General features: G+C 69.6%; 52 protein-coding genes, 2 tRNA genes and 1 pseudogene (2 of these 55 running past the window's edge). 22 read left to right on the forward strand and 33 right to left on the reverse strand.

What is annotated here, in order from left to right:
• The 3 genes from E6U81_RS39785 to E6U81_RS13140 all read right to left on the reverse strand — a co-directional run.
• Positions 1-162: the 5' portion of a hypothetical protein gene (locus E6U81_RS39785; RefSeq protein ID WP_030011120.1), read on the reverse strand. It extends 15 nt beyond the left edge of the window; 162 of the gene's 177 nt are visible here — the first part of the coding sequence; it begins with the start codon at positions 160-162; its stop codon lies off the left edge, out of view.
• 89 nt (positions 163-251) lie between these two features.
• Positions 252-1004 carry a class E sortase gene (locus tag E6U81_RS13135; RefSeq protein WP_136230272.1) on the reverse strand — a complete coding sequence of 251 codons (753 nt, stop codon included), beginning with the start codon at positions 1002-1004 and terminating at the stop codon, positions 252-254.
• Positions 976-1749 carry a DUF881 domain-containing protein gene (locus tag E6U81_RS13140; protein WP_136230273.1) on the reverse strand — a complete coding sequence of 258 codons (774 nt, stop codon included), beginning with the start codon at positions 1747-1749 and terminating at the stop codon, positions 976-978. Before E6U81_RS13140 ends, E6U81_RS13135 begins: the two co-directional genes overlap by 29 nt.
• A gap of 91 nt (positions 1750-1840) precedes the next feature.
• Between E6U81_RS13140 and crgA the strand changes: the two genes are divergently transcribed.
• A complete protein-coding gene (gene crgA / locus E6U81_RS13145) occupies positions 1841-2095 on the forward strand; it encodes a cell division protein CrgA (RefSeq protein WP_031155982.1) in 255 nt (84 codons plus the stop codon).
• 115 nt (positions 2096-2210) lie between these two features.
• Here crgA and E6U81_RS13150 read toward each other — a convergent pair whose 3' ends face one another.
• Complete coding sequence (locus E6U81_RS13150; protein ID WP_136230274.1) at positions 2211-3086, reverse strand: rhomboid family intramembrane serine protease; 876 nt, start codon at positions 3084-3086, stop codon at positions 2211-2213.
• A 175-nt stretch (positions 3087-3261) separates the two neighbouring features.
• A complete protein-coding gene (locus E6U81_RS13155) occupies positions 3262-3789 on the reverse strand; it encodes a peptidylprolyl isomerase (protein ID WP_136230404.1) in 528 nt (175 codons plus the stop codon).
• A gap of 147 nt (positions 3790-3936) precedes the next feature.
• Between E6U81_RS13155 and E6U81_RS13160 the strand changes: the two genes are divergently transcribed.
• Positions 3937-4659, forward strand: coding sequence for a DUF5324 family protein (locus tag E6U81_RS13160; RefSeq protein ID WP_136230275.1), 723 nt, complete (start codon positions 3937-3939; stop codon positions 4657-4659).
• A 78-nt stretch (positions 4660-4737) separates the two neighbouring features.
• Here the strand turns inward: E6U81_RS13160 and E6U81_RS13165 are convergent, their stop codons facing one another.
• Both E6U81_RS13165 and E6U81_RS13170 read right to left on the reverse strand, forming a co-directional pair.
• Positions 4738-5283, reverse strand: coding sequence for a LysM domain-containing protein (locus E6U81_RS13165; RefSeq protein WP_136230276.1), 546 nt, complete (start codon positions 5281-5283; stop codon positions 4738-4740).
• 383 nt (positions 5284-5666) lie between these two features.
• A tRNA-Ala gene (locus E6U81_RS13170) sits at positions 5667-5739 on the reverse strand.
• 162 nt (positions 5740-5901) lie between these two features.
• Here E6U81_RS13170 and E6U81_RS13175 point away from each other — a divergent pair.
• Both E6U81_RS13175 and E6U81_RS13180 read left to right on the forward strand, forming a co-directional pair.
• Complete coding sequence (locus tag E6U81_RS13175) at positions 5902-6450, forward strand: transcriptional regulator (RefSeq protein WP_031156000.1); 549 nt, start codon at positions 5902-5904, stop codon at positions 6448-6450.
• Positions 6451-6494: 44 nt separating this feature from the next.
• On the forward strand, positions 6495-7817 hold the full coding sequence (locus E6U81_RS13180; RefSeq protein WP_136230277.1) for a serine/threonine-protein kinase: 1323 nt from the start codon (positions 6495-6497) through the stop codon (positions 7815-7817).
• On the opposite strand, the gene E6U81_RS39790 is transcribed toward E6U81_RS13180, so the two are convergent.
• The 11 genes from E6U81_RS39790 to dnaA form a co-directional block, all read right to left on the reverse strand.
• The gene (locus E6U81_RS39790) at positions 7804-9114 is read right to left on the reverse strand and encodes a hypothetical protein (protein ID WP_240803799.1); all 1311 of its coding nucleotides are present in this window, start codon (positions 9112-9114) and stop codon (positions 7804-7806) included. The two genes, E6U81_RS13180 and E6U81_RS39790, sit on opposite strands and share 14 nt — an antisense overlap.
• A gap of 122 nt (positions 9115-9236) precedes the next feature.
• Entirely contained in the window at positions 9237-9371 is a 135-nt protein-coding gene (locus E6U81_RS41000) for a DLW-39 family protein (protein ID WP_208809277.1), read from the reverse strand.
• Positions 9372-9516: 145 nt separating this feature from the next.
• Positions 9517-9590 (reverse strand) — tRNA-Ile (locus tag E6U81_RS13195).
• 117 nt (positions 9591-9707) lie between these two features.
• The gene (locus tag E6U81_RS13200; RefSeq protein ID WP_136230278.1) at positions 9708-10358 is read right to left on the reverse strand and encodes a DUF3566 domain-containing protein; all 651 of its coding nucleotides are present in this window, start codon (positions 10356-10358) and stop codon (positions 9708-9710) included.
• Between the two features lie 3 nt (positions 10359-10361).
• On the reverse strand, positions 10362-12968 hold the full coding sequence (gyrA, locus tag E6U81_RS13205; protein ID WP_136230279.1) for a DNA gyrase subunit A: 2607 nt from the start codon (positions 12966-12968) through the stop codon (positions 10362-10364).
• A gap of 45 nt (positions 12969-13013) precedes the next feature.
• A complete protein-coding gene (gene gyrB / locus E6U81_RS13210) occupies positions 13014-15035 on the reverse strand; it encodes a DNA topoisomerase (ATP-hydrolyzing) subunit B (RefSeq protein ID WP_136230280.1) in 2022 nt (673 codons plus the stop codon).
• Positions 15036-15340: 305 nt separating this feature from the next.
• Positions 15341-15877: a DUF721 domain-containing protein gene (locus E6U81_RS13215; protein ID WP_136230281.1), complete on the reverse strand. Its 537-nt coding sequence runs from the start codon at positions 15875-15877 to the stop codon at positions 15341-15343.
• Positions 15874-17010, reverse strand: coding sequence for a DNA replication/repair protein RecF (gene recF / locus E6U81_RS13220; RefSeq protein ID WP_136230282.1), 1137 nt, complete (start codon positions 17008-17010; stop codon positions 15874-15876). Before recF ends, E6U81_RS13215 begins: the two co-directional genes overlap by 4 nt.
• Positions 17011-17079: 69 nt before the next feature.
• Positions 17080-17955: a phosphogluconate dehydrogenase (NAD(+)-dependent, decarboxylating) gene (gene gnd, locus E6U81_RS13225; protein WP_136230283.1), complete on the reverse strand. Its 876-nt coding sequence runs from the start codon at positions 17953-17955 to the stop codon at positions 17080-17082.
• 245 nt (positions 17956-18200) lie between these two features.
• Complete coding sequence (gene dnaN / locus E6U81_RS13230) at positions 18201-19331, reverse strand: DNA polymerase III subunit beta (protein ID WP_136230284.1); 1131 nt, start codon at positions 19329-19331, stop codon at positions 18201-18203.
• Positions 19332-20207: 876 nt separating this feature from the next.
• On the reverse strand, positions 20208-22004 hold the full coding sequence (gene dnaA / locus E6U81_RS13240; RefSeq protein ID WP_136230285.1) for a chromosomal replication initiator protein DnaA: 1797 nt from the start codon (positions 22002-22004) through the stop codon (positions 20208-20210).
• Positions 22005-22359: 355 nt separating this feature from the next.
• Here dnaA and rpmH point away from each other — a divergent pair, with 355 nt between their 5' ends.
• The 9 genes and pseudogenes from rpmH to E6U81_RS13285 all read left to right on the forward strand — a co-directional run bounded on the left by rpmH (position 22360) and on the right by E6U81_RS13285 (position 28830).
• Positions 22360-22497, forward strand: coding sequence for a 50S ribosomal protein L34 (rpmH, locus tag E6U81_RS13245; RefSeq protein ID WP_018547628.1), 138 nt, complete (start codon positions 22360-22362; stop codon positions 22495-22497).
• A 21-nt stretch (positions 22498-22518) separates the two neighbouring features.
• Positions 22519-22893, forward strand: coding sequence for a ribonuclease P protein component (rnpA, locus tag E6U81_RS13250; RefSeq protein WP_078848045.1), 375 nt, complete (start codon positions 22519-22521; stop codon positions 22891-22893).
• A pseudogene (yidD, locus tag E6U81_RS13255) lies at positions 22890-23144 on the forward strand (membrane protein insertion efficiency factor YidD); the annotation flags it as partial. The gene rnpA and the pseudogene yidD, both read left to right, overlap by 4 nt.
• 30 nt (positions 23145-23174) lie before the next feature.
• Entirely contained in the window at positions 23175-24278 is a 1104-nt protein-coding gene (yidC, locus tag E6U81_RS13260) for a membrane protein insertase YidC (RefSeq protein WP_136230286.1), read from the forward strand.
• A gap of 15 nt (positions 24279-24293) precedes the next feature.
• Positions 24294-24806, forward strand: a complete 513-nt coding sequence (locus tag E6U81_RS13265) for a R3H domain-containing nucleic acid-binding protein (protein ID WP_054227241.1) — start codon at positions 24294-24296, stop codon at positions 24804-24806.
• Positions 24807-24935: 129 nt separating this feature from the next.
• The gene (gene rsmG, locus E6U81_RS13270) at positions 24936-25652 is read left to right on the forward strand and encodes a 16S rRNA (guanine(527)-N(7))-methyltransferase RsmG (RefSeq protein WP_030647475.1); all 717 of its coding nucleotides are present in this window, start codon (positions 24936-24938) and stop codon (positions 25650-25652) included.
• 265 nt (positions 25653-25917) lie between these two features.
• On the forward strand, positions 25918-27006 hold the full coding sequence (locus E6U81_RS13275) for a ParA family protein (protein WP_136230287.1): 1089 nt from the start codon (positions 25918-25920) through the stop codon (positions 27004-27006).
• Positions 27003-28109 (forward strand): ParB/RepB/Spo0J family partition protein, encoded by a 1107-nt coding sequence (locus E6U81_RS13280; RefSeq protein ID WP_136230288.1) that lies wholly within the window; start codon positions 27003-27005, stop codon positions 28107-28109. Before E6U81_RS13275 ends, E6U81_RS13280 begins: the two co-directional genes overlap by 4 nt.
• 103 nt (positions 28110-28212) lie before the next feature.
• Positions 28213-28830 (forward strand): GNAT family N-acetyltransferase, encoded by a 618-nt coding sequence (locus E6U81_RS13285; RefSeq protein WP_136230289.1) that lies wholly within the window; start codon positions 28213-28215, stop codon positions 28828-28830.
• 26 nt (positions 28831-28856) lie between these two features.
• On the opposite strand, the gene trxA is transcribed toward E6U81_RS13285, so the two are convergent.
• From trxA to E6U81_RS13320, 7 genes are all read right to left on the reverse strand, one after another.
• On the reverse strand, positions 28857-29198 hold the full coding sequence (trxA, locus tag E6U81_RS13290) for a thioredoxin (RefSeq protein ID WP_030839308.1): 342 nt from the start codon (positions 29196-29198) through the stop codon (positions 28857-28859).
• Positions 29199-29259: 61 nt separating this feature from the next.
• Positions 29260-30219: a thioredoxin-disulfide reductase gene (trxB, locus tag E6U81_RS13295; RefSeq protein ID WP_136230290.1), complete on the reverse strand. Its 960-nt coding sequence runs from the start codon at positions 30217-30219 to the stop codon at positions 29260-29262.
• 124 nt (positions 30220-30343) lie between these two features.
• The gene (locus tag E6U81_RS13300) at positions 30344-31267 is read right to left on the reverse strand and encodes a hypothetical protein (protein ID WP_136230291.1); all 924 of its coding nucleotides are present in this window, start codon (positions 31265-31267) and stop codon (positions 30344-30346) included.
• Positions 31264-31962 carry an RNA polymerase sigma factor SigM gene (gene sigM, locus E6U81_RS13305; protein ID WP_136230292.1) on the reverse strand — a complete coding sequence of 233 codons (699 nt, stop codon included), beginning with the start codon at positions 31960-31962 and terminating at the stop codon, positions 31264-31266. Before sigM ends, E6U81_RS13300 begins: the two co-directional genes overlap by 4 nt.
• Before the next feature lie 107 nt (positions 31963-32069).
• On the reverse strand, positions 32070-33791 hold the full coding sequence (locus E6U81_RS13310) for a protein kinase family protein (protein ID WP_136230293.1): 1722 nt from the start codon (positions 33789-33791) through the stop codon (positions 32070-32072).
• 117 nt (positions 33792-33908) lie between these two features.
• Positions 33909-36083, reverse strand: coding sequence for a murein biosynthesis integral membrane protein MurJ (gene murJ, locus E6U81_RS13315; RefSeq protein ID WP_136230294.1), 2175 nt, complete (start codon positions 36081-36083; stop codon positions 33909-33911).
• A 46-nt stretch (positions 36084-36129) separates the two neighbouring features.
• Positions 36130-38394 carry a DUF6049 family protein gene (locus tag E6U81_RS13320; protein WP_206309915.1) on the reverse strand — a complete coding sequence of 755 codons (2265 nt, stop codon included), beginning with the start codon at positions 38392-38394 and terminating at the stop codon, positions 36130-36132.
• Between the two features lie 186 nt (positions 38395-38580).
• Here E6U81_RS13320 and E6U81_RS13325 point away from each other — a divergent pair, with 186 nt between their 5' ends.
• Positions 38581-40047, forward strand: coding sequence for a CCA tRNA nucleotidyltransferase (locus tag E6U81_RS13325; protein ID WP_136230295.1), 1467 nt, complete (start codon positions 38581-38583; stop codon positions 40045-40047).
• Positions 40048-40116: 69 nt separating this feature from the next.
• Here the strand turns inward: E6U81_RS13325 and E6U81_RS13330 are convergent, their stop codons facing one another.
• The 3 genes from E6U81_RS13330 to E6U81_RS13340 form a co-directional block, all read right to left on the reverse strand.
• The gene (locus E6U81_RS13330) at positions 40117-41385 is read right to left on the reverse strand and encodes an MFS transporter (RefSeq protein ID WP_136230296.1); all 1269 of its coding nucleotides are present in this window, start codon (positions 41383-41385) and stop codon (positions 40117-40119) included.
• A 102-nt stretch (positions 41386-41487) separates the two neighbouring features.
• Complete coding sequence (locus E6U81_RS13335; RefSeq protein WP_136230297.1) at positions 41488-42570, reverse strand: inositol-3-phosphate synthase; 1083 nt, start codon at positions 42568-42570, stop codon at positions 41488-41490.
• 49 nt (positions 42571-42619) lie between these two features.
• A complete protein-coding gene (locus E6U81_RS13340; protein ID WP_031156050.1) occupies positions 42620-43222 on the reverse strand; it encodes a PadR family transcriptional regulator in 603 nt (200 codons plus the stop codon).
• Between the two features lie 275 nt (positions 43223-43497).
• Between E6U81_RS13340 and E6U81_RS13345 the strand changes: the two genes are divergently transcribed.
• Together E6U81_RS13345 and E6U81_RS13350 are read left to right on the forward strand one after the other, a co-directional pair.
• Complete coding sequence (locus E6U81_RS13345) at positions 43498-46080, forward strand: transglycosylase domain-containing protein (protein WP_136230298.1); 2583 nt, start codon at positions 43498-43500, stop codon at positions 46078-46080.
• Positions 46081-46175: 95 nt separating this feature from the next.
• On the forward strand, positions 46176-47636 hold the full coding sequence (locus E6U81_RS13350; protein ID WP_136230299.1) for a glycosyltransferase 87 family protein: 1461 nt from the start codon (positions 46176-46178) through the stop codon (positions 47634-47636).
• A 10-nt stretch (positions 47637-47646) separates the two neighbouring features.
• Here the strand turns inward: E6U81_RS13350 and E6U81_RS13355 are convergent, their stop codons facing one another.
• The 3 genes from E6U81_RS13355 to E6U81_RS13365 form a co-directional block, all read right to left on the reverse strand.
• Positions 47647-48678 carry an alanine racemase gene (locus E6U81_RS13355; RefSeq protein WP_031156057.1) on the reverse strand — a complete coding sequence of 344 codons (1032 nt, stop codon included), beginning with the start codon at positions 48676-48678 and terminating at the stop codon, positions 47647-47649.
• A 77-nt stretch (positions 48679-48755) separates the two neighbouring features.
• Complete coding sequence (locus tag E6U81_RS13360; RefSeq protein ID WP_030025757.1) at positions 48756-49874, reverse strand: peptidoglycan bridge formation glycyltransferase FemA/FemB family protein; 1119 nt, start codon at positions 49872-49874, stop codon at positions 48756-48758.
• A 141-nt stretch (positions 49875-50015) separates the two neighbouring features.
• Entirely contained in the window at positions 50016-50318 is a 303-nt protein-coding gene (locus E6U81_RS13365) for a hypothetical protein (RefSeq protein ID WP_030008388.1), read from the reverse strand.
• 250 nt (positions 50319-50568) lie between these two features.
• Here E6U81_RS13365 and rpsF point away from each other — a divergent pair, with 250 nt between their 5' ends.
• The 4 genes from rpsF to rplI all read left to right on the forward strand — a co-directional run bounded on the left by rpsF (position 50569) and on the right by rplI (position 52269).
• Positions 50569-50859: a 30S ribosomal protein S6 gene (gene rpsF / locus E6U81_RS13370; protein ID WP_004950685.1), complete on the forward strand. Its 291-nt coding sequence runs from the start codon at positions 50569-50571 to the stop codon at positions 50857-50859.
• Positions 50860-50931: 72 nt separating this feature from the next.
• The gene (locus E6U81_RS13375) at positions 50932-51525 is read left to right on the forward strand and encodes a single-stranded DNA-binding protein (protein ID WP_136230300.1); all 594 of its coding nucleotides are present in this window, start codon (positions 50932-50934) and stop codon (positions 51523-51525) included.
• Positions 51526-51567: 42 nt separating this feature from the next.
• Complete coding sequence (gene rpsR / locus E6U81_RS13380; protein ID WP_005315025.1) at positions 51568-51804, forward strand: 30S ribosomal protein S18; 237 nt, start codon at positions 51568-51570, stop codon at positions 51802-51804.
• An 18-nt stretch (positions 51805-51822) separates the two neighbouring features.
• On the forward strand, positions 51823-52269 hold the full coding sequence (gene rplI / locus E6U81_RS13385; RefSeq protein ID WP_030956813.1) for a 50S ribosomal protein L9: 447 nt from the start codon (positions 51823-51825) through the stop codon (positions 52267-52269).
• 148 nt (positions 52270-52417) lie between these two features.
• Here the strand turns inward: rplI and E6U81_RS13390 are convergent, their stop codons facing one another.
• Positions 52418-53755, reverse strand: a complete 1338-nt coding sequence (locus E6U81_RS13390) for an MATE family efflux transporter (RefSeq protein WP_136230301.1) — start codon at positions 53753-53755, stop codon at positions 52418-52420.
• A gap of 452 nt (positions 53756-54207) precedes the next feature.
• Between E6U81_RS13390 and dnaB the strand changes: the two genes are divergently transcribed.
• Both dnaB and E6U81_RS13405 read left to right on the forward strand, forming a co-directional pair.
• Positions 54208-55671 carry a replicative DNA helicase gene (dnaB, locus tag E6U81_RS13400; protein WP_136230406.1) on the forward strand — a complete coding sequence of 488 codons (1464 nt, stop codon included), beginning with the start codon at positions 54208-54210 and terminating at the stop codon, positions 55669-55671.
• Positions 55672-55680: 9 nt separating this feature from the next.
• Positions 55681-57066, forward strand: a complete 1386-nt coding sequence (locus E6U81_RS13405) for a serine hydrolase domain-containing protein (RefSeq protein ID WP_136230302.1) — start codon at positions 55681-55683, stop codon at positions 57064-57066.
• A 16-nt stretch (positions 57067-57082) separates the two neighbouring features.
• Here E6U81_RS13405 and E6U81_RS13410 read toward each other — a convergent pair whose 3' ends face one another.
• Positions 57083-57086, reverse strand: partial view of a winged helix DNA-binding domain-containing protein gene (locus tag E6U81_RS13410; RefSeq protein WP_136230303.1) — the 3' portion only. 1172 nt of this gene lie beyond the right edge of the window; only the last 4 of its 1176 coding nucleotides appear in the window; its start codon lies off the right edge, out of view; the stop codon is at positions 57083-57085.

The following is a 57086-nucleotide window of genomic DNA, read 5'->3' on the forward strand; positions in this document are numbered from 1 at the left end:
CGATCCCTCGTCCACCGTCACATCGTTGAACGGGAGGAGCGGCTCGGCCCACGGGAAGACGTACTGGAACAGCACGAAGACCACGGCGAGGACCAGTACGAGGGAGATCAGCGCGCGTACCCACGCGTTGCCCGGCAGATGCCGCCAGATCCAGCCGTACATGCCGCCTGATTCCTTTTCGTCCACATTCGTTCAACGCACCGCGGAGGCGGTACGCGAACAGACTAAAGGCAGCGGCCCGGCGGAGGGGGTCACCTGGACGAACCCCCCGGCCGGGCCTGTGCCGCGGCGCGCGTCCCGGTCAGTTCCGCCCAGACCACCAGCCGGTGGCTGTGTCCCCATTCCGGGTCGCAGGTGGTCAGCGTGAGGTATTTGCCGGGCGCCGTGAACGGGGACCCGGCCGGCACCGGGTCGACCACCGCGACGTCGGTGGGCAGGGTGCGCAGGGGTCCGCCCCGGATCGTGTACGTGTACCAGGTGCCCGCGTCCTTGAGGATCACCTCGTCCCCAGGGCGCAGTTTCGGGAAGTCCTTGAAGGGGTCCCCGTAGGTGCGGCGGTGGCCGGCCACGGAGAAGTTCCCGACGGCGCCGAGGCGGGCGGTGGCGGCGTAGTGGCCCAGGCCCTTCTTGAGGAGTCCGGGGTCGGTGCCCTCCAGGACGGGCCGGACCCAGTCCGGGCCGAAGCGCGGGACGTACATCTCGGCGAAGGCCCGGCCGGCGGGGTAGCGCGGTTCCTCCGGGGCGGCCCCGGGGGTTCCGGGGGCCGCGGGGGCCGCGGCCGGGTCCGCCTGCGGTGCGGCGGCCGCCCAGCCGTCACGCAGCCGGGCCATCTCGCCGTCCGCGGCCCGGTCCGCCTTGACCCCGGTCCACAGCAGGACGTAGGCGACGAAGAGCACGATCAGCGTGCCCGCCGTCAGGCACACCTCGCTGAACGTCCGTACCGCCAGGCGCAGTACGACGTCGGGACGGACCCGGTCACGGGGTGGTGGCCACCGGCTTCGCATAGTGGAGGTCCACTGTGCCGGAGTAGGCGGGAAGTGTCAGCGCCTTGTGCTCGTCCACTTTCCAGCCCAGGCCGTAGGCGTTCACGTACGCCTGGTAGTTCTGCAGGGCCGGAGAGGCGGCGAGGGCCTTCTTGAGCGCCGCCGGGTCGCCGACCGCCGAGATCTTGTACGGGGGCGAGTAGACGCGGCCCTGGAGGATCAGGGTGTTGCCCACGCAGCGCACCGCGCTGGTGGAGATCAGCCGCTGGTCCATGACCTGGATGCCCTCGGCACCGCCCTGCCACAGGGCGTTCACCACGGCCTGGAGGTCCTGCTGGTGGATCACCAGGTCGTTGGGCTGCGGCTCGGGCACGTTGGGGATGCGGGCGGTGGCGTTCGGCGGGGCGTCGTTGAGGGTGACGGTCAGGCCCTTGCCGGAGAGCTCCTCGGTGCCCGAGGCGGCGCGCAGGGCGGCCAGCCTCGCGTCCTGCGCCGTGGTGCTGCCGTCGTCGCGGTCGGCGAGGGCGTCCACGCGCAGGCGGGCCGCTCCGGTGCTCTCCTCCAGCTCCGCGTTGTCCTGGCTGCGCTCCTTGATGAGGTCGGACAGCTTGAGGAGTGAGGCGTCCGTCCGGATGTTCGTACCCTTGGAGGTGTTGAAACTGGTGACGAAGAGCAGCCCGGCCAGGGCGAAGACGGCGGCCGTCAGCAACCGGACCGGCCTGGCCCGGCGACGGGGACCCGCGGAGGAGTCGTCTGAATTGCTCAACGTACCCTTCTCCTTCAACGCCACAGGTCCACTACGCTAACGGACGCCCGGGGCAGGCAAGGTCCCCAGCGCATCGACAGGAGAGCCCCTCGTGCCGAAGTCACGTATCCGCAAGAAGGACGACTACACCCCGCCGCCCGCGCGGCAGCCGCAGAGCATCCGGCTGACGAACCGCAGCTGGGTCGCCCCGGTCATGCTGGCGTTCTTCCTGATCGGTCTCGCGTGGATCGTCGTCTTCTACGTGACCGAGACCCAGCTGCCGGTCGAGGCTCTGGGCAACTGGAACATCGTGGTCGGCTTCGGCTTCATCGCGGCGGGGTTCGGCGTTTCCACGCAGTGGAAGTAGCACCCCGCAGTCCCTGACGGAAGCTCTCCCCATGAGTTATCCACAGCGTCATCCACACCTGAGGAAAAGACAGAAGATCTGTGGATAACTCTGTGGAGAGTTGACGCCGGTGTGATCAGGTGAGTTCCGCCGTACGGAGCATGATCAGCGCCGCTGCCAGCAGGAACACCACCGCACAGGTGCCCCACTGGACGAGTGCGCGATGCTTGGCGGCGGTCGGCGTGAGCATGCCCATCCCGACCAGGGCGCCGGTGATCAGCCCTCCCACGTGTGCCTGCCAGGACACGTTCAGGGTGCCGCCGAAGGGGACGAAGGTCAGCACCAGCATCAGCACGACCATGACGATCACCGGCCGCATCTCGTACCGCAGCCGCCGCGCCAGCACCACCGTGGCGCCGAGCAGTCCGAAGACGGCTCCGGAGGCGCCGAGGGTCGGGGTGTTCGGCTCGGTCAGCAGGTAGACGAGGGCGCTGCCGCCCAGGCCCGAGAGCAGGTAGACGGCCAGGTAGCGGGCGCGGCCCAGGGCCGCTTCCAGCGGGCCGCCGATGACCCACAGGCCGATCATGTTGCCGATGATGTGCCACCACTCGACGTGCAGGAACACCGAGGTCAGCAGCCGCTGGTACTGGCCGGTGGAGACCCCTTCCACGGGGCCGCCGAAGTACTCGACGTAGCGGCCGAGCAGTTCGAGCTGGATCACGATCGCCGGGGCGGCGAGGCCGGCCAGGAACACCGCGACGTTGATTCCGATGAGGATCTTGGTGACCAGGTGGGGGTCGGCCGCGACCACCCCGCCCGCGATGGTGCGCGGCGCGTTGGCGGCGGGCCGGTGCCCGGTACCGGAGCCCTCACGGACGCACTCGGGGCACTGGAAGCCCACCGAGGCGCTGATCATGCACTCCGGGCAGATGGGGCGCTCGCAGCGGGTGCAGCTGATCCCCGTGTCGCGGTCCGGGTGGCGGTAGCAGCCCGGCAGACGGTCGGTGTCCATCGGTCCCCTCGGTCGGCGGCGGGGCAGGGCGTGTGCACCCCGCCGGTCCGGTACGTATCCAGTACGGACGGGCGGGGCGGAAAGGTTCCCGGCGATCCGGGGATGTGGCGATCCGGGGATCCGGAAGTGCGCAGGTGCGCAGGGTGCGAGGGGGCGGAGCGGGGCGGACCGGTTCTCAGCGCTTCTCGACGACGACGGACTTGATGACGACGTCCTCCAGCGGCCGCTCGGTGCGCGAGTTGGTGGCGCCGGCGGCGATGGCGTCCACGACCTTGCGGCTCGCCGGGTCGGTGACCTCGCCGAAGATGGTGTGCTTGCGCGTCAGCCAGGCGGTCGGGGCGACGGTGATGAAGAACTGCGAGCCGTTGGTGCCCGGACCGGCGTTGGCCATGGCGAGCAGGTACGGCTTGGTGAAGGCCAGGTCGGGGTGGAACTCGTCCGCGAAGGCGTAGCCCGGACCGCCGGTGCCGTTGCCGAGCGGGTCGCCGCCCTGGATCATGAAGCCGCTGATGACGCGGTGGAAGACGGTGCCGTCGTAGAGCGGGTCCGTGGTCTTCTGGCCGTCCGTGGGGCGGGTCCACTCGCGGGCACCCGTGGCGAGCTCGACGAAGTTCCGGACGGTCTTCGGAGCGAAGTTCTCCAGCAGCTCGATCTCGATGTCGCCGTGGGTGGTCTTCAGGGTGGCGTAGAGCTTCTCGGCCACGGATCTGCCTTCCATAGTCATCACTGTCGGTCCAGATGGTCGCACGGAGCGCTCCGCGGCACTGAAATCCTCCACCCGTATGCCCTGTCACGCATGCCTGTCGACGCAATGGCAGGCATGATCCGACAAAGGGTGGAAAGGTGAACTGTGTCCGCCACCGAGGAGGAGGATCCCGTGACCGGCAAGGACAGCGCGCGCCTGGCAGCCGAGAGCGCCAGGGAGAGCGTGCGGTACGCGGCTGAAATGGTGGCGCCGTACGCGGAATCCGCCAGGGACGCTGCGGTGCACTACGCGCACGAGGCCAACGACCGGCTGACGCCCCTGGTGTCCCAGGCGGCCACCGGTGCAGCGCGCCAAGCCCGGATGACCTACGACGGCCATCTGCACCCGCGTCTGAAGGCGGCGCGGGCGCACGTGCCGCCACCCGTGGACCGGGCTGCGACGAAGGCGGTCCACCAGACGCGCCTGGCGGCCCGTCAGGCGGCCGACTACACACAGCCGAAGATCGAGAGCGCCATCGCGGCCGCCACGCCCGTGGCCGAGGAGGCCGCGTCGCGGTCGACCGCGGCGCTGGCGGCGCTGCGCGGCCAGGTGACGGCCAAGGAAGTGCAGAAGCTCGTGCGCAAGCACGAGCGGGCACGGCGCCGCGGCAAGGTGCTGCGCGGAGCCGCACTCGTCGGCCTGCTCGCGGCCGGCGCCTACCTGGCGTGGCGGTGGTGGGACCAGCAGTCCAACCCGGACTGGCTGGTCGAACCGCCCGCGGCGACCGAGCTGTCGGACCGCGACGCCGCACCGGCGAGCTTCGACGACGAGCTGGCGGAGAAGGAGCGCGAGGCGGAATCGGGACCGGAGCCGGGCTCGGCCCCGTAGGACGGCCGTCCCGGACGATCGACGAGTGACGCGGAAGGGCCCGGTCCCCGAGGGGACCGGGCCCCTTCCGCGTCGGGTTCAGCTCGGGAGTGTCAGGACCGCGCCCGGCGGCACGAGGTCGGGGTTGGCGCCGATGACGCCCCGGTTCATGGCGTAGAGCTCGCGCCAGCGCGCCTCGTTGCCGAGTTCGCGACCGGCGATCGAGGCCAGCGTGTCGCCCTGCTTGACGGTGTAGGTGCGGTTCTTCGCGGTCGGCCGCGGCTTGGCCACCGGGGCCGCGGGTACCGCCTTGTGCGCGGCCGAGTGGGGTGTGGGCGTGTACGCGGCCCCCGGCGAGGTGGACGGCGGCGCGGCCTTCGGCATCGCGGCGGGCCTGGGCGGTGCGGGCACCGCCTTGTGCGCCGCGGAGCCGGGGGTCGGGGTCGCGGGTGCGGGCCCCCGCCTGGGCGGGGCGGCGGCCGCCATGCGCTCGGCGGCGGCCCTGGTCGCCGAGGCGGCGTCGGCCGCGGCGCTCCTGGAGGGGCCCGCCCCCTTGTCCGCCTGTTGCTGCACCTGCGCCTGCGTCTTCTCGGCGTTCTCGTGCGCCTTCTTCTTGTCGGACTTCAGGAAGTCGAAGAGTCCCATGTCTGTACGCCTCCGGCGTGAGGGTTCCCCCCTGTGTCGATGCCCTTCCCCCACTGTCCGCCACCGGGCGGCGGACGGCCCAGCGACGGGGCCGTCCGGGGGACGCGCGGGCCCCGCGGGAGCGCACCGGTGCACGCCCGGCCGGACTGCCCGGACCGTCAACTCCGGTGCGGACCGGGCCGGGAGGCCGATCGGCCTCGGCACCCGGGACTGCACCGCGGTCCCCCGCCCGGGGCCTGCGGGGGCACCCCGGGGAGGAACGGCCGGGCAAACCTTCGATACCCGCGAGCCACCGCCCTCCGCACGGCCGGGCCGACACCGGCGGCCGGGCATGCAAAATGCCCCCCGAGCAACGTTTCCGCAGGTCGGAGGGCATTTCAATGTGGAGCCTAGGAGATTCGAACTCCTGACATCTGCCTTGCAAAGGCAGCGCTCTACCAACTGAGCTAAGGCCCCGTGGAACTGGACGCACCGGTCCCGCGTGAGGGATGTGGTCGTTCCGCAGAACAGAGTACCGGGTCTACCCCCTCATCTCGCAAAATGATAGGGACTCCCGCCCTGCGACCACTCTCCGTAAGATGCTCGCGAGGTTCGCACCAGCGAAGGGGAGTAGTAAGAGTGGACGCAGTGCAACAAGAGGCCACGGCCAGAGCCAGAGAGCTTCAGCGGAGCTGGTACGGAGAGCCGCTGGGGGCGCTCTTCCGCAGGCTCATAGACGACCTCGGCCTGAATCAGGCCAGGCTCGCTGCCGTACTCGGGCTGTCGGCGCCCATGCTGTCCCAGCTGATGAGCGGCCAGCGCGCCAAGATCGGCAACCCTGCCGTGGTCCAGCGCGTCCAGGCCCTCCAGGACCTTGCCGGACAGGTGGCCGACGGCAGTGTCAGCGCGGCGGAGGCGGCCGACCGGATGGACGAGATCAAGAAGACCCAGGGAGGATCCGTCCTCAGCAGCAGCGGCCAGACCACCACCGGTTCCGGCGCACCCACCGTCAAGCGCGTGGTCCGCGAGATCCAGTCGCTGCTGCGCTCCGTCTCCGCGGCCGGCGACATCATCGACGCGGCGAACAGCCTCGCCCCCAGCCATCCGGAACTGGCAGAGTTCCTCCGGGTGTACGGAGCGGGCCGCACCGCGGACGCGGTCGCGCACTACGAGGCGCACCAGAACTGACACGCACGACGGGGGACGACGGGTGACGGGGGACGGGCGCAGCGATGGGTGAGGTCTTCGCCGGCCGGTACGAGCTGATCGATCCGATCGGGCGCGGGGGCGCGGGTGCCGTGTGGCGGGCCTGGGACCACCGGCGTCGCCGCTACGTCGCCGCGAAGGTCCTCCTGCAGAGCGACGCCCACACACTGCTGCGGTTCGTACGGGAGCAGGCGCTGCGGATCGACCATCCGCACGTACTGGCTCCCGCCAGCTGGGCCGCCGACGACGACAAGGTCCTCTTCACCATGGACCTGGTCGGCGGCGGCTCCCTCGGACACGTGATCGGGGACTACGGGCCCCTCCCGCCCCGCTTCGTGTGCACACTGCTCGACCAGCTGCTGTCGGGCCTGGCGGCGGTGCACGCGGAAGGCGTCGTGCACCGCGACATCAAACCGGCCAACATCCTGATGGAGGCCACCGGAAGCGGGCGGCCGCACCTGCGGCTGTCCGACTTCGGCATCTCCATGCGCAAGGGCGAGCCCCGCCTGACCGAGACCGACTACGTGGTCGGCACGCCGGGCTATTTCGCACCCGAGCAACTCAGCGGGGCGGAGCCCGACTTCGCCGCGGACCTCTTCGCCGTGGGGCTGGTCGCGCTGTACCTCCTCCGGGGCAGCAAGCCCGACTCCCGCGCGCTGGTGGAGCACTTCCTCACCCACGGGACCCCGGACGCCCCGCAAGGCGTCCCCGGCCCGCTCTGGGACGTCGTCGCGAACCTCCTGCAGCCCGACCCCCAGAACCGCTTCCGGACGGCCACAGGGGCGCGCAAGGCCCTTGCCGGGGCCGTGGAACTGCTTCCCCCGCCCTCCCCGGACGAGGATCCGGTGGAGGTGTTCGACCAACTCGGTCCGCTCCCGCCCGGATTCGGTCCCGACGGCCCGACGGGCACGGCCCCCTCGCCGCCCGCCCTCGCGCCGGCGGCGGTTCCCGGGACGCCCGCGCAGCCGCCCACGGCAGGCGCCGCCGCGTCCGGCGCAGCCGCCGCCACCCCGGCCCCGGAGCCCGTGCGCACCGACCCCCGCGGTGCTTCCGCCACGGCGCCCCCGGTTCCGCAGCAGGCCGCTCCCGCCGCGGTCCGCGCGCCCTCGTACGGCTCCTCGTACGGCGCCTCGTACGGCCCCTCGGAGACGGGCAGCTTCCACCTGCCCCCGCCGGCCTCTCCGGGGACACCGGGGGCTGCCACCGCCGCGGTCCCGGCCGTTCCCGCGGCCGCGCCGGTCACCAGGCGCGGCGGCATCGCCCCGCCCCCGCCGAAGGCGGTCGCCTCGCTGCTCGCCGCGGCGCTGCTGTGCTTCGCGGTCGGCGTCTGGGCCCTCACGCAGCTGTAGTGCCGCGCCCCCGCCGGCCGAGCAGGACCCAGCCGCCCAGCACGGCCAGCAGCAGCGTCCCGGTGCCGAGGCCCGCGCCCGCCACGACGCGCATCAGCGAGCGGGTCCCGGCCGCCTCGGCGGCCTCCGGGGCCGTGAGCCCCTCCCGCGCCGCCGCCCGGTCCTCGGCCCCGACGCCGAAGCCGCCCGCGGCCGGATCCTCCTTGTACGCGGGCCCCTTGGCCGGAGTACCGGTGACCTCCAGGCGCAGGGTCAGCGGGACGGGTACCGCGTCCTCGGTGAAGTCGGCGACCTTCGCGCCCATCGTCACGGCGACGTAGTACCAGCCCGCGACGCTCACGGGCTGCGTCTCGCGGTCACCGGAGAAGCGGTTGCCGTAGTCGACCGGAGGGGTCTTCTCCAGGGTGACCCCGGCCTGCACGCCGTCGTAGGACACCCCCTTGCCCGAGACCGGGCTCCGGAACGGGCTGTAGAGGGTGACGGTCAGTCCGCCCGACGCGGAGGTGAAGTCCTTGGTCCGCTTCGCGGCGGAGAGCTCGGCGCCGAGGCCGAGCCGCTGCCCCCAGTCCAGCGGGACGCGGTACCAGCGGGTCTGCCCCGGCCTCATCTCGTCGCGCCACACGCCTGCCCCCAGGGCCCGTGCGTCGTTGAAGCCGGTGCCGCCGGCCCGGCCCACCGCCTCGGTGCCGGGCAGGGACGGGGCTCCCGTGGGCCAGCCGCTGGGCGCGGTGGTGGGGGCGCCCGGGCCGCGGCCCGGTTCGCGCTGGACCTTGAGTTCGAGCGGCCAGGGGCTCTGGTCGGAGGTCTTGGCCGAAGTCCGGGTGACCTTCGCGTAGTAGACGCCGGCGGGCGCGCACTCGTCGTCCTCGGCCCCCCAGCGGACCCCGGCCGCGGCCAGGGGCACCGCGTCGTAGCCGAAGGTCGCCCGGCCCGTGCTCGCCCGGCAGGAGCGGCCCGCGGTGGTCATCAGCTCCACCTCGACGCCGTCGCTGCCGGAGACCTTGGCGCCCGCCGGGGGCCGGAGCACGGCGGACACGTAGGCGTTGGAGCCGTCCTGCTGCAGGACGAGCCGGTAGACGCGCTCCCCGGGCCCGATGGTGTCCTCGTAGGTGTTCCCGGCCTCGATGAGCGGGGCGTCCGCCGAGGAGGGCTTGCCCTCGACCTTGCGGGCGCCGTCGGCGGCGCGGTAGGCGGGCGGCGGCTGGGGCGCGCTCTCGTCGGCGTGCGCGGCCGCGGGCACCCCGGCCAGCACCATGCCGAGGGCCGCCGCCCACCCCGTCGCCCGTACCCGACCCATCACGCCCACCCCGAGTTTGCTAGCGCAAGCCAAATCTTTGCAAAACGTAAGTTTTCGTCACAGAACAGCACAAAGCCCCGGCCGCAGCGGCAGCCGGGGCTTCATGAACTCAGCCTTCGGTCTCACACACCGGAACCAGAGGGCACGGAGTCGGTTGCCTCCGTCCACAGGTCCTGCTCGGCGCGGTCCGCCTGGATCTGGCGGTACACGAGGAGCCCGCCGATGGCGGCCAGTGCGACCAGGAGCAGCTTCTTCACCGCGCGACCTCGTCTTTCGTTGACGTAGGGGACTTCTGGCGCCCAACAATACACACCGACCGATACCGATCGGTGACCTGGCGGTCCGCCAACTGGCCCAACGAAGAAGACCCCCAGGCCTTGGGCCTGGGGGTCTTCGACACTGTGGGGCTAACAGGATTTGAACCTGTGGCCTCATCCTTATCAGGGATGCGCTCTAACCAACTGAGCTATAGCCCCTCCGCGCTGCGCGCTGACTCCTGAAGATTAGCGCACAGACCCGGTCAGGCCAAAATCGGTTCCCGGGAGGCGTCTGCGCAGGTCATCCGACCCGTCACCGACGCTTCCCCGGAAGGCCTACTCGTCCTCGGCAAGGGTGAGCTCGACGCCGCCGACGAATCCCGCCGACAGGTTGTAGATGAACGCGCCCAGTGTCGCCAGCGCCGTCGCCAGCACCACGTCGATCACCGCGATCACCGACGTGAAGATCAGTACGCGCGGCAGCGAGAGGAAGGACTGGAGGTCGAAGCCGTTGCTCTCGTTCGAGCCGGTCGCCTCGCTGATCGTGCCGCCGACGGTCGAGAAGACGCCCATCGCGTCCATGACCATCCACAGCACCGCCGCCGCCACGATCGTGCAGACGCCCAGCGCGATCGACAGCAGGAAGCTGACCTTCATCACCGACCACGGGTCCGCCTTGGCCACCCGCAGCCGCGCCTTGCGCGTCCTGGGGGCCGTGCGGACCGGCGTCCGCGGCTTGCGCTGGGTGGCGGCCGCTCCGCCGCCGCGCGGCGCGCCGGGGCCCGCGGGCGCCGAGTATGCCTGCGGCGGCTGGTACGGCTGCGCGGGCCTGTCCTTGTCCGCGCCGGCAGCGGTCTTGGCCTCGGCCTCGTCCGGTGCCTGCGGTCCTCGGGTGTCCGTCACGGTTCCCCCCTGGGAGTCCGCGGCGGGGCCACGGGCACCGTTCGCTCCAGTCTTGGCCGGTCCGGCGCCCGTGGCTCCACTCACGACTTACTCCTCGTGCTCCCCGGCCGAAGGCTGCGTGCCCTCGGCGCCCTCGACGGCCGGTGCGTCGGCCGCCTCGGTCTCGTTCTCGTCGGCCTCGACCTCGTCAGCTTCCTGACCGGCCTCGGCGTTACGGGCGATGCCGACCACGGCATCGCGCTTGCCCAGGTTGATCAGCTGGACGCCCATGGTGTCACGGCCGGTCTCCCTGACTTCATTGACGCGCGTACGAATCACACCACCGCTGAGCGTGATGGCGAGAATCTCGTCCGTTTCGTCCACCACGAGCGCCCCGACGAGGGACCCGCGGTCCTCCACGATCTTCGCGGCCTTGATGCCCAGACCACCACGGCCCTGGACGCGGTACTCGTCGACGGCCGTCCGCTTGGCGTAGCCGCCGTCGGTCGCGGTGAAGACGAACGTACCGGGCCGGACCACGCTCATGGAGAGCAGTTCGTCTCCTTCTCGGAAACTCATGCCCTTCACGCCCGAGGTCGCACGGCCCATCGGGCGCAGCGCGTCGTCGGTCGCCGTGAAGCGGATCGACTGCGCCTTCTTGCTGATGAGCAGCAGGTCGTCCTCGGAGGACACCAGCTCGGCGCCGATCAGCTCGTCGTCGCTGCCGTCCTCGGTCTCCCGGAGGTTGATCGCGATGACGCCACCTGAACGGGGGGAGTCGTAGTCCTTCAGCGCCGTCTTCTTCACCAGGCCGCCCTTGGTGGCCAGGATCAGGTAGGGCGCCGCGTCGTAGTCGCGGATGGCGAGGATCTGCGCGATCTTCTCGTCCGGCTGGAAGGCCAGCAGGTTCGCCACGTGCTGCCCGCGCGCGTCGCGGCCGGCGTCCGGCAGCTCGTACGCCTTGGACCGGTAGACCCGGCCCTTGTTCGTGAAGAACAGCAGCCAGTGGTGCGTGGTGGAGACGAAGAAGTGGTCGACCAGGTCGTCCTGCTTCAGCTTCGTACCGCGCACGCCCTTGCCGCCGCGCTTCTGCGAGCGGTAGTCCTCGGTCTTGGTGCGCTTGACGTAGCCGCCGTGCGTGATCGTGACGACGATGTCCTCTTCGGCGATCAGGTCCTCGATGGACATGTCACCGTCGAAGGGCACCAGCTTGGAACGCCGGTCGTCGCCGAACTTCTCGACGATCGCCGCCAGTTCCTCGCTCACGATGGAGCGCTGGCGCGACTCCGAGGCCAGGATGGCGTTGTACTCGTTGATCTTCGCCTGGAGCTCGTCGTGCTCGGCGACGATCTTCTGGCGCTCCAGGGCCGCGAGGCGGCGGAGCTGCATCTCCAGGATCGCGTTCGCCTGGATCTCGTCGATCTCCAGGAGGCCCATCAGGCCCTCGCGCGCGATCTCGACCGTGTTGCTGCGCCGGATCAGCGCGATGACCTCGTCGATCGCGTCGAGCGCCTTGAGCAGACCGCGCAGGATGTGGGCGCGCTCCTCCGCCTTGCGCAGGCGGAACTTCGTGCGCCGGACGATGACCTCGATCTGGTGCGTCACCCAGTGGCGGATGAAGGCGTCGATCGACAGCGTGCGCGGCACGCCGTCCACCAGCGCCAGCATGTTCGCACCGAAGTTCGTCTGCAGATCGGTGTGCTTGTAGAGGTTGTTCAGCACGACCTTCGCGACGGCGTCCCGCTTGAGGACGATCACCAGGCGCTGGCCGGTCCGCGAGGAGGTCTCGTCGCGGACGTCGGCGATACCGCCGACCTTGCCGTCCTTGACCAGGTCCGCGATCTTCTGCGCGAGGTTGTCGGGGTTGGTCTGGTACGGGAGCTCCGTGACCACCAGGCACTGGCGGTTCTGGATCTCCTCGACCTCCACCACCGCGCGCATCGTGATGGAGCCGCGACCGGTCCGGTACGCCTCCTCGATGCCCTTGCGGCCCACGACCAGGGCGCCCGACGGGAAGTCCGGGCCCTTGATCCGCTCGATCAGCGCGTCCTGGAGCTCCTCGTGCGAGGCCTCCGGGTGCTCCAGCGCCCACTGCGCACCGGCCGCGACCTCGCGGAGGTTGTGCGGCGGGATGTTGGTCGCCATGCCCACGGCGATGCCGGCGCTGCCGTTGACCAGCAGGTTCGGGAAGCGCGCCGGGAGCACGGTGGGCTCCTGGTTGCGGCCGTCGTAGTTGTCCTGGAAGTCGACGGTCTCCTCGTCGATGTCCCGGAGCATCTCCATGGCCTGCGGCATGAGCTTGCACTCGGTGTAGCGCATCGCGGCGGCCGGGTCGTTGCCCGGGGAGCCGAAGTTGCCGTTGGAGTCCACCAGCGGCATGCGCATCGACCACGGCTGGGCCAGGCGGACCAGGGCGTCGTAGATGGAGCTGTCACCGTGCGGGTGGTAGGTGCCCATGACGTCGCCGACGACGCGGGCGCACTTGTAGAAGCCCTTCTCGGGCCGGTAGCCGCCGTCGTACATCGCGTACAGCACACGACGGTGGACGGGCTTGAGGCCGTCCCGTACGTCGGGCAGCGCACGCGAGACGATGACGGACATCGCGTAGTCGAGGTAGGAGCGCTGCATCTCCGTCTCGAGCCCGACGGGCTCGATGCGCAGCACGGGCTGCTCCTCCGCGGGGTTCTCTGCGGTGGGGGTGGTTTCGTCGGCCATTGCTGGTCAGAAATCCTTTCAGGCGGCGGTCAGCGTCGGGCCGACTCAGATGTCGAGGAAGCGGACGTCCTTGGCGTTGCGCTGGATGAAGGAGCGCCGGGCCTCGACGTCCTCGCCCATCAGCACCGAGAACAGGTCGTCGGCCTGCGCCGCGTCGTCGAGCGTGACCTGGCCGAGCACGCGGTGGTCCACGTCCATGGTGGTGACGCGCAGTTCCTCGGCGTTCATCTCGCCCAGACCCTTGAAGCGCTGGATCGAGTCTTCCTTGATCCGCTTGCCGTTCTGCTTGCCGAGCTCCACGAGGGCGTCGCGCTCGCGGTCCGAGTACGCGTACTCGAAGTCGTCGCGACCCCACTTGATCTTGTAGAGCGGCGGGCGCGACAGGTACACGTGGCCGGCCTCGACCAGCGGGCGCATGAAGCGGAAGAGGAAGGTCAGCAGCAGGGTGTTGATGTGCTGGCCGTCGACGTCGGCGTCCGCCATCAGGATGATCTTGTGATAGCGGAGCTTCTCGATGTCGAAGTCCTCGTGGACACCGGTGCCGAAGGCGCTGATCAGCGCCTGGACCTCGGTGTTCTGGAGGATCTTGTCGATGCGCGCCTTCTCGACGTTCAGGATCTTGCCGCGGATGGGCAGGATGGCCTGGTACATCGGGTTGCGGCCGGACTTGGCCGAGCCGCCGGCGGAGTCGCCCTCGACGATGAAGATCTCGCACTTGGTCGGGTCGTTCGACTGGCAGTCGGACAGCTTGCCCGGCAGCGAGGCGCTCTCCAGGAGGCCCTTGCGGCGCGTCAGGTCACGGGCCTTGCGGGCCGCGACGCGCGCCGTGGCCGCCTGGATCGACTTGCGGATGATGTCCGCGGCCTCGACCGGGTTGCGGTCGAACCAGTCGTTGAGGTGCTCGTGCACGACCTTCTGCACGAAGGTCTTGGCCTCCGTGTTGCCCAGCTTGGTCTTCGTCTGGCCCTCGAACTGGGGCTCGCCCAGCTTGACCGAGATGATCGCTGTCAGACCCTCGCGGATGTCCTCGCCGGCGAGGTTGTCGTCCTTCTCGCGGAGCAGCTTCTTGTCACGCGCGTAGCGGTTGACCAGACCGGTCAGCGCCGCGCGGAAGCCCTCCTCGTGGGTGCCGCCCTCGTGCGTGTGGATCGTGTTCGCGAAGGAGTAGACGCCCTCGGTGTACTGCGAGTTCCACTGCATCGCGATCTCGACCGAGAGCATGCGCTCCTTGTCCTCGGCCTCGACGTCGATGACGGTCGGGTGAATCAGCTCGCCCTTGCGCGAGTTGAGGTACTTCACGAAGTCGACGATGCCGCCCTCGTAGTAGTACTTCACCGTGCGCGCGGTCGGCTCTGCCGTGTCCGCGTCGGGGTCGTCCGCGCCGACCGTGGCCTTCGCCGACTCGCGCTCGTCCGTCAGCGTCAGGGTCAGGCCCTTGTTGAGGAAGGCCATCTCCTGGAAGCGCCGCGACAGCGTCTCGAAGGAGTACTCGGTCGTCTCGAAGATGTCGCCGTCGGCCCAGAAGGTGACCGAGGTGCCGGTCTCGGCGGTCTCCTCGTTCTTGGCCAGCGGGGCCGTCGGCACGCCCAGCTTGTAGTCCTGGGTCCAGCGGTGGCCGTCCGTCTTGACCTCGACCGCGACCTTGGTCGACAGGGCGTTCACGACGGACACGCCGACGCCGTGCAGACCGCCGGAGACCGCGTAGCCGCCGCCGCCGAACTTGCCGCCCGCGTGCAGGACCGTCAGGACGACCTCGACGGCCGGCTTGCCCTCGGACGGGACGATGCCGACCGGGATACCGCGACCGTTGTCGACCACGCGCACCCCACCGTCGGCGAGGATCGTCACGTCGATGGTGTCCGCGTGCCCGGCCAGCGCTTCGTCGACCGAGTTGTCGACGACCTCGTAGACGAGGTGGTGCAGACCACGCTCACCCGTCGAGCCGATGTACATACCCGGCCGCTTGCGGACCGCGTCCAGGCCCTCGAGGACCTGGATCGCACTGGCGTCGTAATTCTTCTCGTTGGAGTCGCCGGAATCGGCCACGAAGCGCCCTTTCTGGCACAGCGCAGCCCGTACCCCGGACCAGCAAGTGCGCCGGCGGGAGCGGCCGCGTCGATCTGCGTTGTATGCGTGATCCCGCGAACGGGCGGGATTTGCTCCAGTCTACCGGTACCACGGACATGAATGGGGGTTTGCCGGTACCTGAGTCCGCATGTGCCGCCCTGAACCTCCTCTCTCCGACTCCCCACATTCGGGGAGGGGCTCAAAGAGGCTCACACGGGCACCCAGCGCTTCGGGCTGTCAACCTCCGGCTACCGTGAGGGACGCCACCCGCCGACGCGGGCACGACAGCGGTCCGCGGGTGCTACTCACCCGTAGGTATCGCCGGGTCCGGTGCTCCCGGGAGCCCGCCAGGGCCCGTACCCCTTAGGGCGTCCGCCCGGTCCCTGCACCTTGATCAGGCGGACCGTGCCCTGCCCCAGATCCGCGTTCAGCCGCGCCACCAGCTGCGGGGCCAGCAGCTTCAGCTGCGCCGCCCACGCCGAGGAGTCGCATCTCACGACCAGCTCACGGTTCTCGTACCGCTGCGGTTCACAGTGCGCCGCGATCTCGGGGCCGACGATCTCCGCCCAGCGCTCCATCACGCCCGCCACCGCCATCGGCATCTCCCAGCCGCGCTCGGTGCGCAGCCGGTCCAGCGCCGCCATCAGCGGCATCGGGTCCCGGCCGTCGGCGCGTGCGCCCGACCGCAGCCCCGGCTGCTGCTGGCGCTTCCTGCCGCCCGCCGCGTTGCCCCGGGCCCGCGCCTGCTCGCGCGCCGCCGCGAGGGCCTGACGGGCCAGGTCCACCCCGGAGGGCTCCGGGGCCTTGCGCCCCTGCTGCGGGTCCTTGCCCTGCTCGTTCACAACCGGGTCACCTCACCGCCGGACACCCCGAACCGCGCTCCCACCAGCACCCCCGGGACGTCGTCGTCCACGGCCGCCGTCACGAGCACCTGCTCGCCCGGCGCCACCAGCTCCGCCAGCCGCTCCCGGCGCCGCGCGTCCAGTTCCGCGAACACGTCGTCCAGGATCAGCACCGGCTCGCTGCCCTCCGAGCGCAGCAGCTCGTACGAGGCCAGCCGCAGCGCCAGCGCGTACGACCAGGACTCGCCGTGGCTGGCGTACCCCTTGGCGGGCAGCTCCCCCAGCCGCAGGGCCACGTCGTCGCGGTGCGGGCCGACCAGGGTCACCCCGCGCTCGATCTCCTGCTTGCGCACCTCGCCGAGCGCGGCCAGCAGCACCTCGTACAGGGCCTCGCGGGTGCGTGCCTCGCCGCTGTCCACCGGCTCGCCGGCCGAGGACCTGTAGGACAGCCCCAGCGGGCCGCCGCCGGGCGCGAGCTGCTCGTAGGCCTTGTCCGCCAGCGGCAGCAGCGTCGCGATCAGGTCCATGCGCTGCGCGAGCAGCTCGGCGCCCGCGCGCGCGAGGTGCTGGTCCCACACGTCGAGGGTGGACAGGTCCATCGAGCGGCCGCCGTGCCGCCGGGCCATCGCCGCGGACTTCAGCAGGGTGTTGCGCTGCTTGAGGACGCGCTCGTAGTCGGAGCGGACCCCGGCCATCCGCGGGGAGCGCGCGGTGACCAGCTCGTCCAGGAACCTCCGCCGCTCGCCCGGGTCGCCCTTGACCAGGGCCAGGTCCTCCGGTGCGAACAGCACCGTCCGTACGATCCCCAGCACGTCCCGCGGCCTGACCTGCGAGGACCGGTTGATCCGGGCCCGGTTGGCGCGGCCCGGGTTCAGCTCCAGCTCGACCAGCTGCTGGCGCTCGCCCTGGGTGACGGCCGCGCGGACGACCGCCCGGTCCGCGCCCATCCGTACGAGGGGGGCGTCCGAGGAGACCCGGTGGCTGCCCAGGGTCGCGAGGTAGCCGACCGCCTCGACGAGGTTGGTCTTGCCCTGCCCGTTGGGACCCACGAAAGCCGTGACGCCCGGGTCGAGGGGAACCTCGGCCCGGGCGTACGAGCGGAAGTCGGCCAATGAGAGATGCGAAACGTGCATACGGCGCCGACCTCCCCCGGCTTCCCAATCTGCTCTTCGTGGTGCTGTGCTGCTGCCTGCTGCGGGCGCTCAGGCCTTCTCGACCGCGTGGCCGCCGAACTGGTTGCGCAGGGCGGCGATCATCTTCATCTGCGGGGAGTCCTCCTGGCGCGAGGCGAACCGCGCGAACAGCGACGCGGTGATCGCGGGCAGCGGTACGGCGTTGTCGATCGCCGCCTCCACCGTCCAGCGTCCCTCGCCGGAGTCCTGCGCGAAGCCCTTCAGCCGCTCCAGGTGCTCGTCCTCGTCGAGGGCGTTCACGGCCAGGTCCAGCAGCCAGGAACGGATGACGGTGCCTTCCTGCCAGGAGCGGAAGACCTCGCGTACGTCGGTGACCGAGTCCACCTTCTCCAGGAGCTCCCAGCCCTCGGCGTAGGCCTGCATCATGGCGTACTCGATGCCGTTGTGAACCATCTTCGCGAAGTGGCCCGCACCGACCTTGCCGGCGTGCACGGCGCCGAACTCGCCCTCGGGCTTGAGGGCGTCGAAGACCGGCTGGACGCGCGTGACGTGGTCCTTGGCGCCGCCGTACATCAGCGCGTAGCCGTTCTCCAGGCCCCAGACGCCGCCGGAGACACCGCAGTCGACGAAGCCGATGCCCTTGGCCGCCAGCTCCTCGGCGTGCTTCTCGTCGTCCGTCCAGCGGGAGTTGCCGCCGTCGACGACGACGTCGCCGATCGAGAGCAGCTCGCCGAGTTCGTCGATGGTGGACTGCGTCGCCGCGCCGGCGGGGACCATGACCCACACGACGCGGGGGGCCTGCAGGCTGTCCACAAGTTCCCGGAGGCTGTGGACGTCCGCGAGGTCCGGGTTGCGGTCGTATCCGATGACGGTGTGGCCTGCGCGGCGGATGCGCTCGCGCATGTTGCCGCCCATCTTGCCGAGACCGACGAGACCAAGCTCCATCAGGTGGTTCCTTAAGCGTTGTGGCCGTCTTTGCCGGGGCAGCCCGGGCCGTGTCCTCGCGGGACGCGCGGGGGGTCGCCCACCGGATCCGAGCCTACGCCGGGCCGTGGCGACGGGCCCCGCGGGCGCTCCATGGCGACCGGACCGGCTTCCCGGTTTCCCGGCGCCCTCCCCAGCCTGTGGACGACGTCGGGCCCGGTCCGCAGCAGCGTGCGAGACCGGGCCCGACGTCGACAGGTGGTGCGTCAGCCGGACAGGCGCACCGGCATGATCAGGTACTTGTAGGCCTCGTCCGCCTCCGCGTCGACCGCCGGGCGGCCGCTGAGCAGCGCGGGCTTGGTCGACGTGGTGAAGCTGAGCTGGGCCACGGGCGAGGCGATCGCGCTGAGGCCGTCCAGCAGGAAGGTCGGGTTGAAGGCGATCGAGATGTCGTCGCCGTCCAGCTGGGCGTCGACCCTTTCCACAGCCTGTGCGTCGTCGGAGGAGCCGGCCTCCAGGATCAGCACGCCCTGCTCGAAGCTCAGGCGGACCGGGGTGTTGCGCTCGGCCACCAGCGCCACGCGCTTGACGGCCTCGACGAAGGGCGCGGTCTCGATCACGGCGATCGAGTTGAACTCCGTCGGGAACAGCGTCCGGTACTTGGGCAGGTCGCCCTCGAGCAGCCGGGTGGTGGTGCGGCGGCCGGCGCCCTCGAAACCGATCAGGCCCTCGCCCGCACCGGAGCCGGACAGCGCCAGGGTGACGGTGTCACCGCTGGTCAGCGAGTTGGCGATCTCCTGGAGCGTCTTGGCGGGCACCAGGGCCACGGCCGACGCCTCCGGGTTCTCCGGCTTCCACAGGAACTCGCGGACCGCGAAGCGGTAGCGGTCGGTGGAGGCCAGGGTGACGCGGTCGCCCTCGATCTCGATGCGGACACCGGTCAGCACCGGCAGCGTGTCGTCACGGCCGGCGGCGGTGGCCACCTGCTTGGCGGCGGAGGCGAAGACCTCGCCGGCGACGGTGCCGGTGGCGGTCGGCATCTGCGGCAGTGCCGGGTACTCCTCCACAGGCAGGGTGTGGAGTGTGAATCGCGAGGAGCCGCAGACCACGGTCGCCCGTACACCGTCTGTGGAAATCTCCACCGGGCGGTTGGGGAGGGCCCGGCAGATGTCGGCGAGCAGCCGGCCGGAGACCAGGACGGTGCCGTCCTCCTCGACGTCCGCCTCGACCGAGACGCGGGCCGAGACCTCGTAGTCGAAGCCGGAGAGGCTCAGGGTGCCTTCCTCGGCCTTGAGCAGCAGGCCCGCGAGGACGGGCACCGGCGGCCGGGCCGGGAGGCTACGGGCCGCCCAGGCCACCGCCTCCGCGAGTACGTCGCGCTCCACCCGGATCTTCACCGGAACCGCCTCCTGCTGTTGCTCGCTCGTCTGCCGGCCTTCGTCGTCGGCTCGTCGATGCCTCGACCGATGCCGGGGACCAGTCTGACGTACGGCGCCGACACTCGGTGCGGCCGGCGGTCAAGTCGGGAGCGAGGCGTCGGGACGGGCGACCGACGAGTTGTGCACAGGACCTGCTTGAAAACCGAAACCGGCCTAACTCTCTATGGGGGTAGTAGTAGGGCCTGTGGAAACGGTGGATAAGCCCGTCATCGCAGGTCAGAGTGCGTTTTTTATCCACCGACCCTGTGGGTGACACCGGTGGACAACACGGTGTTCCTGTGGAGAACGAAAAGTTCTGCACAGGCTGTCCCCAGGTGGCCCCGACTACTCCACAGGTGTGTCCCCAGCTTTCCCCCGGTACTCCACAACCCAAACGTCTACATCCGTGTGACGGCTTTCACTCCGGGCGGTGAGAGGGGGTGGCGGGTTGCCGAACAGTGGACAAGGGTGTGGAGAAGTCCGCAGAACCTGTGCACAGCATGAGGGAACCTGTGGGGTGGCGGTGGACAACGGCGTGGACAGAGCTGTGGACGAGTTTTCTGTCCACAGCCTGTGGATGACGCTTGCGCACAAATCCACAGGGTTCTGACCAGGCCTGATGGATCCTCAACAGCCACCCCTGTGGACAGATTGTGGGCGACGCGGGCAGTCCCCAGGGTGTGGACGGAAGAAAGTCGCCGAATCTGTGGATGAGTTGCTCTCCAGGGGGCGTATTCGAACAGGTCAGGGGCGCACGCACGAAGAAGGGCGCCCCCGTCGTGGACCGGGAGCGCCCTCTGAATGCGTTTGAAGGGGGTCTGACGCGGCGCCGGTCGAGCCGACCGGCGCCCGCGCTCAGCCGTTCTTGATGCGGTTGGTGAGCTCCGTGACCTGGTTGTAGATGGAGCGCCGCTCGGCCATCAGAGCGCGGATCTTGCGGTCGGCGTGCATCACCGTGGTGTGGTCGCGGCCGCCGAACTGCGCCCCGATCTTGGGCAGCGACAGGTCGGTGAGCTCCCGGCACAGGTACATGGCGATCTGCCGGGCGGTGACCAGGACCCGGCTGCGCGAGGAGCCGCACAGGTCGTCCACGGTCAGGCCGAAGTAGTCCGCGGTGGCCGCCATGATGTCGCTGGCCGTGATCTCCGGCGCGCTGTCCTCGCCGCCCGGGATCAGGTTCTTGAGGACGTCCTCGGTGAGGCCCAGGTCGACCGGCTGCCGGTTGAGGCTCGCGAAGGCCGTGACCCGGATCAGCGCCCCCTCCAGCTCGCGGATGTTGCGCGAGATGCGGGAGGCGATGAACTCCAGTACCTCCGGCGGGGCGTTGAGCTGCTCCTGGACCGCCTTCTTGCGCAGGATCGCGATGCGGGTCTCCAGCTCGGGCGGCTGGACGTCCGTGATCAGGCCCCACTCGAAGCGGTTGCGCAGCCGGTCCTCGAGGGTGACGAGCTGCTTGGGCGGCCGGTCGGAGGAGAGGACGATCTGCTTGTTGGCGTTGTGGAGCGTGTTGAAGGTGTGGAAGAACTCCTCCTGCGTCGACTCCTTGCTCGCGAGGAACTGGATGTCGTCGACGAGCAGGATGTCCATCTCGCGGTAGCGCTTGCGGAACGCATCGCCCTTGCCGTCGCGGATCGAGTTGATGAACTCGTTGGTGAACTCCTCGGAGCTCACGTACCGCACGCGGGTGCCGGGGTAGAGGCTCCGCGCGTAGTGCCCGATGGCGTGCAGCAGGTGCGTCTTGCCGAGGCCCGACTCCCCATAGATGAAGAGGGGGTTGTAGGCCTTCGCCGGCGCCTCGGCGACGGCCACCGCGGCGGCGTGCGCGAAGCGGTTGGACGCGCCGATGACGAACGTGTCGAAGAGGTACTTGGGGTTCAGCCGGGCGGTCGGCTCCAGCGGACCCGAGGTGGAGCCGCCGGACGGGGCCGGGGGCGGCGCGGGCCGGCCGGGAGCCTGGCGCGGCGCGGGCTGTTCGTAGGACTGCTGCTCGTATTGATGGGGCTGGTGCGACTGCTGCTGCTCGTACGGGGACTGCTCGTACTGCTGCTGGTCGTATGAGCCCTTGTCATAGGAGGACTGGTCGTACTGCTGCTGGTCGTAGCCCGATGGCTCGGATTGCTGGAGGTAGCCCGGCTGCGGGGAGGCGTACGGGTCGCGCTCGGGGAAGCCGCCCAGGCGGGGCTGCTGCCAGCCGTAGTCGTCCTGCTGCCCGCCGCGGGGCCACGCGCCGGGCTCGGGGCGCGGCTGCTGGTAGTCCGGGTAGGCAGGACGGGCCGTGGGGAGCTGGTCGTCCGAGGGGCCGCCGCCCGGGCGCTGGCCGCCGTACGGCTCGTAGCCGCCGGGCTGCTGGACGGGCGGGGCGGCGGGGGCGGGCTCGCCGGCCGAGTCGTCCACCGTGATGGCGATCCGGATGGGGCGGCCGCACTCCCGGCTGAGCGCGTCGCTGATCAGCGGGGCGAGGCGGCCTTCGAGGACGCGCTTGCCCCACTCGTTGGGGACGGCGAGCAGGGCGGTGTCGGCGACGAGTGCCAGGGGCTGGCACCGCTCGACCCACTGCTTGTCCTTGGGCTCGATGCCCGGCTGTCCCTCCCCGAGGAGCTTCTCGAGCACCCTTGGCCACACTGCGGCAAGATCGGCAGGTACGTCAGCCACAGAGCACGCTCTCTCACAGGGGTCCCACGAATGTGTGGTTCTTTGGGACGGTCGGGACAAAAAATCCGGGGTCAGGCAACGGTAGTCAGGCCAGAGCCTGCGGTTCAAGTCGTTGTCCACAGCCTGTGCACAGTGTGGGCCAGGGCGGGCTCGGTTTGACCGGATGGCGTAGCCGCGCGTACCGTAACGAGGTCGAGTTGTCGATGGCTGCTGCCGCCTGCCTACCGATGGGCGAAGGTCACTGATAGTGATCATTTAGCGGTGCCACTCGGGCGAACACGCGAGTTTCCTCGTGGGCGCACGGTGACAGCCAGGCGATGTCCCGCCACAACGATTCATTCTCTGGAGCCCCCGAGTGAGCAAGCGCACCTTCCAGCCGAACAACCGCCGTCGTGCCAAGACCCACGGCTTCCGCCTGCGGATGCGTACCCGTGCCGGTCGCGCGATCCTCGCGAACCGTCGTTCCAAGGGCCGCGCCGCCCTTTCCGCGTAACAGCGCGCAGGTCGTGACGTCGTGCTGTCTCCCGAGAATCGGCTGAGGCGGCGCGAGGACTTCGCGAGCGCGGTACGCCGAGGACGCCGGGCCGGTCGCCCACTCCTCGTCGTCCACCTACGTACAAGCGGTGCAACGGACCCGCACGAGTCGGGGGAGATCGATCCCTCGTCGCGTGCGGGTTTCGTCGTCAGCAAGGCCGTCGGCAACGCCGTCATACGGAACCGGGTGAAGCGCCGTCTTCGCCATCTGGTCCGCGAGCGGCTGTCGCAGCTGCCCGCCGGTAGCCTGGTGGTGGTACGAGCGTTGCCCGGAGCGGGCGATGCCGGCCCCGACGAACTGGCCCGGGACCTGGATGCCGCTCTGGTGCGGCTCCTGGGAGGCGTGGCTCGATGAAGTACCCGCTGCTCGCTTTGATCAAGCTGTACCAGTGGACGATCAGTCCGCTGCTCGGGCCGGTGTGCCGCTATTACCCGTCGTGTTCGCACTACGGGTTCACGGCCATCGACCGGCATGGTGCGGTGAAGGGGACAGCGCTGACCGCCTGGCGGATCCTGCGGTGCAATCCGTGGTCCCCGGGTGGCGTGGACCATGTCCCACCCCGTAAACGCCCGCGTTGGCACGAGCAGCTGCGCAGTGCGTTGCGTAGATCTCGCAATGCTCAAGGAGCCTGATTAGTGGACACGATCGCCGGTCTGTTCAGCTTTATCACCACACCCGTTTCCTGGATCATCGTCCAGTTCCACTCGCTGTACGGGGCGATCTTCGGGCCGGACAGTGGATGGGCCTGGGGCCTGTCCATCGTGTCCCTGGTGATCTTGATCCGTATCTGCCTGATCCCGCTCTTCGTGAAGCAGATCAAGGCGACGCGTGGCATGCAGGCGCTCCAGCCGAAGATGAAGGCGATCCAGGAGCGCTACAAGAACGACAAGCAGCGTCAGTCCGAAGAGATGATGAAGCTGTACAAGGAGACGGGCACCAACCCGCTCTCCTCGTGCCTTCCCATCCTGGCGCAGTCGCCGTTCTTCTTCGCGCTGTACCACGTGCTGGCGAACATCGCCGATGGCAAGACCATCGGCGTCCTGAACCAGCAGCTCGTCGACAGTGCCCGTGAGGCCAAGATCTTCGGCGCGCCGATCGCCGCCAAGTTCATGGACAGCTCCGAGAAGGTCGCCGCCCTCGGCGCCTCTCTCACCGACGTCCGGGTCGTGACCGCGGTCATGATCGTCATGATGTCGCTGTCGCAGTTCTACACCCAGCGTCAGCTGATGCAGAAGAACGTCGACCTGTCGGTCAAGACGCCGTTCATGCAGCAGCAGAAGATGCTGATGTACATCTTCCCGGTGATCTTCGCGGTCATGGGTATCAACTTCCCCGTCGGTGTCCTCGTCTACTGGCTGACCACCAACGTCTGGACCATGGGTCAGCAGATGTACGTGATCAACCAGAACCCGACGCCGGGCAGCAAGGCGCAGGACCAGTACCTGACGCGGCTGCTCAAGCACGCCACCTCGCACGGTGAGGTCAAGGGCCGGGGCAAGAAGAAGATCGTCGCTGCCATCGTGGCCAAGGGGCCGGACCGCAACGACAACGAGCGGAAGTTCATCACGGCCCTGTCGAAGCAGGGCCTGGCCGCTCAGGCGGACGGTTCCGTGATCAAGAGTTCCGAGTCCACGGCGGATTCGGATGCCGCGAGCGGCGGTGCCGCGAAGCGGCAGCAGCCGAAGCGGCAGACGAAGTCGCAGCGCCAGACGCCCACCAAGCCCTCTCCCAAGAAGTAAGAAGGAGTCCCTCCCGTGACGGAAGGCACCACCACCGCCGCCGCTGAGAGTGGCGACACCCTGACCCGCCTCGAGCAGGAGGGTGAGATCGCGGCCGACTACCTCGAGGGTCTGCTGGACATCGCAGACCTGGACGGCGACATCGACATGGACGTCGAGGCCGACCGGGCCGCGGTGTCGATCGTCAGTGACTCCGCCAGCCGCGACCTGCAGAAGCTCGTGGGCCGCGACGGTGAGGTTCTGGAGGCCCTGCAGGAGCTGACCCGCCTGGCCGTCCACAGGGAGACCGGGGACCGCAGCCGGCTGATGCTGGACATCGCCGGGTTCCGCGCGAAGAAGCGCGAGGAGCTGGCGGCCCTGGGCGCGAAGGCGGCGGCGGACGTGAAGGCGTCCGGCGAGCCGCTGAAGCTGGCTCCGATGACCCCGTTCGAGCGGAAGGTCGTCCACGACGCCGTGGCGGCCGCCGGTCTGAAGAGCGAGTCCGAGGGCGAGGAGCCGCAGCGCTTCGTCGTTGTGCTCCCGGCCTGATCGCCAGCATGAGTGTTCGGCCCCGTCTGTGTCGCAGGCGGGGCCGATGTTTGTCAGCCTGGCAAGTGAACGACGCGGCATCTTGAATACGTGGTCTTCGGGACCACGAGGTACGGAAGGACGGTCCCCGTGACGGAGGCAGCTGAGCTTCCCGAGGCGCCCGAAGAGGCGCGCGCGGTGTTCGGTGAGTTTTTCCCGGAAGCTGTGCGGTATGCGGAGCTGCTCGCGGACGCGGGAGTCAAGCGCGGCCTGATCGGGCCGCGCGAGGTGCCGCGGCTCTGGGAGCGGCACCTGCTGAACTGCGCAGTCCTGTCAGAGGTGGTGCCCCAGGGCGTCACCGTGTGCGACGTCGGCTCGGGTGCGGGTCTGCCCGGCATCCCGCTGGCGCTCGTGCGGCGCGATCTCAAGATCACCCTGCTCGAGCCGCTGCTGCGGCGGACGACCTTCCTCCAGGAGGCCGTGGAGCTGCTGGGCCTCGACCACGTCACCGTGGTGCGTGGGCGGGCCGAGGAGGTCCTGGGCAAGCTCCAGCCGGTGCACGTGGTGACGGCGCGTGCGGTGGCTCCGCTGGACCGGCTGGCCGGCTGGGGCGTTCCCCTGCTGCGCCCGTACGGGGAGATGCTGGCGCTCAAGGGCGACACCGCCGAGGAGGAGCTGGTGTCGGCCAAGACGGCGCTGACGAAGCTCGGTGTGGTGAAGACCTCGGTGCTGCAGGTGGGCGAGGGGCTGGTGGACCCGCTGTCGACGGTGGTCCGGGTCGAGGTCGGAGAAAGCCCCGGTGGGGTGAGGTTCGCGGCCAAGCGGGCTAAGGCCGCCAGGGTCGGACGGACTCGCCGGCGTCGTTGATTCGCTGGTTGTGTGGGGCCCGCGCGGAGATTTCGTCTGCGTTGGGCCCTATAGGTATGCATTTCGGAGTGTCGAAGAGGCCTGAAGACTCCGTCCGGGCATCGTGTTTCACGTGAAACGTCGCTCTCTGCTGCACGGAATCATCAGCCGCGGTCGTGCGGCTGCGTCCCCCCTCCAGCGCAAGGACGCAAGGGGGACGGAGTTGTCCACATCGGTGGATTCATCCACAGGAGTACGGGCCCCGCTGGTTCGCGACCCCGGTGACATGGCAGGCTCTGTTCATCGCGAGCCTGATGTCGAGGAGAGTGACACCGTGCGGTCCGACGCCAACCTCGCGGGGCCGATGGCCGACCCGGTCCCCGGTCCCCGCTCTGAACCGGTGGGTGAGGATGTTTCACGTGAAACATCGCCCCCACCCCTTGTAGACAACGAGACCCCCATCGGTCGATCCGCCCAGCTGGCGGTGGAGGCGATGGGGCGCTCCGGTGCGGCCATGCCACGCCCGGATCAGACCCGCGTCATCGTGGTCGCCAACCAGAAGGGCGGCGTGGGCAAGACCACGACGACCGTGAACCTGGCGGCCTCGCTGGCTCTGAACGGGGCACGGGTCCTCGTAGTCGACCTCGACCCGCAGGGGAACGCGTCCACCGCTCTGGGTATCGACCACCACGCGGATGTGCCGTCCATCTACCACGTGCTCGTGGACAGTCGGCCGCTGCTTGAGGTCGTCCAGCCGGTGGTCGACGTGGAGGGGCTTTTCTGTGCTCCGGCCACGATCGACCTGGCGGGTGCGGAGATCGAGCTGGTGTCGCTGGTGGCGAGGGAGAGCCGGCTCCAGCGGGCGATCCAGGCGTACGACCAGCCCCTCGACTACATCCTGATCGACTGCCCGCCCTCGCTCGGCCTGCTCACGGTGAACGCTCTGGTCGCGGGCGCCGAAGTGCTGATCCCGATCCAGTGCGAGTACTACGCGCTGGAGGGCCTGGGGCAGCTGCTGCGCAACGTCGATCTGGTGCGGGCCCACCTCAACCCGTCCCTCCACGTGTCGACCATCCTGCTGACGATGTACGACGGCAGGACCCGGCTGGCATCGCAGGTGGCGGACGAGGTGCGCAGCCACTTCGGCAAGGAGGTGCTCCGGACGAGCATCCCCCGGTCGGTGCGTATCTCCGAGGCGCCGAGCTACGGGCAGACGGTGCTCACGTACGACCCGGGTTCCAGTGGTTCCCTCTCCTACCTGGAGGCTGCGCGAGAGATCGCGTATCGGGGGGTCGGAATGCAGTACGAGTCCCAGCACGCCCACCTGGGCGCGGGCATGAACAGCACGCAGAGTATGGCGGAGGGGATCCAGTGAGTGAGCGACGTAGAGGTCTGGGACGGGGGCTCGCCGCACTGATCCCGCAGGCTCCGCAGGAGAAGACGCTGCCTGCGAGCCATGCAGGTTCCACGTCTCCGACGGCAGTACCGGAGCTGACGTCCGAGCGCGGGATCGCGGCGGCGAAGCTCGCGGCGCTGGCGCAGGCCGATGTTTCACGTGAAACATCGCTCGCGGTTCTCCCGGTGGCCGAGCCGGAGGCAGCGCCGGAGCCGGCGCTGGAGCCCGAGGCGAACATGGTGGCGGGAGCGACGTTCGCGGAGCTTCCGATGGACACGATCACCCCGAACCCGCGGCAGCCGCGCGAGGTGTTCGACGAGGACGCGCTCGCGGAGCTGGTGACCTCCATCCAGGAGGTGGGTCTGCTCCAGCCGGTGGTGGTGCGCCAGTCGGCACCCGGCCGCTACGAGCTGATCATGGGTGAGCGGCGTTGGCGCGCCTGCCGGGAAGCCGGACTGGAGGCCATTCCGGCGATCATCCGTGCGACGGACGACGAGAAGCTGCTGCTGGACGCCCTGCTGGAGAACCTGCACCGGGCTCAGCTCAACCCGCTGGAAGAGGCTGCGGCCTACGACCAGCTGCTCCAGGACTTCAACTGCACGCATGACCAGCTGGCCGACCGGATCGGCCGCTCGCGTCCCCAGGTGTCGAACACCCTGCGACTGCTGAAGCTGTCGCCGCCGGTGCAGCGCCGGGTGGCCGCCGGGGTCCTCTCGGCGGGGCACGCGCGTGCGCTGCTCTCGGTGGAGGACTCCGCGGAGCAGGACCGGTTGGCGCACCGGATCGTGGCCGAGGGGCTGTCGGTGCGTGCGGTTGAGGAGATCGTGACGCTGATGGCCTCGGAGCCTTCGAGCGCGGTGAAGCCGAAGGGTCCGCGTGCGGGAGCCCGGGTGTCGCCGGCGCTCAGCGAGCTGGCGACGCGGCTGTCGGACCGGTTCGAGACCCGGGTGAAGGTGGACCTGGGCCAGAAGAAGGGCAAGATCACCGTCGAGTTCGCTTCGATGGAGGATCTTGAGCGGATTCTGGGGACGCTGGCACCGGGCGAGGGACGGGTGCTGGATCAGGGCCTCACCGGGGAGTGATCCTTGAGTGGACCGAGGGGCGGATCGTGCCGGTGTGAACCGGCGTGATCCGCCCCTTCGCTTTGCTGTCGAAGAACGATGGACCAGTGGATACGATGCGGTCATGGGTCGTCGGCTGGTACCGCTCACGCTGGACAACCTCCAGGACCTACCGCGACGTTGTCGATCCTGCGTCTTCTGGGAACTGGATCCGGTCAGCGGTGAGGCCGCCGTGAAGGCGGGCACTTCTGCGACGGAGAAGGAGGCATGGATCTCCGCTGTTCTGCTGGAGTGGGGATCCTGCGGCCGAGTGGTCTACGTGGACGAGGTTCCGGTGGGCTTCGTGCTGTACGCACCGCCGGCGTACGTTCCTCGGGCCACCGCTTTCCCGACGAGTCCGGTATCGCCGGACGCCGTTCAGCTGATCACCGCATGGATCATGCCCGGATACCAGGGGCAGGGGCTGGGCCGGGTCATGGTGCAGACGGTGGCCAAGGACCTGCTGCGCAGGGGGTTCCGGGCGATCGAGGCGTTCGGAGACGCACGGTGGGAGGGCCCGGCCTGCCTGCTGCCGGCAGACCATCTCCTGGCCGTCGGCTTCAAGACCGTACGTCCTCATCCGGCTCATCCCCGGCTGCGGCTGGAGCTTCGGTCGACCCTGTCCTGGAAGGAAGACGTCGAGCTGGCTCTGGACCGGCTGCTGGGCGGGGCGCGCAAGGAACCGGTGCTGCGACCGCTCTGAAGGCATACGTGAAACATCGGCCGTCGTCAGGCGGTCTTGACCTCGACGAAGTCAGCGAGGTCGCGCAGGATGGCGGCCTTCGGCTTGGCGCCGACGATGGTCTTGGCGACCTCGCCGCCCTGGTAGACGTTGAGGGTGGGGATGGACATCACGCCGTACTTGGCGGCGGTGGCCGGGTTCTCGTCGATGTTGAGCTTGACGATCTCGATCTGGTCGCCGTACTCGGCGGCGATGGCCTCGAGGGACGGCGCGATCTGGCGGCACGGTCCGCACCAGGCGGCCCAGAAGTCGACCAGTACGGGCTTGTCGCTCCTGAGGACCTCGGCGTCGAAGTCGGCGTCGGTCACGTTCTTGAGGGTGCCGGCCACAGCGGCCTCCTTGTTCTTCCTGCGGGGTGGGGTGTGGGGCTGGTGCGGGGGGTGGGACCGGTCAGACCGCTGCGTGCGCCTTCTCCGCGTCCGCGAGGGCGGCGAGGAAGCGCTCGGCGTCGAGGGCGGCGGAGCAACCGGTGCCCGCGGCCGTGATGGCCTGACGGTACGTGTGGTCAACGACGTCGCCGGCGCCGAACACGCCGGTGATGCTGGTGCGCGTCGAGGGGGCGTCGACCTTGAGGTAGCCCTCGTCGTCGAGGTCCAGCTGGTCCTTGAAGAGCTCGGTGCGCGGGTCGTGGCCGACGGCGATGAACAGGCCGGTCACGGGCAGCTCTGAGGTCTCACCGGTCTTGGTGTTGCGCAGGGTGAGGCCGGAGAGCTTCTGCTCGCCGTGGATCTCGGAGACCTCGCTGTCCCAGGCGAACGTGATCTTCGGGTCGGCGAACGCGCGGTCCTGCATGGCCTTGGAGGCGCGCAGGCTGTCACGGCGGTGGACGATCGTCACGGACTTGGCGAACCGGGAGAGGAAGGTCGCCTCCTCGATCGCGGTGTCGCCGCCGCCGACGACGGCGATGTCGTGGTCCTTGAAGAAGAACCCGTCACAGGTCGCGCACCAGGAGACGCCGCGGCCGGAGAGGGCGTCCTCGCCCGGCAGGCCGAGCTTGCGGTGCTGCGAGCCGGTGGTGACGATGACGGCCTTCGCGCGGTGCACGGTGCCGGCGGTGTCGGTCACGGTCTTGATCTCACCGGTGAGGTCCACGGCCACGATGTCGTCCGGGACCAGTTCGGCGCCGAAGCGCTCGGCCTGGCCGCGCATGTTGTCCATCAGGTCCGGGCCCATGATGCCGTCCTGGAACCCGGGGAAGTTCTCCACCTCGGTGGTGTTCATCAGCGCGCCACCGGCGGTGACGGCGCCTTCGAAGACCAGGGGCTTGAGCGAAGCGCGTGCGGTGTACAGGGCGGCGGTGTAACCGGCCGGCCCGGAGCCGATGATGATCACGTTTCGAACGTCGCTCACGGGTTTCTTCCTCGTCTCTGCGGACTGCGTGCTGCCAACCGGGGGCCGGTGCGGACTCTCACCCCACCCAACGGATCCTACGGCGCCCGCATTCCCCACCCGTCGCAGTGCGGACCGGAACGTGTCAGCTTCGCGGATAGGTGTTCTTCAGGAGGACCTTTCCCGGACCGGCCGAGCCGGTGCTCTCGCACGTGGAGTCGACGAGGTAGGCGTCCACACGGGAGGCGTCGTCCGGGTGCGGCAGGACGAGCAGGTGGACTGCGGCGCCCTGGTAGCTGCCGCGTTCGGCGCCGAGCGGTGCATCGGAGCGGCCCGTGGCGTCCTGGACGCAGGCGGGGACCGCGGGCGCCACCCGCTTGCCACCGGGAGCGACCCCGGAAGCGCCGGTGGTGTCGTCCAGCCCGTACGTGTTGTTCTGCTCGCCCGGGTCGGTCTTGGCAGCCGCTCCCGAAGCGATGAGCCGCTGGACGCTGTCCCGCAGCCCCTGCGCGGTGTAGGTGCCCTCGGCGGCCGCGCTGATGGGCGGGTGGGCGGCGGAGTCCGAGGCCGCGGTGTTGGGGTGGGGGGTGCCGGCGAAGTCGACGAAGAGGAAGAGGCCGAGGGCGCACGCGGCCGCGCCGGCCAGGCCACCGAGGACGGCGATCCGACGACGGGCGCGGCGTCGCCCGGGACCGGTTGGGCCGGTCGGGTGACCGGCGGGGGCTGTTTCACGTGAAACAGCGCGTTGCGTCGTGCGGGCGCGGGGGGCCGGCGTGGCCTGGTCCCGAGGCTGGGTCGCGTCGAGCAGGGCCTCGGCGGCGAGGGCCGCGTCGATCCGCCCGGCGATGTCGCCGGGCATACGGGCAGGCCCGGGCAGGGTGCCGAGGAGGCCCCGGATCTCCTCCAGGGAGGAGCGGACGTCGGCGCACAGGGCGCAGCCGTCGAGGTGACGGCGGATTTCCGTGGTGCGGGACGGGGAGAGGAGTCCTTCGGTCAGGTCGGAGATCTCCGAGACGTCCGGGTGCCGGATCGTGCCGGTCGTTCCGGGCGTGCCAGTCGCAGGGCTCACGGTCGTCCACCTCCGCCCTTCACAGCGTCTGGGTCTGGTTGCCGGGGTTGTGCTGCCGCTGGTGGGACGGGCGTGCCCGGCGTCCGGTTCCTTCCCCGCTCGGTGGCGGTGTTATCCCCGGCATTCGTGCGCAGATGAGTGAGGAGCGGCAGGAGTTTCGCCCGGCCGCGGGCGCACCGGCTTTTCACCGTGCCGGTGGGCACGTCGAGGATGTCGGCGGCTTCGGCGACGGGGTATCCCTGCATGTCGACGAGGACCAGGGCGGCCCGCTGTTCGTCCGGGAGGGTCCTGAGCGCGGCCAGGAGCTGCCGGTGGAGGTCCTGGCGCTCAGCGGGCGCCTCGGCGGACTCGTGGGGCTCCAGAAGGCTCTCCAGGCGCTCCGTGTCGTCCAGGGGCGCGGTCCGGCGCGAGGCGGCCTTGCGGGCACGGTCGAGGCAGGCGTTCACGGTGATCCGATGCAGCCAGGTGGTGACGGCGGAATCGCCCCGGAAGGTGTGCGCGGCCCGGTACGCGGAGACCAGGGCGTCCTGCACGGCGTCCGCGGCCTCCTCCCGGTCCCCGAGGGTGCGCAGAGCCACGGCCCACAACCGGTCCCGATGCCGCCGCACGAGCTCCCCGAAGGCATCGGGATCACCGCCCACGTGCAGCGCCAGAAGCTCCTGGTCGCTGTGTCCATCCGCGGTTCCTTCTCGCATCACACCCTGCTTCCTCCCCGGATGGAGACTAGGTGCGTCGGCCGGGCGCGTAAAGAATCACGCGGCCCGGCCGCAGGCCGGGCCGCGCGCAGCCGAGACGGATGAGGTCACGACGCGGGGCCGAGGACCTTGATCTCGTTGATCCCGCCCCGGTAGCCCCCACCGGAGGCCGGCAGCTCGGTGACGTGGATCAGCACGTAGCGCGTGCGGATCGGCGTTTCGAGCGTGGCCTGGAGCTTCTTGTCCGTACGCTCCAGCTTGGTGATCCGATGGCTGAAGGCTCCGACGGTTCCCGGGTTCGCGGCGTCTGCCGGCGCCGCGAGTACTTCCACCGTCTGCCCGGACGCGTACATGTCGACCTCGAGACCGGACACGTCCTTGGCCTCGCCCAGGTCGACGATGATCCCGCTGCCGTCGTTCTCCTGTTCCAGGCGGCCGAAGTTGGCGTAGTTGTAGTACTCAGGGGTGACCCAGGCGGATTCGTGATCACCGTCAATGGTCTTCGGGGCCAGTGCCGGCTTCACCGAATTGCCGAGGACGGAGACATCCTGGATCTTCAGGGGCTCCCCGGGCCCGGTTTCCTTCGGGTTGTCGTCGGTGCCGGGCTTGGTGTTGTTGCTCGTGCCGCTGTTGCCCTTCTGGGTGCCGCGTTCCAGGAGGGTGTCGGCCAGCTGCCAGCTGCCCAGGCCGAGGGCGGCGATGAGCAGGGCGGCGACGCCCCACTTGAGCGCGCGGCCGGTGCGGCTCTGCAGGGGCGGCGGCGGGGGCGCGACGGGCATGCTCTGGACGGTGGTCACGCCGGGCGGCGTGTTGCGGCCGTAGCTGCCCTGCTGGTAGGTCGTGTGCTGGTACTCCGGCGGAGCCGTGAAGGCGGGCTCCGGCGGCCGGATGCGGGGCATCGCGGACACGGCCTTGGACAGCTCTTCCGGGGTGGTGCAGGCAGGTTCCTGACGGGAGGCGGTGGCCCCGTCGTTGGCGAGCGCACGCATGGCGAGCTCACCCAGGCCCCGGTGGACGCCGGCGCGGACCTGGTCGGGGGCGATCAGGCCGACGCCCTTGGGCAGCCCGGTGAGGCCGTACGCGTCGCTCTCGTACGGCCAACGCTGGGTGAGGGCCGCGTACAGCAGGGCGCCGATGGCCTCGGTGTCGGCGCGCTGCGGGGTCTCGCTGGTGATGCCGCGCAGCGCGGCGTTCACGGCGAGGCCGCGGATGCGCCACTGGCCCGTGGACGTGCGCAGTATCGCGCTCGGCGTCAGCCGGAGGTGGGCGAGGCCCTCGCGGTGCGCGGCGGCCATCGCCTGGGAGACCTGGCTGACGAGCTGGTAGGCCTCGTGGGCCTCCAGCGGGCCCGCGGCGAGCAGGGCGGTGAGCTCGGTGGCATCGGGCAGCCACTCGTGGACGACGTAGACGAGGTCGTTCTCCTCCACGGCATCGAGCACCTGCACGAAGCGCGGGTCGCCGAGGAGGGCGGACGAGCGGGCGGCGGCCAGGACGGAGCGCGCCCGTGAGTGGTCGGCGGGCATCAGGTGCACACCCACCGCCCGGCGCAACTTCTCGTCCATCGCGCGCCAACTGCTGAATCCGTCCACACGGGTGACGCACTCTTCCAGCCGGTAGCGTCTGGCGAGCTTGTGACCGCTGTGGAGTTCGGGTGCGGCCGTGGAGGCCGTGTTCGTGCGTTCGCCGTCCTTTTCGGGCATGGGTCCGTCCGCGGCTCGTCCGTTCTGGGTGTCCACCCCGTCGGACGTGGCCTGTGCCGCCTGAGCGGCAGACGGCTCGTCGCCGTCGTTGTCGGCCACGTCGACGGCAGCCGTGCTACGTTCCGCCACCGTCGTTCCTGCCTCCCCATCCGTTGCGCGCTGTAGGCCAGTCTGCGAAGCCATGCCAATTGTGCCCACAGTCCGACGCTATGCACGACACACGAAAGGGGGCGACGGTTGTGCGCATCAGCGCCCCAAACGTCCGCGGACCATCCCGACCATCGCGTTGAGCTCTTCGATCCGCATCCGCTTGGCGGCGATGAGGAAGACGGCCGCCAGGGCGATACCGCCGGTGATCAGGGCGGTGGCGGAACCCAGGACTCCGCTGCCGAGCCACTGGGTGACCGTGTAGGCGGCCGCGCCGGCCACGGCGGCGGCCGGGACGCAGGCCCCGGTGAGACGGGCGTAGGTGCGCATCACGTGGGCGCCGTCGAGGTCGCCGCCGAGCCTGGTGCGCAGGCGGCGCCAGGCCACGCCCACGCCCACGGCGTAGCCGAGACCGTAGGAGGCGGCCATGCCGACGACCGCCCAGCGGGCGGGGAGGACGAAGAAGGAGACCGCCGAGCCCGCCGCGTTGACGGCGGCGACGATGACGGTGTTGTAGAAGGGCGTCCGGGTGTCCTCGTAGGCGTAGAAGCCGCGCAGGACGACGTACTGGACGGAGTACGGGATCAGTCCGAGGCCGAAGGCCATCAGGACGTAGCCGATGTTCTGTGCGCCGGAGCCGGAGCCCGCGTAGAGCAGGGTCGCCATCGGGACGCCGAGCGCGAGAAACGCGAAGGCGCAGGGGACGATCGCGACGGCCGAGGTGCGCAGTCCGTAGGAGATGTCGTCGCGGACAGCCGCGGCGTCCCCGTCGTGGGCGGAGCGCGAAATGCGGGGCAGGACGGCCGTCATGACGGAGACGGTGATGATCGCCTGCGGCATCTGCCACAGCAGCAGCGCGTAGTTGTAGGCGGTGATACCGGTACCGGGGTGGCCCTGCTTCTCGGCGACCGAACCGGCCCAGGTGGCGAGCTGGGTGACGATGACGAGGCCGACCTGGTTGGCGAGGACGAAGAAGAACGTCCACTTGGCCAGGCGGGCGGCCTTGCCGAGGCCGTGGCCCTTCCAGTCGAAGCGCAGGCGCGGCTTGAAGCCCGCGTCGCGCAGGTACGGCAGCATCGCGAGGGCCTGGACGGTCAGGCCGAGCAGGGTGCCGAGACCCAGCAGGCGGATGCCTTCCGGGGTGACGGTGGTGGCGTTGACGCCGGAGGTGGTGAAGCCGCCGAAGGCCCAGATGAAGGCGCCGAAGGTGGCGATGACCACGATGTTGTTGAGGACCGGGGTCCACATCATCGCGCCGAAGCGGCCCCGCGCGTTCAGGATCTGACCGAGCACCACGTGGACGCCCATGAAGAACATGGTGGGCAGGCAGTAGCGCGCGAACGCGACGGCCACGTCCATCTGCTGCGGGTCCGAGGCGATCTTCGGCGACATCATTGTGATGAACACCGGTGCGGCCAGGACACAGATGGTGGTGATGCCTGCCAGCAGCACCACGACGAGGGTCAGCAGCCGGTTGGCGTACGCCTCTCCCCCGTCGTTGTCGTTCTTCATCGCGCGGACCAGCTGCGGGATGAAGACGGCGTTGAGGGCGCCGCCGCCGACGAGCACGTAGATCATCGTGGGCAGCGTGTTGGCGATCTGGTACGTGTCGTTGAAGGTGCCGACGCCGATCGCCCCGGCGATGACCAGGGTTCTCAGGAAGCCGGTGATGCGGGAGACGATCGTGCCGGCGGCCATGAGCGCGCTGGACTTGAGCAGGCTCGAGGCACGTCCGGCCGGCTTGCTCGGCGCCGGGGCGGCGACGGGGGCGTCCTCGGCGGGGGTACGGGGCGCCGCCTCCTGGTCCCGGTAGAGGTGGGCGAAGGCATCCGGCTCGGGCTGCTCGTCCGAGGCACGGGTGACGAGCGCGTCCACGCCCACGAACTCGGTGGTGGTGGCGCGGTCTCCGTAGGGCAGGTGCCGGGAGGGGCCGTCCGGCTCGGGCGGCGGGGTCTGGGCCCAGACGCGCGGGTCGGGGGAGTACATGGGCGCACTCGGCGCCGCGTAGAGCGGGCCGGGCTCCTGGAAGGTGCCCGGTGCCGGCGGCGGGTGCGCGGCGCGGTCGTAGAGGACCTCGTCGACGGGGTCCTGGGCGGACAGGTCCTGGGACCGGTACGGGTCGTAGTCGTAGGCATCCTGGACATACGGGTCGCGGTCCGGCGCGGGCGCAGGCACGGGAACCTGCCCGGGCACCGGGGTGCCCGGGGCAGTGCCCTGGGAGGGCGCAGGCCCACCAGTGCCCTGCGCGCGGTCACCGTCGTACGGCGCGTTCATCGAAACCCCACCTCATCGTCCCCAGGCCGACCGGCCACGGCATCGCTCAACGGTCCACTGTCTCACTCGTGCCGGACCCCTCGGTGCTTTGCGGTTCGGTGTCCGGGGACTCGTCACTCGGCTGCGTGCTCTCCTCGGCGGCGGCGCGGGCCGCGACACGCTTGCGACTGGCGTACATCTTGATGCCTGCCAGGACCAGGAGGAGCACACCGCCGGCGATCACGAGCATCACGGTGGGAGTGATCTCGGTGGCCTCCACGGTGAACCGGCGTTCCTTGCCGTAGGGGATGCCGTCCTTGGTGAAGAGCTGTGCGGTGACCTCGACGGGCCCGCTCGCGGTGGCGTTGGCGGGGAACTTCACCGTCTGGGTGTGGTCGCCCTGGACGGTGACCTGCTGCTCCGCCTGGCCGCTCTTGCCGAACATCAGGCGGGAGGGGTTGGCGGACTTCACCCGCAGGACCAGGTCGTGCACGTCCTGCACGAGGCTGTTCTGGACACTGACCGGGATGGTGGCGCTGTGTCCGGACAGGGTGGCGTCGGACTTGGGGATGACCTTGACCTTCTCGGTGAGACCGATCAGGTACTCCTGCACCTGGTCCCGGTAGAGGCGGGCCTCGTCGGGCCGTCCTCGCCAGGAGGTCGACATCTCCCGGTTGATGGTGTTGCCGAAGGGGATCTCCACGCGGTCGGGTGCGGCGAGGATCACCTTGAAATGGTCGAGCGTGTTCTGTGTGGTGCGGATCTTCTCGAAGGCCGATACCGGCAGCTCCTGCTTGCGCAGGTCCTCCGGGTACTGGCCGGCGCCGGGCACCTGGGTGGCGGCGCCAGGGTCGGGCTTGGCGGCGGCTGCCGCCTCCAGGTCGGCCGGCTGCGTCCAGCGGCCGCCCTGGAGGCCGCGTATGGCGGCGGCCATGGACCGCGCCTGGCTCACGGTGGGCATCCGCTGCGGAGCCACGACGAAGCTGCGCTGCTCGTCGGTCTTCTGCAGGTTCAGGGCGAGGCTGTGGGCGAGGAACCGCTGGACGGCCAGCGTGGAGGGCCCGGCGTTCAGCATGTCGCCCTCGAACGCGGTGGACAGTTCGGCGTCCGCCACGACGGCGGTCGTACCGGCCCCGATGGGCCGGGCGGCCGACGGCGTGTAGCCGAGGGCACCGCTCTCCACGAGGCTGTCGCTGCGGGTCAGGACGTTGTGGGCACCGGCCGAAGTGGCCACGTTGACGATCGAGGGGTCGATGGCACCGTTCACGGGCCAGGAGAAGTCCGTGGACGCGGGGACGTGCAGGACGGTCTGCACGGCGTTCTTCGCCTTGTCGGTGGCCGGGCGCAGCTGACCCAGGGTGCCCGAGACGTCCTTGCCGTGGTGCGCGAGGGAGGCGAGGTCGGGGTCGGCGAAGGGCAGCGCGACGACCTTCTTGCCCTGGACGGCCGCTTCCAGGGAGCTCAGCCACTGTTCGGCGACGGCCTTGTTCTTGCCCTGGACGGACTTCCCGTTGGCGCCGCGGACCCGGTAGCCCTTGGTCATCGCGTCGACCGTGTAGAGCAGGTCGGGATCGATGACCCAGGTGACCGGCAGGTCCTTGCCGAGGGTGACCATCTGCTCCAGGCGGCCGCCCGGCTTGAGCTCCTCGTAGAGGGAGTCGTCGAGGAAGACGGGTGTCTGGAGCTCGTCGGACCCGGTCTCGGCCGTGACCCGGGTGGCGGAGATCAGGGGCCAGACGTAGGTGAGCTGTGAGCGCTTGGCGGCGGCCTCGGGCTGCCAGGGCAGGAACGTCCGCTTGATGCCCAGCACCTGCTCGGACGGCCGGCTCTCCGTCACCCCGGACAGGGAGACGCCGAGCTGATAGACGCCGTCCTTGTCGAGTTCGAGCTTGTTGACCGGGACGGTGAGCGTGAAGTTCTGGGTCACCTTCGACGGCAGGGAAGCGATCTTCACCGCGTAGGCCGAGTCGATCTCGCCGGGGTCGGTGCCGGCCCGGAAGCCGTTGCGGTCCGCCGTCTCGTCGATGGACGACCGGTCCGTGAGCGCGGGGCCGACCCGCAGGCCGACGTGCGCGTCGGTGATCGTCTCGGAGCCGGTGTTGACCACGGTGCCCTCGATGGTGAGGGTGTCGCCCTTCACAGGGGCGCTGGGGGCCATGGAGACCAGCTGGACGTCGACGGAGGAGGCCTGCGCCGCCTCGGCCTGCGGGGCGGGGGCGTAGACGAGAGCGGCCAGCACGGGAGTCCCGGCGAGCAGGACGATCGCGCGCCGCAGCCATCGGCGCCGGACAGGGGCGGGCGACGCCCCTTGGATGTCTGCCGCCTCGGCCACGCGCTAGCCCGTCCCTCGAAGTGTCAGTGGTCGTCTTTTGTGCGTCCACGAATGGTAACGAGGTGCGCTGTGTGCGAGTGCCGCCCCTTGCTCCACATGATCGGTACAGCCCCGCGGCTGCCGCGTACCGGGGTCGCCGATAAACGGGGCGGTCCCCGGTGGGCCGGGCACGTACCCTTTTCAGTTGTGCCGAACGCCAACGAAGACAACCCCAGTGCCCTGAGTCAGGTGCAGCGCCGCGCGGTCAGTGAACTGCTGCAGGTCGCTCCTGTCGCCGACGAGCTCGGCCGCCGGTTCCAGGAGGCGGGCTTCCGCCTCGCCCTGGTCGGCGGGTCCGTACGCGACGCGCTGCTCGGGCGTCTCGGCAACGATCTCGACTTCACCACCGATGCCCGCCCCGAGGACGTTCTCAGGATCGTCCGGCCGTGGGCCGACTCGGTCTGGGACGTGGGCATCGCCTTCGGCACCGTCGGGGCCCACAAGAACGCGCGCGTCGGAGACGCTGTGCGGAACTTCCAGATCGAGGTGACGACGTACCGCTCGGAGGCCTACGACCGCACGTCGCGCAAGCCGGAGGTCTCCTACGGCGACTCGATCGACGAGGACCTCGTGCGCCGTGATTTCACGGTCAACGCGATGGCCCTGGCTCTGCCCGAGCAGGAGTTCATCGACCCGCACGGCGGCCTGGAGGACCTGGCCGCCGGCGTGCTGCGTACCCCCGGAACCCCTGAGGACTCCTTCTCCGACGACCCCCTCCGCATGCTGCGGGCGGCGCGGTTCTCGGCGCAGCTGGACTTCGAGGTCGCCCCGGAGGTCGTGGCGGCGATGAAGGCCATGTCAGACCGCATCGAGATCGTTTCCGCGGAGCGGGTGCAGGGAGAGTTGAACAAACTGATCCTCTCGGCCAACCCGCGCTTGGGTCTGGGACTGCTGGTGGACACCGGGCTGGCGGACCGGGTGCTGCCCGAGCTGCCCGCGCTGCGGCTGGAGAGTGACGAGCACCACCGGCACAAGGACGTCTACGACCACTCGCTGATCGTGCTGGAGCAGGCGATCGCGCTGGAGGAGGACGGTCCGGACCTGGTGCTGCGGCTCGCTGCCCTGCTGCATGACATCGGCAAGCCCCGCACCCGCCGCTTCGAGAGCGACGGCCGGGTCTCCTTCCACCACCACGAGGTGGTGGGGGCGAAGATGACCAAGAAGCGGCTGACCGCTCTGAAGTACTCCAACGACATGATCAAGGACGTGTCCCGGCTGGTGGAGCTGCACCTGCGCTTCCACGGCTACGGCGACGGCGAATGGACCGACTCCGCGGTGCGGCGCTATGTCCGTGACGCCGGGCCGTTGCTGGAGCGTCTGCACAAGCTGACCCGGTCCGACTGCACCACGCGCAACAAGCGCAAGGCCAACGCACTCTCCCGCACCTACGACGGGCTGGAGCAGCGCATCGCACAGCTCCAGGAGCAGGAGGAGCTGGACGCGATCCGGCCCGACCTGGACGGCAACGAGATCATGCGCGTCCTGGACGTGGGTCCGGGGCCGGTGATCGGCAAGGCCTACGCCTTCCTGCTGGAGATGCGGCTGGAGCACGGCCCGCTCGGTCGTGACGCCGCTGTTGCCGCGCTCAAGGAGTGGTGGGCGGCCCAGGCCTGATCCGCGAGTGCCGGTGCCGATGTTTCACGTGAAACATCGGCACCGGGCGCACCGGTCATGGGCGATGTTTCACGTGAAACATCGGCTGCGCCGGCCGAGCAGCGCCGCGGTCAGGGCGTAGAGAACGGACACGCAGACGAGCAGGATCACGGACTGCCCGTCGACGGGGAGCATGAGGGCGGCCACAGCCGCTGCCCCGACGAACGCGACGTTGAACAGCACGTCGTAGACGGAGAACACCCGGCCGCGGTAGTCGTCGTCCACGCGGGACTGCACTTCGGTGTCGGTGGAGATCTTGGCGCCCTGGGTGGCGAGGCCGAGGACGAACGCGGCGACCAGCATGGGGCCCGGGGCGAAGAACAGGCCGAGGGCCGGTACCAGGACGGCGGAGCCCGCGGCGCAGGCGGTGATCCATCCGAGGGTGCCCAGCCGGCCCACCATCCACGGGGTGATGACGGCGGCCGCGAAGAATCCGGCCCCTGAGGCACCGACCGCGATGCCCAGGAGGGCGAGTCCCTCGGCCTCGTTGTCCGACCAGGCATAGCGGCAGAGCATCAGCAGCATGACGAACAGGGCCCCGTAGCAGAACCTCATCATGGTCATCGCGGTGAGCGCCCGGGCCGCCCGGCGCCGGGCGGCGAGGTGCCGGAGGCCTTCGGCCATGCCCCGCACGGTGAGGCCGATGCCTTGGGCCACCGAAGGATGGGCCTGACCTGCGGAGTGGTCGGGCCCGAGCAGCCCGATGGCCAGTCTCAGGGAGACGAGGGCCGCACACAGGTAGAGACAGGCCCCGAGGAGAACGACGAGGGCGTTGGAGCCGGACGCGAGCAGCCGGACGAGGAAGGCCAGCCCTCCGCCGGCCACGGCCGCGAGCGTCCCCGCGGTGGGGGAGAGAGCGTTCGCGGTGACCAGCTGATCGGCTCCGACGACGCGGGGCAGTGAGGCGGCCAGGCCGGCCAGTACGAAGCGGTTGACCGCGGTCACGGACAGCGCCGAGGCGTAGAACAGCCAGTCGGGTACGTGCGCGACGATCAGCACCGCGGTGATGCAGGCGAGGAAGGCCCGCAGCAGGTTGCCGTAGAGGAAGACCTGACGGCGGCGCCAGCGGTCGAGCAGCACTCCTGCGAAGGGGCCGATCACCGAGTAGGGCAGCAGCAGCACCGCCATGGCCGAGGCGATGGCCGTCGGCGAGGTCTGCTTCTCGGGGGAGAAGACGACATAGGTGGCGAGCGCGACCTGGTACACGCCGTCCGCCGCCTGGGAGAGCAGCCGTACGGCGAGCAGGTTGCGGAAGTCCCTCAGGCGCAGGAGTACGCGCAGATCACGTACGACAGGCATGAGGGAAAGGGTCACATACGCGGAGGGTCCCCGGGCACATTGCCCGGGGACCCTCCGCGGAAGAACAGCCGAAGTCCAGGTGACAGGACTCGCTGGCTTCGACTAGCGCTCGACCTCGCCCTTGATGAACTTCTCGACGTTGGCCAGGGCCTCGTCGTCGAAGTACTGGACCGGCGGGGACTTCATGAAGTAGCTGGACGCCGACAGGATCGGGCCGCCGATACCGCGGTCCTTGGCGATCTTCGCGGCGCGCAGGGCGTCGATGATGACACCGGCGGAGTTCGGGGAGTCCCACACCTCGAGCTTGTACTCGAGGTTCAGCGGGACGTCGCCGAAGGCGCGGCCCTCAAGGCGGACGTAGGCCCACTTGCGGTCGTCGAGCCACGCGACGTAGTCGGACGGGCCGATGTGGACGTTCTTCTCGCCCAGCTCGCGGTCGGGGATCTGCGAGGTGACGGCCTGCGTCTTGGAGATCTTCTTCGACTCGAGGCGGTCGCGCTCGAGCATGTTCTTGAAGTCCATGTTGCCGCCGACGTTGAGCTGCATGGTGCGCTCGAGACGGACACCGCGGTCTTCGAACAGCTTCGCCATCACACGGTGCGTGATGGTCGCGCCGACCTGCGACTTGATGTCGTCGCCGACGATCGGGACACCGGCCTCGGTGAACTTGTCGGCCCACTCCTTGGTGCCGGCGATGAAGACCGGGAGGGCGTTGACGAAGGCGACCTTGGCGTCGATGGCGCACTGCGCGTAGAACTTCGCAGCGTCTTCGGAACCGACCGGCAGGTAGCAGATCAGGACGTCGACCTCACGGTCCTTGAGGACCTGGACGATGTCGACCGGGGCCTCGGCGGACTCCTCGATCGTCTGGCGGTAGTACTTGCCCAGACCGTCGTAGGTGTGGCCGCGCTGAACGGTCACACCGGCGCTCGGGACGTCGCAGATCTTGATGGTGTTGTTCTCGCTGGCGCCGATGGCGTCCGAAAGGTCGAGGCCGACCTTCTTCGCGTCGACGTCGAACGCGGCGACGAACTCGATGTCACGCACGTGGTAGTCGCCGAACTGGACGTGCATCAGCCCAGGGACCTTGGACGCCGGGTCGGCGTCCTTGTAGTACTCGACGCCCTGCACCAGCGAGGCGGCGCAGTTGCCCACGCCGACGATGGCTACGCGAACCGAACCCATTCCGGTTGCTCCCTGTTTGTTCTCGGACGAGGTCTGCAAGCTGCAGTCCTCATTTTTCGGTTTCGTCGGACGGACCGGATCGTCTGCGATCCCGTCCCGCCCGCTCACTCTCGATGAGCTCGTTCAGCCAGCGCACTTCGCGCTCCACGGACTCCATGCCGTGCCGCTGCAGCTCAAGCGTGTAGTCGTCGAGTCGCTCCCGCGTTCGAGCGAGGGAGGCGCGCATCTTCTCGAGGCGCTCCTCCAGCCGGCTGCGGCGACCCTCCAGTACCCGCATGCGCACATCTCGTTCGGTCTGGCCGAAGAAGGCGAAGCGGGCGGCGAAGGACTCGTCCTCCCAGGTCTCGGGGCCCGTGTGGGAGAGGAGCTCCTCGAAGTGCTCCTTACCCGCGGCCGTCAACCGGTAGACGATCTTGGCGCGGCGCCCTGCGAGTGAAGCGGCGAGAGCGTCTTCCGGGGCGTTGCCCGGTTCTTCGATCAACCAGCCGTTGGCGACGAGCGTCTTGAGGCAGGGGTAGAGCGTCCCGTAGCTGAAGGCCCGGAACACTCCCAGCGAGGTGTTGAGCCGCTTGCGCAGCTCATAGCCGTGCATGGGGGATTCGCGGACCAGTCCGAGGACGGCGAATTCGAGGATGCCGGAGCGTCTGCTCATCCGCCTGCCTCGCCTCCACCCCTGAGTCTTTATGTCGAGCTGATGTATCGACTCGATACATCCAGACGATAGAACGGGCCGCCTCCATCGACAAGGGGAGACATGGTGACCGGCATCACATCACCGATTCGCACCAGGCAGGTTGCCTGATTTGGGGTGAACTTCGGCACTGGGCGGGTTTTGAGCGTGCGTAGTCTGTGCGCCATGACACCGGGGGGAACCGGAATTCATCTGCCGCTTCCAGGCCACTCGCCTGCCCGAGGAGTAGTCGTTCGATGAGCGAGCACCGCCGCAAACCGCCGCAGCCCCAGGGCGGGGGGCGGGCTTCAGCCCGCCGCGCCGCCCAGCAGCGCCCCGGCAGGGGTGCCGGACGTGACGTTTCCACCGCGTCGCACAGCGGTCCGTACGAACAGCAGCCCGCCCAGGGCAGTCGCGCCGACGCCCGCCGGGCGTCGCAGAGAGGGTCCTCGGGCCGCGGCAGAGGTGGCGCCGGCAGCGCACGCGGCGCCGGCCGCCCGGACAAGCGGCTGATCAACTATCCGCGGTCCGACCGGGACGGCTGGAAGCGCTTCGTGCCCTCCTGGAAGCTGGTCTCCGGCACCGCCTTCGGCTTCTTCGCGGTCATCATCGCCGGAACCGGCATCGGCATCGCCATGGTGAGCACGCCCGACCCGAACAAGGCGGCCCAGGCGCAGAACAACGTCTTCTACTGGGCCGACGGCAGCCAGATGGTGGCGACGGGCGGGTCGATGAACCGCCAGATCGTCCCCATCTCGAGCATCCCCCGGTCGATGAGGGACGCCGTGATCGCGGCGGAGAACGAATCCTTCGAGACCGACAAGGGCGTGGACCCGATGGGCATCGCCCGCGCCGTGTGGAACATGGGCACGGGCGGCTCCACCCAGGGCGGCTCGACCATCACCCAGCAGTACGTGAAGAACACGTACCTGGACTCCGACCAGACGCTCAAGCGAAAGGTCACCGAGCTCTTCATCGCGATAAGGCTGGGTGTCAAGGAGGAGAAGGACACGGTCCTCGCGGGATACCTCAACACCGCCTACTACGGGCGGGACGCCTACGGCATCCAGGCCGCGGCCCGCGCCTACTTCGGCAAGGACAGCCAGGACCTGAACCCCTCCGAGTGCGCGTTCCTGGCCGCCGTCCTCAAGGGCCCCAACCTCTACAACCCGGACGGCGGCATCGGTGCCGCCGCCACCCCCGCCCTCAACGAAAACCGCGCCAGGGAGCGCTGGGCCTGGGTGCTGGACCGCGAGGTCGAGGTGGGCCGCATGGACCCGGCGGAGCGCGCCAAGCACACGGAGTTCCCCGCGCGCGTCGAGTCGGCGCAGGCCCGCGGCATGACCGGCCAGATCGGCTACCTGGTCGACACGGCCAAGGCGTACGTGATGAAGACCAAGGGCATCACCGCCGAGCAGATGGCCATGGGCGGTTACAAGATCAAGACCACCTTCGAGAAGCCCAAGGTGGATGCCATGACCAAGGCGGTCGAGGACATCCGCGCCGGGTTGATCGACGAGAAGAAGCGCCCCGAGACGGACACGTTCGTACAGTTCGGCGCCGCCTCCGTGGACGTGAAGACCGGCGCACTCGTCGCCCTCTACGGCGGCCCGGGCTGGGACCAGAAGTACTTCAGCAACAACGCCAACACCAGCGGCGTCCCGGTCGGCTCGACCTGGAAGCCGTACGTGCTGGCCGCGGCCATGGAGTACGGCACCCAGAACTCCAACGGCAAGGGCATCTCGGTCGACAGCAAGTACCAGGCGAACGACCTCACAGTGATCAACAACCGTGAGGGCAAGCCGCTGCGCGACTCCTCGGGCAACCCGTTCAAGCAGAAGAACGAGAGCCCCACCGCCTTCGGATACGTGACCCTCAACGAGGCGATGGAGAAGTCCATCAACGTCCCGTTCGCCCAGCTCGTCTTCGATGTCGGCCACGACAAGGTGAAGGCCGTGGCGAAGTCCACGGGCATCCTCGAGGAGTCGATCAACCCCAACAACGACGCCTCCTTCGCCCTGGGCACCTCCACCCCCAGCGCCATCCGCATGGCCGACTCGTACGCGACCTTCGCCGCCTCGGGCATGCACCGCGAGCCGTACTCCGTGATCCTGGTCGAGAAGAACGGCGAGAAGCTGTCCGGCTTCGAGCCGCCCAAGGACCAGCGGGCCATGGACAACGCGGTCGCGGACAACGTCACCAAGGTGCTGGAGAACGTCGTCGAGAACGGCACCGGCAAGAAGGCCAAGAAGCTGGGCCGGCCCGCCGCGGGCAAGACCGGTACCACGGACGAGAACAAGTCGGCGTGGTTCGTCGGCTACACCCCGGAACTGTCCACCTCCGTGGTCCTCTTCCGCACCGACCCCAACTCGGCGGAGAAGAAGCTCATCTCCATGAAGGGCGTGGGCGACATCCCCTCCCTCCACGGTGGTGACATCCCGGCCGAGATCTGGACCGAGTACATGGGCGCGGCCCTCAAGGGCGCTCCGGTCAAGCAGTTCCCCGAGGCCGAGGACATCGGCGTCACGGCCGACTCCGCCGGCGCCCCCTCCCCCACCCCCGTGGCACCCGCCACGCCGTCCTCGTCCCCGTCGTCGCTCCCGCCCAGCTCCCCGCCGCCGTCGCCGTCGCCCTCCAAGGGCAGTGGCCGGCCGTGCAAGCCGTGGGAGCTGTACTGCGACCCGGAGACCACGCGCGGCGGCACCAACGAGGGCACGAACACCGGCAGCAACTCCGGGATCATCGGCGGGCCCAGCGGATCGCCGTCCCCGTCGCCCAGCGGCAGACCGGGCCGCCCGGGCGGCCTCACCGGATCGACCACCGGCACCGCGCCGGACTGATCCGCTCCGCCGCCCCCGCCGGCCGAGGAAGGCCGTCGCACCCACGGTGCGGCGGCCTTCCCCCGTCCCCGGCGCCGTACGGCAGGATGAGCCCCATGACCCAGGTGCACGAGGACCGCCCCGTACTGCCCACGCAGCAGGACGAGGTCGCCGCAGCCGGCAGTGAGCTCATCGGCGGCCCGCTCGGCCGCTACGCCCGCCTCGGCGGCCACTGGCTGGGACCGGTGCGCGTCGTGGCCCTCATCGCCATCGGCATGTTCGCGCTCGGCATGGTGCAGAAGCTGCCCTGCTACGAGTGGGCCTGGTTCCGCGGGGCGTCCTCGCAGTACACCCACGCCTGCTACTCCGACATCCCGCACCTGTACGCGGTCCGCGGATTCGCCGACAACCTGACGCCCTACTTCGACCGGATCCCCGGTGACATGGAGTACCTGGAGTACCCGGTGCTCACCGGGCTCTTCATGGAGATCGCCTCCTGGCTGACCCCCGGCAGCGGCTCCATGCAGCACCGCGAGCAGATGTACTGGATGGTCAACGCGGGCATGCTGATGGCCTGCGCGGCGGTCATCGCCGTGTGCGTCGCCCGCACCCACCGCCGCCGGCCCTGGGACGCCCTGCTCTTCGCGCTCGCGCCCGCCTTCGCCCTGACGGCGACGATCAACTGGGACCTGCTGGCCATCGCCCTGACCGCGGCCGCAATGCTGGTGTGGTCCCGTGGACGGACGGTCCTCTTCGGCGTCCTCATCGGCCTGGCCACCGCGGCCAAGCTGTACCCCGTCCTGCTGCTCGGGGTCCTGTTCGTGCTCTGCTGGCGGGCCGGGAAGTGGCGCGAGTTCGGCCTGGCCGCCTGCGGCGCGGCCGGAGCCTGGCTGGTGGTGAACGCTCCCGTCATGTTCTTCGCCTGGGACGGCTGGAAGAAGTTCTACACCTTCAGCCAGGAGCGGCCCATCGACTTCGGCTCCGTCTGGCTGCTGATCTCCCAGCGCTCCGGCAACCCCCTGCACGACGCCAACACGTACGCGACCGGGCTGACGCTCCTGCTGTGCGGGGCCATCGGACTGCTCACCCTGACCGCACCCCGCCGCCCCCGCTTCGCCCAGCTGGCCTTCCTGGTCGTCGCCGCCTTCATCCTCTGCAACAAGGTCTATTCACCGCAGTACGTGCTGTGGCTCATCCCGCTCGCCGCGCTGGCCCGGCCGCGCTGGCGGGACTTCCTGATCTGGCAGGCCGGCGAGGTCGCCTACTTCCTCGGGATCTGGTTCTACCTCGCCTACATCAACAGCGGGGACAAGCACCAGGGCCTGCCCGTGGAGGGGTACCAGCTGGCGATCGCCGCCCACCTCCTGGCCACGCTCTACCTGTGCGCCGTCATCGTCCGCGACATCCTCCTCCCGGAGCACGACGTCGTACGCAGGGACGGCTCGGACGACCCCTCCGGAGGCGTCCTGGACAGGGCCGAGGACGTGTTCGTGCTGTCGGACGCAGCGAGGGCGCCGCGGTACGCGACGCCCTCGGAGGGACAGCGGGTCGACTGGGGCACCGGCCCCAAGGCCTGACCGGGACGGCTCAGGAGTCGAGCATCCGGTCGAACTGCGTGGTGGTGTGGCGCAGATGCGCCACCAGCTCGTCGCCGACCTTCGGCTCGGTCGCGTCGGCGGGCACGAACAGGATCGACACCTGCATGTGCGGCGGCTCGGCGAACCAGCGCTGCTTGCCCGCCCACACGAAGGGCGAAAGGTTCCGGTTGACCGTGGCCAGGCCCGCCCGGGCGACTCCCTTGGCGCGCGGCATCACACCGTGCAGCGCCTTCGGGGCCTCCAGGCCCACACCGTGCGAGGTACCGCCGGCGACCACGACCAGCCAGCCGTCGGAGGCGGCCTTCTGCTGGCGGTAGCCGAACCGGTCGCCCTTGGCCACGCGCGTGACGTCGAGCACCGAGCCGCGGTACTCGGTCGCCTCGTGGTCGCCCAGCCACAGCCGGGTGCCGATGCGGGCCCGGAAGCGGGTCTGCGGGAACTGCTGCTGGAGCCGGGCCAGCTCCGCGGCCCGCAGGTGGCTGACGAACATGGTGTGCAGCGGCAGCCGGGCCGCCCGCAGCCGGTCCATCCAGCCGATGACCTCCTCCACGGCGTCCGAGCCGTCCGGGCGGTCCAGCGGCAGGTGCAGGGCGAAGCCCTCCAGCCGCACGTCCTCGATCGCGCCGTGCAGCTGGCCCAGGTCCTGCTCGGAGATCCCGTGGCGGCGCATCGAGCTCATGCACTCGATGACCACGCGGGCGCCGACCAGGCTGCGGACCCCTTCCAGCGAGGACACCGAGCGGATGACCCGGTCCGGCAGCGGCACCGGCTCCTCGCCCCGGCGGAACGGCGTGAGGACGAGCAGGTCGCCGCCGAACCAGTCCTTGATGCTGGCGGCCTCGTACGTGGTGCCGACCGCGAGTACGTCGGCGCCCATCCGGGTCGCCTCCTCGCACAGCCGCTCGTGGCCGAAGCCGTAGCCGTTGCCCTTGCAGACCGGGATCATCCCGGGGAACTGGTCCTGGACCTGCTTCTGGTGCGCACGCCAGCGCGCGGTGTCGACGTAGAGCGTGAGCGCCATGCCCGTCCGGAACCTCTCCTATGCAGCTGCGCGGTGCAGCGGGACTGTGTGGGGGAAAGCGGGTGGATCTGGGTGGGTCAGCGACGCGACATGTAGATGTCGAGCGCCTTGTGCAGCACCTTGTTCAGCGGGAAGTCCCACTCGCCGACGTACTCCACGGCTTCGCCGCCGGTACCGACCTTGAACTGGATCAAACCGAACAGGTGGTCGTTCTCGTCCAGCGTGTCAGAGATTCCGCGCAGGTCGTAGACGCTCGCACCGAGTGCGTACGCGTCGCGCAGCATGCGCCACTGCATCGCGTTCGAGGGCCGGACCTCACGCTTGTGGTTGGCGGAGGCGCCGTACGAGTACCAGACGTGCTGGCCGACGGTGAGCATCGTGGCGGCGGCCAGCGGCTCCCCCTCGTGGGTGGCGATGTACAGGCGCATCCGGTTGGGGTCCTCGGAGTTGAGGGCCGTCCACTGGCGCTGGAAGTAGCTGAGGGGGCGCGGGCGGAACTTGTCGCGCTCGGCCGTGATCTCGTAGAGGTGCTGCCAGGTCGGCAGGTCGTCGTAGCCGCCCTGGACGACCTCGACGCCGGCCTTCTCCGCCTTCTTGATGTTGCGGCGCCACAGCTGGTTGAAGCCCTTGAGGACGTCGTCCAGCGAGCGGTTGGCCAGCGGTACCTGGAAGACGTAGCGCGGCTGGACGTCGCCGAAGCCGGCGCCGCCGTCCTCGGCCTGCTGCCAGCCCATGCGGCGCAGCTTGTCGGACACCTCGAAGGCGCGCGGCTCGATGACCGAGGCCTCCACGTCGCGCAGGCGCTTCACGTTCGGGTCCTGGATGCCGGCCTTGATGGCGGCCGAGTTCCAGCGGCGGATGACGACGGGCGGGCCCATCTTCACCGTGAAGGCGCCCTGCTGCTTGAGGTGGGCCAGCATCGGCTGGAGCCACTCCTCCAGGTTCGGGGCGTACCAGTTGATGACCGGCCCCTCGGGGAGGTACGCGAGGTAGCGCTTGACCTTGGGCAGCTGGCGGTACAGCACGAGTGCCGCTCCGACGAGTTCCTCGGACTCGTTGAACCAACCGAGGTTCTCGGAACGCCACTCGTTCTTCACGTCGGCCCACGCCGGGACCTGGCAGTGGCTCGCCGAGGGCAGGCTCTGGAGGTAACCCAGATGCTGCTCTCGGCTGATGGTCCTCAGGGACAGGCTCATGCGGGGCGTCTCCTCGGCGGCTTCGCTGGCTATGGCGCGAAGCCTACTGCGACAGGGGCGCCACCCTTCTGGGGGACGGGCCGTGGGCCCGGGCCGGTGTGCCGCCGGCGCCCTGCCGCGGAGGTGCCCCGGGCGGCCCGGTCAGCCCCCGAAGAGGCCGCCGTGGAACATGCCGAGGTAGAAGCCGATGGCAGACGCGCCAAGGCCGATGATCAGCGCGAAGCGCTCGCGTGTCGTGACGGAGACGAACTGTCCGTACGCGCCCGTCAGGATTCCGATCAGCCCGGCCCACGAGCTGATCAGGTGCAGGTTGTGGAAGAAGGCCGTGACGAACGCCACGGCGCCGAGGGTCAGGGTGACCGCCATCAGGGTGTCCTGCAGCGGGTGGGGCTTTCCGTCGGTGGAGAGCAGGGAGATCTGAGGGGGCCGCATTGCCTGTGCCATCGGAAGGCACCTCCTGGCTGAAGCTGGCGGTGCTGCGGGCTGCCTCCGGCAGGGGGCCGAGGGCATAGCACCGAGCACACCCGATGGATACAGATTGTGGCCCTCTCCGGTCGGATTTCAACCGGAAGGACGCGAGCAGGTAGTCTGTACAGCTGCGCGGTGTCTGCTCTGCGGACGCCGTGCTCACGCATCACGACCCTCCTGCCACGGAACGACCGTGGCCGCTGAGTCCAAAGGAGGTGGGTTCCACATGCGTCACTACGAAGTGATGGTCATCCTCGACCCCGATCTCGAGGAGCGCGCTGTCTCCCCGCTGATCGAGAACTTCCTCTCCGTCGTCCGTGAGGGCAACGGAAAGGTCGAGAAGGTCGACACCTGGGGCCGTCGTCGTCTCGCTTACGAGATCAAGAAGAAGCCCGAGGGCATCTACTCGGTCATCGACCTCCAGGCCGAGCCTGCGGTCGTCAAGGAGCTTGACCGACAGATGAACCTGAACGAGTCGGTTCTCCGGACCAAGGTCCTTCGCCCCGAGACCCACTGAACTTCGGTTCAGCGGTAATCGGGATCGAGTAGCACAGCAGCCCAGCAGCAATCCCCGCCGAGAGGTTCATCCATGGCAGGCGAGACCGTCATCACGGTCGTCGGCAATCTCGTCGACGACCCCGAGCTGCGCTTCACCCCCTCGGGTGCGGCGGTCGCGAAGTTCCGTGTCGCGTCCACTCCCCGCATCTTCGACAAGCAGACCAATGAGTGGAAGGACGGCGAAGGCCTGTTCCTCACCTGCTCGGTCTGGCGTCAGGCGGCCGAGAACGTCGCTGAGTCCCTTCAGCGGGGCATGCGCGTCATCGTGCAGGGCCGGCTGAAGCAGCGGTCGTACGAGGACCGTGAGGGTGTCAAGCGCACGGTCTACGAGCTGGACGTCGAGGAAGTCGGCCCCAGCCTGAAGACCGCCACGGCCAAGGTCGCCAAGACCACCGGTCGCGGTGGCCAGGGCGGATACGGCGGCGGCGGTCAGCAGCAGCAGGGCGGCGGCGGTGGCTGGGGCGGAGCCCCCAGCGGCGGCCAGCAGGGCGGCGGAGCTCCCTCCGACGACCCGTGGGCGTCCAGCGCGCCGGCCGGTGGCCAGCAGCAGGGCGGCGGCGGGGGCGGTTGGGGCGGAAGCTCCGGCGGCTCCGGCGGTGGCTACTCGGACGAGCCGCCCTTCTAGGGCAGCTCCATCCAAACTTCTTGATCACACAGGAGAGACACAATGGCGAAGCCGCCTGTGCGCAAGCCTAAGAAGAAGGTCTGCGCGTTCTGCAAGGACAAGACCGCTTACGTGGACTACAAGGACACGAACATGCTGCGGAAGTTCATTTCCGACCGCGGCAAGATCCGTGCCCGCCGCGTCACCGGCAACTGCACGCAGCACCAGCGTGACGTCGCCACGGCCGTCAAGAACAGCCGTGAGATGGCGCTGCTGCCCTACACGTCCACCGCGCGATAAGGAAAGGGTGACCGACTAATGAAGATCATCCTGACCCACGAGGTTTCTGGCCTCGGTGCCGCCGGCGATGTCGTCGACGTCAAGGACGGTTACGCTCGCAACTACCTGGTCCCGCGTGGTTTCGCGATCCGCTGGACCAAGGGTGGCGAGAAGGACGTGGCGCAGATCCGCCGCGCCCGCAAGATCCACGAGATCGCGACCATCGAGCAGGCCAACGAGGTCAAGGCCAAGCTCGAGGGTGTCAAGGTCCGTCTGGCCACCCGCGCGGGTGACGCCGGTCGTCTCTTCGGCTCCGTGACCCCGGCCGACATCGCCACGGCGATCGAGGCTTCCGGTGGCCCGAAGGTCGACAAGCGCCGCGTGGAGCTGGGCTCCCCGATCAAGACCCTCGGTTCGTACCAGGTCTCTGTGCGTCTGCACTCTGACGTGGCCGCGAACGTGGGCATCGAGGTCGTCGCCGCCTAAGGGCTGCACGCGAAGGGCCGCACCCCGTTGGGGTGCGGCCCTTCGCCGTTTCATGAGCTTCTCCGGCGGGGCCGCGGCTCGGCAGGCTGTGTTTCACGTGAAACATGGCGACGGCGACGGCTGCCGCGCGATGTTTCACGTGAAACAGCTACCTGGTGGCGCCCGCGATCGCCCACCGGCCGGAGCGGGCGCGCAGCTGAAGGGTGACCATCCGGACCAGCATCATCAGGGTCATGGCCCACCAGAGCGTGGTCAGGCCGCCACCCAGAGCCGGGACGAGCAGGGCGACCGGGGTGAACACGGCGAGCGTCACGAGCATCGCCCTGGCCAGGTAGCGGCCGTCGCCCGCACCCATCAGGACTCCGTCCAACACGAAGACGATGCCGGAGACGGGCTGGGAGAGGGCCACGACCAGCAGAGCGGGCAGTAGTGCGTTCTCCACGGCCGGGTCGCTGGTGAACAGCGGAATGAACACGGGGCGGGCGAGGACCACCAGGAGGCCGAGCACGATGCCCGTGACGATGCCCCACTGCACCATCCGGCGGCATACGGCCTTCGCGCCGTCCGTGTCGCCCGAGCCCAGGTAGCGGCCGATGATCGCCTGACCGGCGATCGCGATGGCGTCCAGGGCGAAGGCGAGCAGGCTCCACAGGGAGAGCAGGATCTGGTGGGCAGCGATGTCGGCGTCACCGAGTCGGGCGGCCACGGCGGTCGCGATCATCAGGATGGCGCGCAGGGACAGGGTGCGGACCAGCAGCGGGGCCCCGGCCTGGGCGCAGGCGCGGATGCCGGCGGCGTCGGGACGCAGCGAGGCACCGTGCCGTCGGGCCCCGCGGACGACCACGAAGAGGTAGGCGGCCGCCATGGCGCACTGGGCGAGGACGGTGCCCCAGGCGGATCCGGCGATGCCGAGGCCCGCGCCGTAGACGAGGGCGACGTTCAGGAGCGCGTTGAGGGCGAAGCCGCCGATGGCGACGTAGAGCGGCGTGCGGGTGTCCTGGAGGCCGCGGATGACCCCCGTGGCGGCCAGGACCACGAGCATCGCCGGGATGCCGAAGGCGGAGATACGCAGATAGGTGATCGCGTGCGGGGCGACGCTGTCCGAGGCCCCGAAGAGGGAGATCAGCGAGGGTGCGGCGGGCAGTACGACGGCGATGACGGCGACGCCGAGCAGGAGTGCCAGCCAGATGCCGTCCATGCCCTGCCGGATGGCTGCCGGCAGGTCTCCGGCGCCGACCCTGCGGGAGACGGCCGCAGTGGTTGCGTAGGCGAGGAAGACGAAGACGCTCACGGCCGTGGTCAGCAGTGCGGCGGCGATGCCGAGGCCGGCCAGCTGGGGGGTGCCGAGGTGTCCCACGATGGCGCTGTCGGCCATAACGAAGAGGGGCTCGGCCACGAGGGCGCCGAAGGCGGGGACCGCGAGCGCGAAGATCTCACGGTCGTGCCGCCGCGGCCCCGCCGCGGGCGCTGAGAGGGCCTGTGTCATGCGCTCAATCTAATCTTCCACAGGTAACGGATGCAACCCTCTATCGATCCTTACCTGTGCGCTGACCCGGGCGTTCCTCCCACCTCGTTGGAGGCGTTCTCGAAACCCGGGCCAAGAATTTTCTCCCCGACTGCCGGTGGAAGATGAAATCCCAGGTCAGATGGGGTAACGGGGGGTCCCGGGTGATTTTGTCCACAGCGTCGTCCCCCGGTCCGTGCACAGCTTCGAGGGAGTTACCCACAGCATTGGCGCCGTCGTCCACATCTCATCCACAGAGCCTGTGGATAACAAGATTGGCTGACGCCGCTCGCGGCCCTACCGTGGTGCGTTGCCCGACTCGCCGACAGCCGATTCGGGTGCCCCAAATGTCAGAGCCGTGTCGTAGAAAGAGTCGCACGGCGAGGTCCGCGTTGCGGACGGGAGGAGGCGGCCCGGTGAGCATGCCCGAGCCCATGGACGACCCCTGGGCCGACAGCGGTCCAAGTGACCGTCTGCCCGCTCGTCCGCGCCGCAACAGCGAAGGCCGGGGCCGCGGCGACGAGCAGCACGACCGGGGTCGCGAGGGCGGCTCCTGGGACGGTGGCGGCGGCGGCTTCGAGCGCGTCCCTCCGCAGGACCTCGACGCCGAGCAGTCGGTCCTCGGCGGCATGCTCCTCTCCAAGGACGCCATCGCCGACGTCGTCGAGGTCATCAAGGGCCACGACTTCTACCGGCCCTCGCACGAGACGATCTACCAGGTCATTCTCGACCTGTACGCCAAGGGCGAGCCGGCCGACCCGATCACCGTCGGCGCCGAGCTGACGCGGCGCGGCGAGATCAGCAAGGTCGGCGGGGCCTCGTACCTGCACACGCTGGTCCAGTCCGTGCCGACTGCGGCGAACGCCGAGTACTACGCGGAGATCGTCCATGAGCGCGCCGTCCTGCGCCGCCTCGTCGCCGCCGGTACGAAGATCACGCAGATGGGGTACGCGGCCGACGGCGATGTCGACGAGATCGTCAACAGCGCCCAGGCCGAGATCTACGCCGTCACCGAGCAGCGGACCTCCGAGGACTACCTGCCGCTGGGCGACATCATGGAGGGCGCCCTCGACGAGATCGAGGCCATCGGTTCGCGCAGCGGGCAGATGTCGGGCGTACCCACCGGCTTCACCGACCTGGACTCCCTGACCAACGGCCTGCACCCGGGCCAGATGATCGTCATCGCGGCCCGCCCGGCCATGGGCAAGTCCACGCTCGCGCTGGACTTCGCCCGGGCCTGCTCCATCAAGAGCAACCTGCCCAGTGTGATCTTCTCCCTCGAAATGGGGCGCAACGAGATCGCCATGCGCCTCCTGTCGGCGGAGGCCAGGGTGGCCCTGCACCACATGCGTTCGGGCACGATGACGGACGACGACTGGACCCGGCTGGCCCGCCGGATGCCGGACGTATCCGCCGCTCCCCTCTACATCGACGATTCCCCCAACCTGTCGATGATGGAGATCCGGGCCAAGTGCCGCCGGCTCAAGCAGCGCAACGATCTCTCGCTCGTCGTCATCGACTACCTCCAGCTCATGCAGTCGGGTGGCTCACGCCGTCCCGAGAGCCGTCAGCAGGAGGTCTCGGACATGTCCCGAAACCTGAAGCTCCTGGCGAAGGAGCTGGAGGTCCCGGTGATCGCGCTCTCCCAGCTGAACCGTGGCCCGGAGCAGCGAACCGACAAGAAGCCGATGGTCTCCGACCTGCGTGAGTCGGGCTCCATCGAGCAGGACGCGGACATGGTGATCCTGCTCCACCGCGAGGACGCCTACGAGAAGGAGTCCCCTCGCGCAGGTGAGGCCGACCTGATCGTGGCCAAGCACCGTAACGGCCCCACCGCAACGATCACCGTGGCCTTCCAGGGCCACTATTCGCGCTTCGTGGACATGGCCAACACATAGCATTCGATCATGGATGAGCTTGCCGAGGACCGTGAACTGCTCCCCGCCACCCGGCGTGCGCTGAGGCACCGGATCGCCGTCGCCCAGAGCACGGGACGGGCGCCGTCGGTCGTGGCGGCCGTACTGCGCGGCGGGGAGGTGGTCTGGGAGGGCTCCCGGACCTCCGTCGAGGGGCACGGCCCGGACGGGAACGTGCAGTACCGGATCGGGTCAATCAGCAAGACCTTCACCGCCGTCCTCGTCATGCGCCTGCGGGACGAAGGGCTGCTCAGGCTCGAGGACGCGCTGGAGGAGCACCTCCCCGGAACCGCCGCCGGCCGGGTGACCATCGCCCAACTGCTCGCCCACACCGGCGGGCTGGCCGCGGAGACCCCCGGCGAGTGGTGGGAGCGCACCCCCGGCGCGCAGCGGCCCGAGCTCGCCGACGTGCTGGGCGAGGAGCCCTTCAGGTTCACCCCGGGCAGCAGGCACCACTACTCCAACCCCGGTTACACACTGCTGGGTTCGCTGGTGGAGGCGCTGCGCGGCAAGCCCTGGGAAGAGGTCCTGCGCGCCGAGGTACTGGAGCCCCTCGGCCTGGACCGTACGAGCGGAGAGCCGCAGGCCCCGCACGCGGGCGGCTGGGCGGTGCACCCGTGGGCCGACGTGATGATGCCGGAGCCGCTCGAGGACCTGGGGTTGATGGCCGCGGCCGGTCAGCTGTGGTCCACGACCCGGGACCTCGCCCGGTTCGCCGACTTCCTGCTGCGGGGCGACGAGCGGGTGCTCAGCGCGGAGTCCGTACGGGAGATGCGTCGGCCGTCAGCGCCTCCGGAGCCCGGTGTCGCCGATCTCGGCTACGGGCTGGGGATGCAGCTGATGGCCCAGGGTGCCCGCCGGCTGGTGGGTCACAGCGGCTCGCTGCCCGGGTTCGTCGCGGGGCTGTGGCTGAGCGAGGCCGACGACGTCGCGGCGGTCGTACTGGCCAACTGCACGTCGGGGCTGCCGGCTGCGTCCGTGGCCGCCGACCTCGTCGGGATCGTGGCGGATGCCGAGCCCCCCTTCCCGCGGCCCTGGCGGCCGTTCCGGGAGGCGGACCAGGTTCCTCTGGAGTTGTGCGGCCCCTGGTACTGGGGGACTTCGGCCCAAGTGATGCGGCTGCTCGCGGACGGCTCGCTGGAGCTGGGGCCGGTCGGCGCGACGGGGCGTACGGCCCGGTTCCGGTCCGAGCCCGACGGCAGCTGGACGGGGCTGTCCGGGTACTACGCAGGCGAGACGCTGAAGGCGGTGCGCCGCGAGGACGGCTCGGTGAGCCACCTCGATCTGGCGTCCTTCGTGTTCACGAGGGAGCCCTACGACGCAGGCGCCCCGGTGCCCGGCGGGGTCGACCCGCAGGGCTGGCGCGGCATCGGCTGACGGCCCGGGGACCGTCTCAG

The organism is Streptomyces sp. A0592 (genome assembly GCF_004795115.1).
Lineage (GTDB): Bacteria > Actinomycetota > Actinomycetes > Streptomycetales > Streptomycetaceae > Streptomyces > Streptomyces erythrochromogenes.

Excerpts from the sequence above, each read along its gene's own strand:
- E6U81_RS13135 (WP_136230272.1), bottom strand. The coding sequence starts at position 1,004 with ATGCGAAGCCGGTGGCCACCACCCCGTGACCGGGTCCGTCCCGACGTC.
- E6U81_RS13150 (WP_136230274.1), bottom strand. The coding sequence starts at position 3,086 with ATGGACACCGACCGTCTGCCGGGCTGCTACCGCCACCCGGACCGCGAC.
- E6U81_RS13165 (WP_136230276.1), bottom strand. The coding sequence starts at position 5,283 with ATGGGACTCTTCGACTTCCTGAAGTCCGACAAGAAGAAGGCGCACGAG.
- E6U81_RS13180 (WP_136230277.1), top strand. The coding sequence starts at position 6,495 with ATGGGTGAGGTCTTCGCCGGCCGGTACGAGCTGATCGATCCGATCGGG.
- E6U81_RS39790 (WP_240803799.1), bottom strand. The coding sequence starts at position 9,114 with ATGGGTCGGGTACGGGCGACGGGGTGGGCGGCGGCCCTCGGCATGGTG.
- gyrA (WP_136230279.1), bottom strand. The coding sequence starts at position 12,968 with ATGGCCGACGAAACCACCCCCACCGCAGAGAACCCCGCGGAGGAGCAG.
- recF (WP_136230282.1), bottom strand. The coding sequence starts at position 17,010 with ATGCACGTTTCGCATCTCTCATTGGCCGACTTCCGCTCGTACGCCCGG.
- gnd (WP_136230283.1), bottom strand. The coding sequence starts at position 17,955 with ATGGAGCTTGGTCTCGTCGGTCTCGGCAAGATGGGCGGCAACATGCGC.
- E6U81_RS13275 (WP_136230287.1), top strand. The coding sequence starts at position 25,918 with ATGGCAGGCTCTGTTCATCGCGAGCCTGATGTCGAGGAGAGTGACACC.
- E6U81_RS13285 (WP_136230289.1), top strand. The coding sequence starts at position 28,213 with ATGGGTCGTCGGCTGGTACCGCTCACGCTGGACAACCTCCAGGACCTA.
- sigM (WP_136230292.1), bottom strand. The coding sequence starts at position 31,962 with ATGCGAGAAGGAACCGCGGATGGACACAGCGACCAGGAGCTTCTGGCG.
- murJ (WP_136230294.1), bottom strand. The coding sequence starts at position 36,083 with ATGAACGCGCCGTACGACGGTGACCGCGCGCAGGGCACTGGTGGGCCT.
- E6U81_RS13330 (WP_136230296.1), bottom strand. The coding sequence starts at position 41,385 with ATGCCTGTCGTACGTGATCTGCGCGTACTCCTGCGCCTGAGGGACTTC.
- E6U81_RS13335 (WP_136230297.1), bottom strand. The coding sequence starts at position 42,570 with ATGGGTTCGGTTCGCGTAGCCATCGTCGGCGTGGGCAACTGCGCCGCC.
- E6U81_RS13340 (WP_031156050.1), bottom strand. The coding sequence starts at position 43,222 with ATGAGCAGACGCTCCGGCATCCTCGAATTCGCCGTCCTCGGACTGGTC.
- E6U81_RS13345 (WP_136230298.1), top strand. The coding sequence starts at position 43,498 with ATGAGCGAGCACCGCCGCAAACCGCCGCAGCCCCAGGGCGGGGGGCGG.
- E6U81_RS13350 (WP_136230299.1), top strand. The coding sequence starts at position 46,176 with ATGACCCAGGTGCACGAGGACCGCCCCGTACTGCCCACGCAGCAGGAC.
- E6U81_RS13355 (WP_031156057.1), bottom strand. The coding sequence starts at position 48,678 with ATGGCGCTCACGCTCTACGTCGACACCGCGCGCTGGCGTGCGCACCAG.
- E6U81_RS13360 (WP_030025757.1), bottom strand. The coding sequence starts at position 49,874 with ATGAGCCTGTCCCTGAGGACCATCAGCCGAGAGCAGCATCTGGGTTAC.
- E6U81_RS13365 (WP_030008388.1), bottom strand. The coding sequence starts at position 50,318 with ATGGCACAGGCAATGCGGCCCCCTCAGATCTCCCTGCTCTCCACCGAC.
- rpsF (WP_004950685.1), top strand. The coding sequence starts at position 50,569 with ATGCGTCACTACGAAGTGATGGTCATCCTCGACCCCGATCTCGAGGAG.
- E6U81_RS13375 (WP_136230300.1), top strand. The coding sequence starts at position 50,932 with ATGGCAGGCGAGACCGTCATCACGGTCGTCGGCAATCTCGTCGACGAC.
- rpsR (WP_005315025.1), top strand. The coding sequence starts at position 51,568 with ATGGCGAAGCCGCCTGTGCGCAAGCCTAAGAAGAAGGTCTGCGCGTTC.
- rplI (WP_030956813.1), top strand. The coding sequence starts at position 51,823 with ATGAAGATCATCCTGACCCACGAGGTTTCTGGCCTCGGTGCCGCCGGC.
- E6U81_RS13390 (WP_136230301.1), bottom strand. The coding sequence starts at position 53,755 with ATGACACAGGCCCTCTCAGCGCCCGCGGCGGGGCCGCGGCGGCACGAC.
- dnaB (WP_136230406.1), top strand. The coding sequence starts at position 54,208 with ATGGACGACCCCTGGGCCGACAGCGGTCCAAGTGACCGTCTGCCCGCT.
- E6U81_RS13405 (WP_136230302.1), top strand. The coding sequence starts at position 55,681 with ATGGATGAGCTTGCCGAGGACCGTGAACTGCTCCCCGCCACCCGGCGT.